This is a genomic window from Cyclobacterium sediminis (assembly GCF_054781075.1).
Genome location: NZ_BAAGVC010000044.1, coordinates 288,358 through 346,028, shown reverse-complemented (window position 1 = coordinate 346,028; position 57,671 = coordinate 288,358). Strand labels below are relative to the sequence as shown.

Sequence of the window (57,671 nt, the reverse complement as noted above, 5' to 3'; positions counted from 1 at the left end):
AATACCATCCTCCCAAGTTTAAATAAAGATTATGGCGATGCCATTCAAATCAATAGTTACTCCGCACAGAAGGCCTCCATTACATCGAATATAGAAATCCCTGTCCAGATTATTAAAGAGGGCTTGATTTCATTCAATGGCGTCCTTATGCCTATCAATTCAGCCCTACCAAGATTAATAAAAGCATACAACGGCTTTAATTCCTTGGATCCCCATTCGATATTCGTCAATTTTTCTGCCGGAAAAGATATAAAAATGGGCGAGGTTCAAAATGTACAAGCAGCCTTAAGAGATGCCGGTATAAACAAAATTGTATTTAAAGCAGCGGAAAGCCAAGTTATAAAATCAGCTCAGTCCCCGCTTTATATTATTGATGGAACCGTTCACGAATCTCCATCAATCACTAACTTTCCTAAACCGGAAAATATAAAAACCATTTCTGTGGTAAATCCAAACAAATTGAATCTCCATGGAGAAAAAGCCGAAAATGGCGCTATTGTAATCACAACAGAGTAATTGACTACTATAAATAAAACGGCTACAACCACATTTAAACCAGCTTCAAAGTATAAAACAACCTGCCTTTTGGTAGGTTTTTTTATATATTGCAGGTAAATCAATTAAACATAAAATATTACAATGGCCTACAGATATCTTCTTTACATGTTATTTCTTGCAATGCTTCCTGCATTATCCTATGCTCAAAAAGAAACCCACACAGACGAATCAAAAGTTCCTGATTTTTCTATACCGGACCTTTTCGTCAATTTGAAAGGTCAAGAGATTAGGACCATTCAGGATTGGGCGCAAGTGAGAAGACCTGAATTAGTCCATCTTTTTGAAGAAAATGTATATGGTACCATGCCAAAAGCCATGGACGCCCAAACCTTCACCGTTGTTAATGAAGATAAATTGGCCATGAATGGCTTGGCCACATTGAAGGAAATTGACATAGAAGTAACTTATAGGTCTCAATCAGCCACAATGAGGCTTATCTTGTTCATTCCTAATCAAAGAAAAGAAGCAGCTCCTGTATTCTTATTAATTAACCACAGGGACCCGGAAAATATTGACCCCACCAGAAAAATTAAAATGGGCTTCTGGCCTGCCGAAGAAATTGTAAGCCGTGGATATGCCGCTGCCACCTTTCATGTGAAGGATGTATCCGATGATGACAAAGTAACTTTCACAGAAGATATTTTAAGTAAATTGTATCCTGAAGAATTAGAAAAGGAAAATGGAATGCGTGGCTTAGGTGCCTGGGCATGGGGAGCCATGCGCGCCATGGATTATTTTGAAACTTGCCAAGATATCAACGCCAAAAAAGCTGCTGTAATTGGACACTCCAGAGGTGGAAAAGCTTCACTTTGGACCGGTGCTTCAGACACTAGATGGGCCATCACAATTTCTAATGAGTCAGGAGCTGGTGGAGCCGCCATTTCCCGAAGAAAATTTGGAGAAACAGTTGAAAGAATAAACACTTCCTTCCCCTATTGGTTTACAGATAATTTCAATAAATACAATAACAACGAAGCCTTGTTGCCAATAGACCAACACATGTTAATAGCAGCCATGGCGCCAAGAGCCGTTTATGTGGCCAGCGCATCTGAAGATTTATGGGCAGATCCTAAAGGTGAATACATGTCTTTGCAATTGGGAACAAGGGTGCATCGAGAAATTTATAAAATGACGGGAGATTTTCCTAAAGAAATAAATTCACCGGGAAACCCTGTTCACCTACCTTATGCAGGTCACCACATCCGAGAAGGAAAACATAATCTGACCCCTTACGATTGGAATTTATTTATGGATTTTGCGGATAACTATTTCCGGTTTAAAAATGAATAAAAACAGACGCCATTTTCTACATAAATCTGTTAAACTTACAGGTATCCCCTTAGTCGGCCCCCTTTCATTGCCCTACTTTTCCGGAACCTATGAACAAAAAGAAAATTATACTCGGGATCTGGGTATAAAATTATGTCTTGCTTATTTCTGGGGAATTGAACCCAGAAAAACAGCCCTTTCACGTCAAATGGATGTGCTTGGCGCAGTTGGCCCCATCAATTCCAGATTAGCTAATCTACCTGATGAAAAAGACAATTCCAGAACAGTAATCAAAGCCATAAAAAATGCTTGGGAGCGTGAAGGACTTACCCTAAGGGTGATAGAAGGCCCACCTTACCTTGGAGAAAAAACAAAACTTGGCTTATCCGGACGTGATGAAGAAATTGACAACTTCATCACACTTATAAAAAATTTATCTCTTGAAGGCATTGATACCATATGCTATAATTGGATGCCTATAATTAGTTGGGCCAGAACAATTGTTGACAAATCAAGTAGAGGTGGTGCTTTAGTAAGTGGGTTTGATGTAACAGCAATTAAAAATAAGCCGCCCATAAATGAGTACGGCATCTTGACACCTGAAATGATGTGGGAAAACCTAAGGTATTTTCTAAAGGCTGTTTGCCCGGAAGCTGAAAAATATGGGGTAAAACTAGCCTTACATCCTGATGATCCACCCATTGATAACATACAGGGAATTCCTCGAATCATGACATCCGTTCAGGCATTCAAAAAAATGTTGGACATTTATCCAAGTGTAAATAATGGGATTACTTTTTGCCAGGGAAGTTTTGCCTCAATGGGAACCAGTACTGAGCAAGTAAATATTCCTGAAGCCATCAAGTATTTTGGAAAAAGAAATGTCATCCACTTTGTACATTTTCGGGATGTAATTGGAAACAAAAACAACTTTGAAGAAACCTTTCATGATGCAGGAAAGACGAATATGTTTGCAGCAATGCAAGCTTATCGAGACATTGGATTTAAAGGCCCAATGCGACCTGATCATGTACCTACTATGGCCGGAGACAGTAATGACAAACCGGGTTACAGTACCATTGGAACCCTTTTTGCCATTGGCTACATTAGAGGGCTTATGGAAGGAGTAGGGAAAAGTAAAAATTGATTCAATATTAGAATCATTCCTTCAAGTGAAAGATGTTATCAATAAAATCTCTTCAAGGTGATATGGCTAACACAATACCACCCTACAATGGCTTCATTCAATTGATAACCAAACACCTACTTCAGTGGTCTTTTTTCATTTTTTAAAGTAATTAATTAAAATTGTTACTATGAATCGTTGGTTAAAAATTGTCCTCTTAATTTTTGCGGGAATCCTGTTATTTCTATTGGTATTTGGAATGTATCAATTTCGGGACAGGCACAAAGGCTATGACCTGAACCTCTCTTTACATAATGAAGAAAATGCCGAATTAAGTGCCGGGTTTGCTATCGCTGATATCAGCCCAGTAGGTTATGATACCTGGCAGGATGTAAATGGTGATGCTGAATACAATGAAGAGGATGGGGATTATTACAACGACCTCAATCAAAATGGGAAATTTGATCCTATTTGGCTAGCAGGATTTCAACAAAATAGGCCTGCATCAGGAATCAACGATCCTTTGTCGGCAAGATCCATGGTATTGGATGATGGACAAATAAAATTAGGCCTTTGTGTCATTGACATGATTGGCTTTGGAAATGATGAAGTAATATCCTTAAGAAAAAAGATCCTTGAACAAATAGATTTGGATCACCTGATTATCACCAGTACACATGTGCATTCTTCTCCTGATATGATGGGCATGTGGGGACCCGATCCATTTACCAGGGGAGTGGATGAAAATTATAAAGCCCTCGTTTTTGAGGGAATCACAAAATCTGTATTGGAAGCTTATGAAAACCGAAAACCCGCTTACCTAAAATTTGCCATTAATGAAAGTGATGCCGCTCCTTTGGTTGGAGATACCAGAGCACCCAAGGTCTATGATGCGGCCATTAGGCTTATGCAGGTAATGGAAAAGAGGACAGACCAAACCTTAGGAACAATCATGAACTGGGGCAACCACCCTGAGACACTCTGGGCAGATAACACCCTTATCAGTTCCGATTTCCCTCATTATTGGAGGGAATATATGGAAAAAGGCATTGTTTACAATGATTCTGTTTACCATGAAGGCCTGGGAGGCGTTTCTATTTTTCTTAATGGGGCATTGGGAGGCTTGATGACAACCAGACCAAGTGACCCTGTGGTTCACCCCTATTCACAGGTCAGCTTAAAAGCTGCAACTGTAGAAAAAATCGATGCCCAAGGATTGGCCTTGGCCAAAATTAGTTTTGAAACCATGGCTAAAGGAATGGATACGGTGTACCGGAGCAACTTGGCAATCCGTGCCAAAACGGTACCATTGCCTATGACAAATAAATTATTCAGGTTGGCCTCTTTTATTGGGGTATTTGATAGGGGGTTTATGTCTTGGGGAAATGTGAGATCTGAAGTAAATGTATGGAAACTAGGCCCTGCTACTTTCGTACATATACCTGGAGAATTGTACCCGGAAATCCTTAACGGTGGTGTAGAGGCACCGGAAGGTGCTGATTTTGGCATTGCCCCCATAGAAGTGCCCGCCATTAAAAGCATGATGCCCGGCCAATTTAAATTCTTTAGTGGCATGGCCAATGATATGATTGGCTATATTGTACCCAAAAGTCAATGGGATGAAAAGCCTCCATTTACCTATGGTCGAGAGACTGCCCCTTATGGGGAAGTAAATTCTCTGGGGCCCGAAACGGCTCCAATCCTTCACAGGGAGACTTTAAAACTACTGGATGACTTATCCAAAACAACCACTATCTTAAAGAAAAATTAATCATACCCAATCCGATGAATAGCAAAGCCACCTCAGTTGAAGACTATCTCAAAGAAATTCCTGATGATAGAAAAGAAGCATTTTATAAATTAAGACAAACGATTGTTTCCAATCTCCCCAAAGGATTTGAAGAAACCATGAGTTATGGTATGATTGGCTATGTTGTGCCCCATTCAGCCTATCCTGCAGGCTACCACTGCAACCCTAAACTCCCCTTACCTTTTGTAAACATTGCCAATCAAAAAAGTTACCTGGCCTTGTACCATTCCTGTATTTATGCAGATGGGGATCTGATGAGCTGGTTTAAGGAAGAATTCCCAAAACACAGTAAGGCTAAATTAGATATGGGTAAGAGTTGTATCCGCTTCAAAAAAATGGATCAAATCCCCTATGATTTAATAGGAGAATTAATAGCAAAGGTGAGTATGCAGGAATGGATCAGCACTTACGAAAAGAGTATAAAAAAATAGGGTTGGAGAAACTCCAACCCTATCTTCATTAATTAAAGCCTAAGGCTTATTATTTTTTAGCGATGTATTCCAACAAGTCCACAACTTTATTAGAATAACCCCATTCGTTGTCATACCAAGCTACCAATTTTACAAATGTATCATTCAATTGGATTCCTGCACCAGCATCGAAAATTGAAGTTCTTGCATCTCCAATGAAGTCATTAGAAACTACTGCATCTTCAGTATATCCCATAATGCCTTTCAATTCACCGTCAGCAGCTTCTTTCATTTTAGCACAAATCTCTTCATAAGTAGCTCCTTTTGAAAGCCTTACAGTAAGATCTACTACAGAAACGTCAGGAGTTGGAACCCTGAAAGACATACCTGTAAGTTTTCCATTCAATTCCGGAATTACTTTACCTACGGCTTTAGCAGCTCCTGTAGAAGAAGGGATAATGTTTTGTCCGGCTCCTCTTCCACCTCTCCAGTCCTTCATTGAAGGTCCGTCAACAGTTTTCTGAGTAGCAGTGGTAGCATGAACAGTAGTCATAAGACCTTCTTCTATACCCCAGTTGTCATTCACAACTTTGGCTAAAGGTGCAAGACAGTTGGTTGTACAAGAGGCATTTGAAACAAATACCATATCAGAAGTGTAAGTTCCTTCATTTACTCCCATTACGATCATTGGCGTATCGTCTTTAGAAGGAGCTGACATCACTACTTTCTTGGCACCGGCATCAATATGACCCTGTGCTTTTTCTTTGGTTAAGAATAAACCGGTAGATTCTACTACATACTCTGCGCCAATATCAGACCATTTCAAATCCGCAGGATTTCTTTCAGAAGTTACTCTGATTGCATTCCCGTTTACAACTAACTGGCCATCTTTAACTTCAACATCACCTTTGAAAGGACCGTGAGTTGAATCATATTTTAGCATGTAGGCCATATATTCTACATCAATTAAGTCGTTGATGCCCACAATTTGAACATCTTCTCTTTCTTGTGCAGCACGGAATACGAGTCTTCCTATCCTACCGAATCCATTGATACCTACTTTAATTTTTTCCATAATGTTGATTGTCTATTCTATGGTTTAAAAGATTACTATTTTTTGCTGTTCACCGCTTTGGAAATAAAATGAAGTTCTAGTGCTGAACAATTCAAAATTAGCCAATTGGTCTATTTGATCTTTCCTTCCGAAATTTTCAATGGTCAAATTTATAAAAATTAAATTTATCATTGAAATTTTGTTTTTGAATAGTTTAAAAAACTTATCAATTAACCGGCAATCCTATCGTTCTGAAAATTTATATTAATTTTGACTTTCACTTCAATTGCTTTATGGAAGAATTAGATCAAATGCAGATCAATTTTGGAGAGGATTCCTTATTTTTAATGAACGTTTCTCTGGCCGTTATTATGTTTGGTGTCGCCCTTGAAATTAAACTTTCGGATTTCAAATATTTATGGTCGCATCCCAAATCATTTTTACTTGGCATTACCTCCCAATTTCTCCTGCTCCCATTTCTAACATGGGTTTTGGTTCTGTTTATCCAACCAAGTCCCAGTGTAGCCTTGGGCATGTTCTTAGTAGCAGCCTGCCCCGGTGGCAATATTTCAAATTTTCTCACCAATTATGCACGAGGCAACAGCGCACTCTCGGTTAGTCTTACGGCTTTCGCCACATTAAGTTCTATTGTACTCACTCCTTTTAATTTCGCACTATGGTCCGGGCTTTATTCTCCTGCTGCCCTCTTATTAAAAAGCATCAGTCTAAATTACAGTGATGTTTTTGAGACTGTAGCACTTATTCTCGGCATTCCCTTGATATTAGGGATATATGTCAACAAGAAGAAGCCTTTTCTGGCCGAAAAAATTGCAAGCCTTCTCAAACCTATAAGTGTGGTAATCTTTATCAGTATTGTCATTATCGCCTTTTATAGCAATTTCGATCTTTTTATTAAAGTCATTGGATGGATTTTCGGTTTGGTTTTGATGCATAACCTTGTAGCTCTAGGCTCAGGCTTTAGCTTGTCTAAAGTCTTCGGTTTAACCCTTGAAGACACCAAAACCCTTACCATTGAAACCGGAATTCAAAACTCCGGACTGGCCCTGGTTTTGATTTTCAACTATTTTGATGGCTTAGGAGGGATGTCTATTATTGCCGGATGGTGGGGCATTTGGCATATCGTTTCAGGCCTTACCATCGCTAGCCTATGGAAAAAATACAATTATGTGGCAAAGGTTGTTTAATTCCCTACTCAAGCGGTTGGTGAAAACTGCCTTATGGTTTTATTTTTCAGAAATTGAAGTCGTTGGAAATTGGAAGCCTTATAAGCACAGGCCCACCCTTATAATTGCCAACCACCAAAATGCCTTATTGGATGCTTTATTGATCGCAACATTAATCGACCTAAAGCCTTATTTTCTCGCAAGGGCATCTGTTTTTAAAAACCCCTTGATTGCCAAAATTTTGGCCTTCATGAGAATGGTACCTGTATATAGAATCAGAGATGGGTTCGGGACAATTTCCGGAAACAATAAAAGCTTTGCCCTTTGTAAGTCCATCTTGAAAAAGAACGGTAAAATATTGATTTTCCCGGAAGGAAATCATTCCTTAAAACGCCGGATTAGGCCCCTTAGTAAAGGTTTTACACGAATAGTAGCTGCAACTTTAGCAGATGATCCTTCTTTTGATTTGATTATCCTTCCCATAGGTCTAAGCTATCAAGCCCACCAAAAATCAGGCTCTAAAGCCTTGCTGGAAATTGGAGCACCAATATCTGCTAAGGATTATTTTGGAGAGGAAAGAAAATTGGTTAAGCAATCAAAAAAGGCACTAGAATGCCTAAGCTTACATTTACCTGAAGAAAATTACGACAATTCCATTAAACAAATTATCCAATCAGATGTAGACATCACCAAGTGCAGAGGAAATACGGTAATGAATTCCAATGAGGAATTAAAGCCTGCCTCCAAATGGAAAAACGGGCTATTTAAAATTCTTCATCTTCCCCTTTGGCTGGTATGGAAATGGATAGAGCGTAAAGTAGAAGACCCTGTATTTTATGGGACGATTAAATTTTGCATTGGGTTGGTTGGCATTCCACTTTATTACCTTGGCCTATTGATTGTGTTCTCCAAGCTTTTCTCTACAGCCCTAGCCTTAATTTGCATCTTAATATTGTCATTGGTTCTTAAAATGAATAGTAATCATTACAATATTGATGAAGAAAAATTGATCAAATAGTAAGTATATTTTTTTAATCACTGTTAATGGCGAACCGCCTAAACTTGAAATATTATCTTCTAATAAGGCTTTCCTTACACGGTAAAGATGCTTATTATGGGACACCTTTAAAATTTTTTCATACTACTGCTGAACCAATTGACAAATAGCTGCTTGTTCAAACAAAGAATAGAGGTATATTTGACCGCTGCTGTATTTTTTGAATTAACTAAGGAATTTTAGCAGACCTATTAACAAGCACATGGAATATAAGCGGCTCTTAAAAAACAACAAAGATTGGGTTAAAAAAAAACTGGGAAGTGATCCGGATTTTTTCAAGAAGCTAACCAAGGAGCAAAAGCCTTTACATTTATTTATTGGTTGCAGTGACAGCAGGGTGACGGCCGAAGAACTGCTGGGCGCGGATGCCGGTGAGGTATTTGTACATAGAAACATTGCCAATTTAGTACCAAATAACGACAATAATTCGGCTTCAGTTATTGAATATGCCGTAGGTCATTTGAAGGTAAAGCATATTATTGTTTGTGGCCATTATTTGTGTGGTGGTATTGCTGCTGCACTGGAATCAAAGGACTTGGGTATATTAAATCCTTGGCTAAGAAATATAAGGGATGTTTACCGCTTACATTTTGAGGAATTAAATGCCATTACCGATGAAACCCTAAGATACAATCGTTTGGTGGAATTGAATGTTGAAGAACAGTGCATCAATGTTGTTAAAATGGCCGTTTGGCAAAAAAGTTTTCTTGACAACGGTGGTCCTATTATTCATGGGGTAGTTTTTGACATCAAGACGGGAAGCTTAATAGACCTGAATATAGATGTCAACATGATATTGAAAGAAGTAAGAAATATATATGATTTAGGGTCTAAATAAAGGCCTTAGCCCCTGGCCTATTCCACCAAGCAAGAACTAAATGACGTTATCCTTGGACAATGAAATAGCAATATAACCCAGAATTAGAATTCCTGATTCCTGTCCTGACCTTTCTTTGGGAGGGTTCCAATTGCATAGCTGAATTGGAAGTGATTTTAGCTGGTAACAGAAGATCTATTAAATATTTGCGGTTACACTTTTATCGAACTATAGCCCAAGGCATTTTCACTTTGGATTTCACCTTGGGAAACAATACAAAATCAGCTTCTCCAAAAAGCGCAAAAGAATAGACCTCATCCACCCTGATTTTTTCTTTAATTTTACTAAGCTTGTTGCCTGCAAGTGCCATATCATCAACGATCAATATACGGTGATGACCATAAAAGTCCATACCCGGCTCTTCTTCCTCAACTTTTGATAGGATCAAATCGTTGGATTCAAGGGATTCGGAAAAATCCATGATTTTTAGCGCCACACCTAATTGGTGGGCAATCATTAAAGCAGGTGCTTTTCCTTTTTCGGAAAGGCCCAAAACCAAATCAATTTCCGGGAAGTCAAAACTATATAAAGCATCACTTATTGCGCCAAACGTGATTTCTAAGGGTGTGCTCATAATAAATTTAAAGAATAAGTTTAAAATTGAACCATTTAATAATCGGCTGCACCCAATACCCTGTAATAGAATAAAATTATTCCATTTTGCCATCAGAAATATTATAGGAAGCAGACTTTTAAATAAATGAAAAATGGATTATTTATCTAAACAATTTGAAACAGTCCACCATTGGTTTTGTTAAAAAGAAATACAAAATAAAATACAGTTGCTAAAAGCTTAAAACTAATTGCGACTTACTAAAATCCAAAACAATTTGGGTGATCTGAAACTAAACATATCATGCAGGTAGTTCCAAGGTCGGACCATTAGCAAACCTAAAAACCTAGTATTAGGTCAGAAATTCAAATTTCAATTTGTAAACATAATCAAAATTTTTTTAAATGACTAAATTACAAACACTTAAAGAAAATAAAGTTTTAGTGGTCTAATAATTGCTTGTTAATCAAAAAAACAATTAGACTTTAAAAATTAGCAGAACATATGCCGGTAATTGGTGAATTAATAAAGAAAGCAATCGAACTAGGGGGTAAATTAAGTACCGAAGACAGTCCTGAAAAAGCGCAGTCAAAAGTTTTAAAACATCTTCTAGACACGGCGAAAGACACTTCCTTCGGGAAGTACTATGGGTTTAAAAAAATCCTTGATGCAAAGGACACCTCCCAGGCATTTCAGGAGAAGGTGCCCTACCATGATTATGACAAGATTTATAAAGAATGGTGGAATAAGATCAGAGAGGGACACGAGGACATCACTTGGCCGGGTATCAATCAGTATTTTGCTGTTAGCTCAGGAACCACGAGCAATAGCAAATACATCCCCGTAACCGATGAAATGATTGACTCGATCAGAAATACCGGCATACAGCAGGTGGTCAGTTTATCCAAATATGATTTACCACCTGATTTTTTTGAGCGACAAATTATGATGTTGGGAAGTTCTACTGCCTTGAAAAAAAACAACGGTTTTCTGGAAGGAGAAATAAGTGGGATAAGTGCCAGCCAGATCCCATTTTGGTTTCAAAGTTTTTATAAACCCGGCCCTGAAATATCAGCTATAGAAAACTGGGACCAAAGAATTGAAGAAATTGCAAAAAACGCAAAAGATTGGGATATAGGAAGTATTTCAGGCATTCCCTCATGGATTGAATTAATGATGAAGCGGGTTATTGCTTACCATGGAGTTTCCTCTATTCATGAGATTTGGCCTAACCTTTCGGTATATACTCCTGGAGGTGTGGCTTTTGAACCCCATAGGAAAAGTTTCGAGAAAAACCTGGCGCATCCGCTGGTTTATATAGACACTTACCTGGCTTCAGAGGGGTTTTTAGCTTTTCAAAATCGACCGGGAACAGAAGCCATGGCCTTGGTTTTAGACAATGGTATTTATTTTGAATTTGTTCCTTTTGAATCGGAAAACATGGATGAAAATGGAGCTGTAAAACCTGAGGCCAAAGCATTGACCATTGGTGAAGTGGAAGAGAACAAAGACTATATACTATTGATTTCTACTGTATCCGGTGCATGGCGCTATATGATTGGAGATACCATTGCTTTTACCGATAAAGAAAAGGGGGAAATCAAAATCACAGGGCGAACAAAGTTTTTCTTAAACGTAGTAGGGAGTCAATTGGGTGTGCACCAAATGGACAAAGCCATGAAAGCGGTCCAAGAGAAATTTAACCTGACCATTCCGGAATATACCGTTGCGGCTATAGAAGAAGATGGTGATTACCTCCACCGCTGGTATTTGGGCAAAGATTCAGGAAATGCAGAGGAAGAAGAAGTTAAAGACTTTTTGGATGCATTTCTTCGTGACAACAATAAAAACTATAATGTCGCTAGAAATAAGGCCCTAAAAAGTATTGATGTGAAAATTGTTCCTCTTACTACTTTTATTGACTACAATGAAAAACAAAAGAAAAAAGGTGGCCAAGTAAAATTCCCCAGGGTAATGAAGTCCAAACCTTTTAAAGAATGGGAGACTTTTGTCCAAAGCATTTAAACTTATTTACGCTTTTGAAACCAATTGACAGAATAATTGATTATTAGACATCAAGAGCTAAAAGACGAAGTGAATTAATACCAACTTCCCTTTTTCGACATTGCATGAATCAACGGATAACTGTCCATTCACAGAATCCTGATTTCATTGCAAGAGGGAGGTAGGTATTCCAAGTCTTTGAACTCCTATTGGTAAAGAATTTTTCTAATTAATCATGCTGATTTTTAAATCCCTTTCTTCATCCAACTACAGGTATTTCTTTGCAGGTCAGGCCTTCTCCAACCTAGGAAATATGATGAAGCAAGTGGTGGTAGGCTGGTTGGTTTATAGTCTTACAGGCTCTGCCTTACTTTTGGGAGTGATTTCCTTTTCGAGAGAAATCTCGGCCTTCCTAATATCAATTTTTGCCGGAGTATTTGCTGACAAGTACAATAAACACAAACTCTTGATGGTTTGTCAGACAGTAATTGCTATCAATGCTTTGACCTTGGCAGTTTTTACAATTACCGACAATATTACCTTTAATATCCTACTGGGTCTAGAAGTTGTTTTTGGCTTGGTCAGTGGACTGGAAATGCCATCCAGGCATGCTTTTGTCAATGATTTGGTTAAGGACAAGGCTTACCTGACCAACGCCATCGCCTTAAATTCTTCCCTTTTTAATACTGCCAGAATTGTAGGCCCTGCCCTCGCGGGAATTCTTATCCCCATTATAGGAGAAGGCTACTGTCTGCTGCTTTATGCACTTGCAAGCTTCAGCGTGGTAGGCCTTTTCACTTTCATTCAATACAAACCTTTGGCCAACAATTCCTTAAAACAAAACTTCAAAAATGCATTTTCAGAAGGAGCCGGTTTTGCTTTTAAAACCAAGCACCTTCGGTTCATCATGTTGTTTGTGGCTGCCATTACTCTTATTGGTATGTCTTATATGGTCATTTTACCTGTATTTGCTGCAGAAATATTTAACGGAGATGCGGTCATCTTTGGATACATGACCAGTGCTGTAGGCCTGGGCTCCTTGATTGGTGCATTTTTTGTAGGTACTAAAAATAACATTTTAGGTTTAGATAAATTAATATTAATAGGAACAATACTCTTCGGCTTAGGTTTGGCTGTATTCTCCTTTAGTTCAATTTTATGGTTATCCCTATTGGCCCTTTTAGCTACGGGACTAGGCAGAGTGATCATCTTTACCGGATCCAATACTTTAATTCAATCCATTGCTCCTGAAGAAAAAAGAGGGCGGGTATTAAGTTTTTATATTATGCTGTTTATGGGATCTCTATCCTTGGGTAGTTTTGTTATTGGGTTCGTTACGGATTGGATTGGGGCTCCGGCAACGCTTGCATTGGGAAGTTTAGGCGTTCTCCTTTTGGCGGCCTATTACGCAAAAAGCCTTCCCTTGCTCAGAAAAAGGACTTATAGGGCCATAAAAAAATCTGAATTTCAGCTAAGCTTACAACAAAACCCAAATTCAAAATGAAAGCATTACCACTAATCCTCACCAATACGCTCACTTTTATTTTCACCTTATTTATCAATTACCTGGGAGGCTCCGGAGATTATTTTGGTAATTCAGTAGGCGACATCAGCGATGATTTCACCACCTTAATTACCCCAGCGGGCTATGCATTTTCCATTTGGGGCTTAATTTATTTTGCCTTAATTGCCTACCTCATTTATCAATGGATGGGTTATTTTAAAAACCAAAACCAAACCTCTTTATTGCCATCTGGTATTTGGTTTATCGTAGCCAATTTAAGCAATGCGCTTTGGATTTATGTGTGGGTCAATGAACAAATACTCCTTTCTGTGTTGGTAATCCTAGTTTTACTCTTCTCATTGATTCAATTGGTGATAAGACTAAGACTAGAAACCTATGATGCACCTTTGAAAACCATCTTTTTCGTATGGTGGCCCATTTGCCTCTATATTGGCTGGGTGATTCTGGCTACGGTTTTGACCCTTTCTGTGGGAATAAAAAATACAGGAATATTGGAAGGTATTTGGACAGAAACAGGCTGGGCTGCTTTGGTACTTATCGTGGCCACCACTATCTATGGCTTGTTAACCTATTATAGAAACATGAGAGAAGCGGCATTGGTAGGTGCTTGGGGAATATCAGCAATTGCTGTCAAGCAATGGGAATTGAATGCCACGCTAAGTACTGTGGCCCTGGTATTGGCAGGGGTCTTAATCGTAATTGCCGGTATACATGGATATATCAACCGCAAGACATCCATTCCCGTAAAAATGAAAAGTTAAACGCATGAGCTACTTTGCATCATTTTAAACGAATTTCTGGTTTAACCATCAGTAGGTTTTGGGTTGAAGAAATACCTTTTCATTATTTTCTCCGCCATTTTATTCTGGGGAGTGAAATCAGGTTCACGTCCCCTAGGTTCAGGATACCATTTCCAGAAATACACTCCTTGCATCCATGGTTTATCCCAAACTGCTTCAAAGAAAGCCTCATAACATAAGGCTTGGACTTTCTCCGAAAGGGTAGCACTTCGCCTTTCATTGGGCCAAACCCATGGAGAATGTGCGGCATCTTCCGTATTGCAATAACCAATTTCAGTGAATATTACCGGCTTTTGGTAGGTGATATTTGTTTGCTCTATTTCCGGGATTACTTTTTCCCAGCCCTTAATTAATTGGCTTAAATCAGGAGCATTTTGGTGGTCGACCAAAGGGAAATAGGCTTGAATGCCTATATAATCCAAAGCATCCCAAAAATTCACCTTTTGGTATTCGGTAAAATTCGCTGCATAGGTTAGCTTTCCGGAGTACACCTCGCGTATGGCATGAATAATCTCCCGCCACTTTTTCTCTTTGTGACTGGCCTTTTCCAATTCAGTACCAATGCATAAAATAGGGATACCTTGCTTTTCAGCTATTCGAGCGTAATAAAGAATAAAGTCTTTATAATTGTCAAACCACAAGTTCCAGTCTTGCTCATTGCTCATGGCTATTTCTCCGGGCCAAGACCCACGAACCCAAATATGAGGTTTTAAAATGTCAGTAATTCCCAAAGCCTTGGCCGTGTCAGAAGTAGACAAGAGTCCATTGCTGCTCTCTCCCCACCAGGTTTTGTTGCGGTGTTTTTCCCAATTCAAGTCAGGCTCAGAAACAGACTTCTGCCAACCAAATGGTGTTTGAGAGAGATGGCTCACACCCAATTCCTTTAGGGATTGTAATTCCCCTCCTGTAAGTGGATTTCTGGTACCTACCCAGCAAACGCCTTTGTGCTTTTCTCCTTCATAGGAGGCCAGTTTTTTATTGCTTTCACAAGAAAAGTTAATCGATGCAAAAATGATAAAGAACAAGGATAGGAGACCTTTATTTATGTTATAATGCATCATGGTTTTTCTTTTTGACTAATATATAAAGGAAACTTCCAATCATCAATAGGTAAACCCAACTAAAAGGTAGAGCGATAAGAATTAATAACTGACTAACAGCCTGTAGCAACTGCTCTTTGCCTATAAATAAGGTGGCAATGGTGAAAACAGATAGGATCAGCCCCCACCCTAACAAATGTTTGTTGTTTGGTTCTCTATTTCCGTTGTCAGCAAACATTCCCAATACATAGATGGCAGAGTCCAGAGAAGTGATAAGAAATGTAAAGACCAAGAGGAAGGCCAATAGTTTCATTATACCACTAAAAGAAAAACTATCAAGAAATACGAAAATAGATCCATACAACGAATCAAATTGCCCTTGGTAATTTTCCGGCTTTCCGATCAGCTCAAAAGCAGAAGAGCCAAAAACAGAAAACCATAGAAAGGTGCCCAAAGAAGGAACTAGAATCACTCCAAATATAAACGCGCGGAAAGACCTTCCTTTAGAAATTCTTGCTATAAATACACCTGTAAACGGTGCCCAGGACAACCAAAAAGCCCAATAAAAAAAGGTCCAATCCATCAAAAATTCCTGAGAGACACTTTTGTCTCCATAATTCAGACTCATGGGTATAAAATCATAAATATAGGCAGCGATCGATAAGCCGAAATTATTGACAATGCCTAGGATATTCCCTGAAAATAAGGTGGCCAACAATAAGAATAAGGAAACGGAAATATTAAATCTTGAAACATTTCTAATTCCCTTACTTAGCCCAGAAAAGGCGGATAAGGTCGCAAGACTACCCAAAAACAAAACCACAAAAGCATTGTTGCCGTAGCTTATTTCAACATCCACGAACAATTGCTGAAATCCTACCAAAAGTTGCCTACTGCCCAGCCCTACAGCTCCTACCACGCCAAATAAAGTACTAATAATGGTAATCACATCCACAATGACGATCAAGACAGGCTTACGGTATCTCCCCACCAAAAGTGAAGAACTGAGCATCAGCCTCCCCTTTCCGTAAACCAGATAACCCACCATCAATCCAAAAAGCCCATAAAAAGCCCAAGGGGTAAAACCCCAATGAAAAAAAGTATACTCCAATGCAAATACCTCTGAAGACAAATCTGTGGCTCGGGGAGGTTTGGTAAAATAATAAACCGGTTCTTGCACGGCCCGCAACATCAACCCTGCCCCCATCCCTGTACTGTACAACATAGCAATCCACGAAAACCAACCATAGCTCACCGGCCCTTCCCCAATTTTTAATTTCCCCCATGGAGAAATGGCTATACCTAAAAGCAACAAAACCATCAATAAGCCCAATACCAGGTAATAATTGCCAAACACAGCTAATGTGGATGCAGCGGCAACTGCCAGATTCTCCCTAATTCCCAAAGGAAAAGTAAAAGCCAAAACCAAAAAAAACAGGCACAAAGAAATGGCTACTACAAAAGTTGGTTGGCGGTAAAAATTCACAATAGAAGGTTTATATTTCTTTCAATTTAAACATAAATAAAGCGTTTTTCCAAAAAATAATTTAGGTGGAACTATAACTGCCTAAACCTCGGATATCCTTCTAACTCGTTCATAAAAAAGTTTACCGATTATTATTCAAATACTACTTTGGGTTTACATTTTACGAAAAAAATCACCCTTACCCTCCGCCGTGGCGGAGGGATTTGAAAGCGTTTGGAATAGCTATTACTCAGAAACACTAAACCCTAGCTTGTCCAAACCTTCTTGCACCTCAGGGGCAGCCATAAATAAATCCCATCCCAAACCTGTGCGATAATTCTCTATCATGGCCACTATAGGCCCCTGATCGATGGCCAAATACCGCTGTGGATACCAATCCTTTTCCGGACTTAAGGCATCATAAAACCCATAACGGCCAAAAACCTTTTCACCATAATTGTAATATAAATTCCGGATCACTGCCATGCTTTCCTCCGGGGTATAAGGTATGGAGGACAAGGCTGCAGTCGGCGAAATTACGCCCAAATCCGATCCCGGCTTATGGGCAGCATAACCTGTTACCGTATAACTTGCCGTTAAGCCCCAAAGGTCTTTTCCATAGCCCTTAAATCCTCCATCATTTTCTACACACCATTGCCGGTTGATCAGACTATGGTTGCGGTTGTTTTCCCAATAGTTAGCATATTTATCCGCTAGTCCTCTTGGGTCCAAACCCAAATAGGAATAATGGGACCAGAACAATGGCCCACCATATTCAGGCGATCCGTTGTGTTTGAGGGGCAATTGGTATCCATAGGCTTCCGTATTCCCTACAATGTCACCATCCCTTGCCCAGCCTTTATGGTAGACCGAAGCCGGCACAGCATGGGTTGGAGAGGATGTTGCCAACACATAGGTAATCATACATTCATCGTAGCCCTTTATGCCAAAATTCTTCTGCCAACCAAAATTAGGAGACCAGTGCCAATACAGTATATCTTGCCCGCCCTGAGTATACCAGGTCCAATCCATTGCCTTCCAAAGTTCGTCTATCTTTAGGGCCAATGCTTTCTCTTGCTCATTGCCGTTTTTGTAATATTCCCTTACTGCCAAAAGGCCCTGCATCAAGAAGGCAGATTCAACCAAGTCTCCCCCATCATCATCGCTACCAAAAGGCTTCACTTTACCGTTTTCCCCATGGATCCAATGGGACCAGACTCCATGAAACCTGTCTGCTTTAGACAAAAAATCAACAATGCGCTCAAAACGCTTGAAACCTTCTTCTCTGCTCACCCAAGCTCTCTCAATTCCGGCAATCAGACCAAATAGTCCAAATCCTGTCCCTCCTGTGGTCACTACATTTTGGTCATTTTGGGGATAGTTTCCATCCATATGAATACGCTCCCTAGCCATTCCGGAATTGGGTTCTGCACCTTCCCAGAAATAACGAAAAGTATAATATTGAACCATGTCCAATAGTTGTTCATCTGACATGGAACGGGTAGCAACGGTAGCTTCTCCCAAACTCTCTGTATCGTCTTTTAATTGGGCTTCCACCTTATAAGAAAGTGTAAGCTCAGTTCCCAAATCATTGACAAAATCAAGGTAAATTGTATCTTTTATACTTGCTCTTTCCGTATAATCGCTGTCTTCCTTTTTAACGAAAACGGTATAAGATTCAGCTCCAAGCACAGGCTCCCATTGCAATTCTACATGCCTGGCATAGCCTTTGGCGAGGATCCTATTTGATGAGACCTCTTTTTCGGTGCAACCTAAAACAAGCAGTCCAATCCCGAGAATAATAAAATATGCGTTGAATGTCTTCTTCATTTTATTTGTATTTTAATGGCCAGACCATGTATCAATTTTAATAAGTAAATCCTAACTTATCCAGGCCTTCTTTCACCTGTTCATTTTTCATAAATTGATTCCATAATAATCCGCTTCTGTGGTTTTCAATCATAATAATTATTGGCCCCTGATCTATGGCCAGATAACTATCTGCAAACCAATTCTCTGTAAGGTTAAAGGCATCATAAAAGCCATATTCTCCCCATAACCTGTCACCCAAACTATAATAATAGAGTTTAAGTGCTTCCATGGAGGCCTCTGGCGTGTAAGGCATGGATGAAAGTGCGGCTGTTGGTGTCACAACTCCTAAATCATTTGTTGGTGAATGGGCACCATAGCCTGCTTGATTGTCGCTGGCTGTAAGTCCCCACATTTCCGCACTGTACCCTACAAATCCCAAACTATTTTGTACTGCATAGGCCCTGTGAATCTTACTGTGACTCACATTCTGATCCCAATAGTTTGCATATTGATCTTGAAGATTCCTGGGGTCTAAGCCCAAAAATGAGTAATGCGAATAAAACAGAGGGCCTCCCATCTCAGGACCTAAAGCCAAGGCCTGATCGAAATAGGTATTCCCATTGGCTATAGCCCCGGACCTGGCCCAACCCTGGTGGTACACCTCTGCGTCAATAGCATGGGTTGGAGAAGCTGCTGCCAAAACATATACAATCAAAGCCTCATTGTAGCCTGTCACAGGCAAGTTCATGTCCCAGGCATGATTGGGGGACCAATGCCAGAACAATTTGTTCTGACCTCCTCTGGTATACCAGTCCCATTCAACTTCCTCCCACAGCTCATTGATCTTTCCTATGATTTCATTTTCCTTTGTATTGTTGGGATCCAAGTATTCTTTTACCGTCAACAATCCTTGGATTAACAATGCCGTTTCTACAAGGTCTCCCCCATCGTCTTTGGGACTGAAAGGAATCACTTGCCCTGTATTTCCATTCAACCAATGAGACCAAACTCCATGAAATCGGTCAGCTTTAGACAAAAAATCTACCACTTTTCTCCACCTTTCCACACCTTCACTTCTACTGATAAAGCCTCTTTCTATTCCCACAATAAGAGCCATCAATCCAAAGCCGGTTCCCCCTGTGGTCACAAGATCTCCTGAGGTATTTCTTTCCCTGATCATGCCACTGTTCGGATGGGCAAAATCCCAGAAATATTTAAAGGTTTGTTCCTGAATAAGTGTTAATAAGGCCGAATTATCCAAAGCCGGAAACTTATTTTCTTCCGATTTCCCGGTATAAAATTCCAAGGTAAACGCTTCCAGAACTTTAGATTCACCGGCTTGAGCAAGGTCTCTGATTGTAAAGGTATGCCTCTTAAAATCCCCTAATTTATCGGCACTTTTTACAAACCAGGAGACATCATCATCCCCTGCCTCTAATAGCAGTTCCCTGGCCACTCCATCCTGTGTTAATTCAAGGTGCTCCAATATAAGGGTGGTAGGCTTTGAGAAGCTGAGTTTTAGGGAAAAGGAGACGGCCGCATTTGCCCAGCGGCGATTTCCAATCCATTCGGCGCCTTGGATCTCAAAATCCACTAGGCTTGAAGCTGCTGATTTGGTGGTATAGTTTACATTATAGCCCAAGAAAAGACCTTCCATGGTCCCATTGAGCCCCTGCTCTATTTCTAGCACATAGGTGGTACCGGGTTTCATCAAACCAATAATCTGAATCCTTACCTCCTTATTTTCACTGAAGAAGTTAAGATTAAAATTTACGGATTGGCCGGATTCTTTTTCCTTTAGCTGAATAGATTCCTCCAAATTGACCCGGTCAACTGCAGACGAAAAATATATGGTAATGCTTTCATTGGTCTCTATTCCCGAATTTTGATCGTAATCCTGATTTAAGACCAGAGAACCCACCATTACTTTTGTTACTTGCAAAATAGGCTGTTCGGCAGTTTCTTCCTGACAGGAAAAGGATAAAATAAGGATTAAAAAGCAGCATGTTATTCTAGACATGGGGTAGAAAATAAAAAATGGTAGCCTATTAAATCAGGCTACCAATCAGTGTACAGCTTAATTACTTTCAGTAGAAATAATCCCTTTAATTTCCTCTTGGCTCAATACGGTATCAAAAATCCTCAGCTCATCAATCAAGCCTGAAGTAGATAAATGACCCCAGCCTGCAAACCTGGGAGCTCCGGAGCCGACAGACAATAAATCACATCCGGTCCAATCAATACCGGAAAAATCATTTTGACTAACAACTTCACCATCTATATAAACAGTGGCTTGATCCGGACCAATAGTGAAGGCAATATGGCTCCATTCATCCAATGTCGGATCAATGTCAGCAGCAGCGCCGCCATCAAACCAACTTTCACCTGTTCCCGTTCCTACATTTAATTTTATCCGCTGCATGCCTCCGGCATTTTCTCTAAACAGCCTGAAGCCTGAAGTCCTATTGTTCATTGCCGTTTGATTGGCTTCATCCGGAGGTCCCATCACCAGAAGGCCTGCCCTGTCCGGATCGGCGTTAACCTTGTACCAAAATACGGCACTAAATGAGTTGCTCTTCAAGCCTTCGGTCGGAAATTTAAGGTAGGAATCAGTATTTCCTGCATAAGCTTTGGACACTATGCCATCTGCGAAGCTCGGCGCACCAGCAATATCAGGAGTTAAAAGCTGTATCAATTCCACATAATCACCATCAAAAGGTAGATAAAATACCTCATTGTCATAGATGGGTTGATAGGGCTCCGTTTTTTCAAAAGTAACGGACTCAGTAGCCGATTTACCGGACATGTCTGTGGCCGTTACTTCAAGCAAATGTTGCCCATTGGTTAGCCCTTCAAAATTGTATACAGATAAAAACCTCCTATAATCAGGGAAATCATTGAAACTGGCAATTTCGCTTCCATCCATTACCAATGAGACCTCATTGATTTCAATATCATCAACGACCTCCAAGTCTATATTTATGGCGGTGACATCCTCAACAACACGAATTTGAGTTCCTTCACTTGGAAAATTAACAGTGATTTCAGGCGCCTCATTATCCGTGCCCGGTGCCACATAGTCAATATCATCAATGTATCCATCTGTACATGAACTGATGATTATTGACATCAAAACAATAAAACTTAACCTATTCTTTATCATTGGATTACATTTTATTTTTCTCATTAATTGTTGTTTGCTGCCTCTTTGATTTGAGGTAAAATATCCTGTTGCTCAAGAGGATAGGGCAAGAATCTATCTGCCCCGGCATCATAGGTTCTTCCTCCATAATTAAGCACACTGGTTTTGTCATGGCGCACCAAATCATAATACCGGATACCCCATTCCATGCCAAATTCAGCAAATTTTTCATCCAAAACTGAATCAAGATCAACACCAGAAAGGTTTCCTAAGCCTGATCTGTTTCGTACCAGATTTACGGCTTCATCTGCAGAAATCACCCCACCTGAGGCCCCACTTACCAACGCTTCAGCATGGATGAGTAGGATCTCGGCATATCTAATGCAGGTGAAATTTTTATTTTCTCCATAAGAGAACCTTCCAGGTGTAAGTTGGGTAGAAGGCAGGTAATGTTTTCCACTGAGGAAATTATACCTGGGATGATTGTTAAAAACATCTCCATCTTCACTGCTGTTGCTTACCCAATTGGGCAGGGTGGCGTAGGCAGGATCCGCTTGAATTTCGGCGATACCGTCAGGAGTAAAGAGCACCGTAGTAGATAGTCTTTCTTGCTCATTTCGGTCCAGCATGAATTTCACATATTTAACAGAAGGCTCCCAAAAGCCCCATCCCCCTCCGGCACCAGCAACAGTCGGTGTCCAGTTGGCCGGGCCGAAAAAATCCCATAAATACCTGGTATTGGTCCCACTCGCTTGGCCAAAATCCGAGTATTGCAACTCCAATAAGTTTTCGTCATTTAGCTTTCCTGGAAGCTTGAAGAGCTGATAATAATCAGGTTCTAGTGTAAACAATCCACTTCCAATGATTTCATCCGTGGCATTTACTACTTCCGAGTAATTTTTCATTTCTAAATTGGCAAGGGCTTTCACTGCCAAGGCTGTATACCGGGTTACCCCACCTCGAACCTTAGACCTTTGATTTGGATGAACGCTGGGAAGATCAGGAATGGCTTCATCCATTTGTCCGGAAATATGTTCCATAACCGCATCAAAATCAGAAAGCTCAACGTTAAAAAGGTGGCTTGGCTCTGAAGAACTAGGAATCAATACTGAGCCCCAAAGTTTTGCCAGGTACATCAGTTCATAAGCCCTAAGCACCTTGATTTCAGCAATATATTGGCGAGTATCTGCTTCATTGGCTCCTGCCTCTCTGTATTTTTCAATTTCCTCCATGGCACCATGCCAAAAAAGAAGGTCAGAGTAAAGGTTTAGCCAGGTGGAATTGTACATCCAAAAGCTCCTATTGTATTGAAAATTATCGGTTTCTGTCAAGGGTACCTGATCACCACCTGCATTGACATCATCCCCTCTCACACTAATGATTGGGTAGCTTTCCCACTGAAGGGAATAAAATTCATTATAAGCTCCATAAAGTAACAAGTCCATGTTTTGGAACTGCGTGTAATCTGTATTTTCGGCAATAAATTTATTTTCCAGAGGTTCATCCAATAAATCTGTACAGGATTGACCTATCAACCCTGAAATCAAAGCCAAAAACAAAACGATTTTATATTTCTTATTTCTCATCTTTGTTTCGAATTTATAGTTTGATATTCAATCCAATGGTGTAAGTTCCCGGGATGGGGTACACTTGACGGTCTATACCATTGGCGACTTCAGGATTAAAGCCATTGTAATTAAAAAGGGTAAGTGGCCTATCCGCAGTAAGGGTAATGCTACTTTCCGGAAATTTCATACCCAATAGCTGTTTGTCCTTGAGGGCATAGGTCAAGCGTACATTTTGCACCCTGAAATAACTTCCATCTTCAACAAAATAGTTGCTCAAATTCTGGTTCCAGCTTTTTCTTAAGCCGGCTGCTGAAGGGTATTTGTTGGAAGTACCCTCTCCCCTCCAAAGGTTTTCTGCCAGCTCAGCATCTATATTGGTGTCATTGGTGAAAATTATTTCTCCCCTCTTCCGGTTGAGAATACTATTGCCCACCTGTCCTTGGATCAAAGCCGAGAATTCAAAGTCCTTATAAGTAAAGCCGGCATTGAACCCATAGGTGTATTCGGGTAGGAATGAGCCAAGCACTACCCTGTCTTCATCATTAATTAGCCCATCGTCATTTTGATCTCTGAATATTAGGTCTCCCGGCTGCAAGTTGTTTTCTGAAATAAACTGTGAGGAATAACCGTAATTGTTGATTTGTTCTTCAGTCTGAAATACACCGTCCGTTTCATACCCGTAAAATGCAAGGTAAGGTTGGCCGACAATAGATCGCTGCCTGAATTCAGCTGATCCGGCATCCAGACTTTCCGGTCCACCCAAACTTAAAACAGTGTTTTTTAGGGTACTGATATTTCCACCGAAATAATAAGAAAATTCAGGGCTAACAATGTCTTCCCAATTTAAAGAAAGCTCCAAGCCTTCATTTCTAATTTCTCCTACACTCCTTCTTTCACTGGCCCTAATGACCGGCGGGATAATACTAACTGCCAAATTTCTGGTGTCCCTAACAAAATAATCGGCATCGAGAGCCAAGCGCTCTCCAAAAAACCTGGCATTTAAGCCTACATTGATCTCCACAGTGGTTTCCCAACGGTCGATGAGGTCAAAGGTAGGATCCAACCTACGGCCAATTACCAAAACACCATCATAGGCTCCCCTGTTTTCTACCAATTCAGGCGCACCTACTGAAGAATTGATCCCATCATTTCCCAGCTGGCCCCATGAGCCTCTTAGCTTCAAGAAATCTATTGCCGGAACATTGAAAAAAGATTCCTCAGTTAATACCCATCCTGCTCCAAATGTGGCAAAATTACCCCACTTCTGTTGGAATTTGTTGTTCCCATCTCTTCTAAATGTTCCATACAAAAGATATCGGTCTGCATAATTGTAAGCTACTCTGGAGAAATAGGATTGGTAAAAAAGACGGTTTCCACCATCTCCGATGCCATTCAGGTCATAATCTGTCGCGTTACTTAAATACCAAAACTCCTCTTCCCCTCGCATAGGATCAGGGTTTAGATTCTCTCCACGAGCAAATAAAACTTCATTTGTTTCACTTCTGAAAGATTGCCCCAAAACTACGGTTAGGTTATGTAAGTCAAAATTGTTCTGGTAAGTTAAAAAGTTGTCCCAGATCTGATCATACCTGCTAAATGAATTTTTTCTTATTGAAGATTGTCTTTCCTCCCTACCATCACTGTAAGCAAAGCCAACATTTCTGGAATTGACATTTTCCATGCTGAAATTATAGGATGTTTTGAATGTCAAATTATTGGGAATTACCTCTATCTCGGAATAAAAATTACCTAGCAACTTGGCCACCTTATTTCTGTTGTCAGAATAAAGCAAGTTATAAAAAGGGTTTTGGTTGCTTCTGTATCCCAATTGTTGGGCATTGGACAAACGGTATGGAGTGGCAGCGGTATTGCTCTCATCATAAACCGGTAAAATCGGTACTGCAAAATAGGATCTAAACCAAGCCCCATTGTCTCCATTGAATTGCTCGGCCGTGCTAAGGTTTAAATTCCCACCAACTGTCATCCATTCTTTAACATCTGTATCTAGCTTAACCCTAAAATTCATTCGCTGATAACTATTGCGTGTTTCTTTCATTAATCCTTCCTGGTCAAAATAGCTTGCACCTATGGAATACCTTGTTTTGGTACCTCCTCCATTGAAAGAAAGATTATGATTTTGAATGGCTGCAGGTGCCATCATTTCGGCATACCAATCTGTATTAACCGCCGGCAAGGATGGGTCTATATAACTTCTTCCATACCGTTGAATGGCATTTTGTACGAAAGCCATATCAGCAGCCGAACCAGTTTCATTCACATATTGAACAAACTGCTGGGAATTAGCCATCTTCAATACATTTTGAGGATTTTGGATGCCATAATAGCCATCGTATACGATTTCAGGTTCTTGGTTGTAATTTCCACCTTTGGTTTCAATTACTACTACCCCATTGGCGGCACGAACCCCATATATGGCAGAGGCAGAAGCATCTTTTAATACAGAAATCGTTTCGATGTCGTTGGGATTAAGGAAGTCTATGTTCTCAAAAAACATCCCATCAACGACATATAAGGGAGCCCCTCCTCCTTCAAAAGAACCTACGCCACGAACCCTGACAGTCGGAGAAGCTCCGGGCGCTCCGTTACTCACAATTTGCACACCTGCAACCCGTCCTTGGAGAGCTTGCATGGCTTGGGAGTTTGGGGTCTTAACAATGTCTTCTGATTTTACCGTGCTAATGGCTGAGGTAAGGTCTCGCTCACGTTGGGTACCATAGCCAATGACAACAACTTCTTCGAGCCCTTGTGCATCTTCTTCAAAATTTACATTGATGGTACTTTGATCGCCAACAATGATCTCCTGCGTTTGAAATCCGATAAATGAAAAAACCAAGACAGATTCAGAAGAGCTGACCTGTAATTCATAATTACCATCAATATCTGTGACGGTTCCATTTCCTGTGTTTTTCTCAAGTATATTAACTCCGGGGATGGATTCTCCTGAGGGATCTTTTACGGTACCACTTACCGTAACTTGCTGTGCATACAATACTCCGGAATTGGAAAAGAGAAGCACTGAAAATAAGAGTGCGGAAAATAATAATGAAAAAGGGATTTTGGGTTTAAAATTTCCTTTCTCTACAGTAAAGGGAAAATTCATAGGTTTTTGGGATTAGGTAATTTTAATAGTTTATGGTTTAAATCAAATCCGTTTTGATTCTAGAATAAAATTAGAACAAAGGAAGGTCTAACAGTAAAAAATGCCTGACAATGGCATGCAAAAAGCCTTAAAAAAATCATCATTTTTGTCAAAAAATACCGCATTGATATCAGGAAAAAACCTCATTTAACCAAAATGAAAGCTGTTTTTAGAAATTTTGTAACGGTTGAATAACATGTGGTGCAAACAGGTTTGTTTAACCCATAAAATTTAAATTAGGCTAATAATTCCTAACTACTTCATGCAGGGAATTTTTACAAAAAATAATCCAAGCCATGCATCTATACTGGCATTTTAATCCTGCAGAATAAACCGGCTGTGCAAGAAGTAACAATTGAAAAAGTTAGCACATTATTTAATCCTTGAATAGAAAGATAGGTAGAATGAAATTGATTTTTTAGTATCAATAATCAACCATTTCAGATAGTACTATTTCTTCCCAGCCAATCTCAAAACCCGATTCACTGTCTATTCTCGTTAGGATTTTCTTCCGGAATGCCCAAATTGTATTTCTTCTCAAATCCAGAATGGAAGCAAGTTGATCCAGAGTTAATTTTTCATGGGTGAGGTAGGAAGCATAAATGATGTAAAAGGCTTTGTCTAATGGAAATTTAATTCCGTGGAAAATTGTACCTGCAGTAACAGAATTGATATGCCCACATTTGGTACACCTACGGCTAAATACTTTATTGGCCTTTCCATATTTGTTGTTGTCACATTGGCTACACTGAAATGAATCCGCCCACTTTAATTCTTCTAAATACCTATAGCAGGCGGATGAATCAGGGAAAATTTCTCTAAACTCAGAAAGGGTTAAGGATTTTTGCGTCAATCTCGCCTTAAAAGAGGCCCTAATGGAGCTTTTTAATTTCCAATTGTCCTTATCCAAAAGGGCATTGATTCGTTTGATCTCCTCATCCTTGGCTTGAAGCTGGCTATTGTAAGTTTCCAGCAATTCATTTTTTGCCTGGAGCTCAGCAGTTCTAATACTTACTTTGGACTCCAGCTCCTTGTTCACTTTTTCCTTCAAGAATATATTCTCTTTGTATTGGGTAAGTGATCGTTTTAATGCTTTGTCGCGAATTTCTTTCATCAACCTTATCCTATCCCCAAGTGCAAAAGATAACAGTACCATCTCCAAAAGAAAGGCTATGTGAAGGCTATAATATACAAGCGTGGTATGCGGAATTATGGCGTAATTTGCCAAGACTTTTATACTAATACCAATAAACAATACCCCATAAGCCATGACAAAAAATCTAGCGGCTTTGTATTGCTTAATCAATAAATATACGGCAGTAGTAAGGATCAATAAAAAAGGTAAGCTGTCAAAATAAGTCAGTTCAAAATAGTTGTGATCTACAAATAAGCCCATAAAGAATAGGAAGAATTTACCTGCAAGAGACAACCACAATGCATAATGAAAGAATCGGGCTTTCCTTCTGGTATTCAAAAACCTTACGGTAAACAAAATGGCCCACAATACGATTGAAAAACTAAAAACACCATTGACAACAGTATTCCATTGGGGGAAATTTGGCCAGAAATATTGAAACCCTATGCCATCAAGACTCATGGCATACAAGCCTACACTTAGGAGATAAAGTATATAATAAACATACTTCATCTCCTTTACTGCCAGGAAGATTAAAAAATTATAAAAGGCAATAATTAATATCATTCCATAAAATAACCCATAAAGAAAATACTCACTTAGCGCGTAATGCACAAATCGGTTCAAAGACCTGAGTGCAATTCTAATATCTGCTTTTTGGGAAGAATTAATTTTAAAATAAAAATTTGAAATACCTGCTGTATCATTGGCCAGTTGCAACTGAAAGTTCTTATGGCTAAAAAGCCGCTGTGAAAATGGGTTATGGTCTCCCATTGCCTTCATCTCATAGCCCCCTTCCGCTTTGGGAATATAAGCTTCTATTTGATCAATACTTTGGTCATAAAATTCCAACAACCACCGTTTTTCACTTTCAGGACTATTATCAATGGATAGCTTTACCCAATAAGTATAATTGGTGTTGAATTTGTTTTTGCTGAAATCCGGTCTGATTTTTATAAACTGCTGGAAATCTTCCTGATTGATGTCCTCAAAAGTCAGGGTATTGGTGCTGTCTTCATAAAATTCTAGCTGATTGATGGCATAAATTCTTTCGTTCCAACCATCATCAATTTTCAAGGTGGCTTCACCTGAGATCCTCTGAGCCCAGCTAAAAGCACTAGGAATCAAAAATAACATTGCAATTAGCCATACTTGCTTATTCAATGATCTATCCATCATCTTTCTATTTATTGTCCTTTGCGGATAAAAACTCAGCATCTAATCCATTAGGATAATGGTTTACTTCAAGAAGAATCCATATATCCGATGCTACATTATCTTTATGGGGGTAGAAAAATATTCTATTTTAAATGACCATCAGATTCCAATGTCGTGTCCCATAAAATAAGGAGAAACAGAATAAAACCTGAAATTCATAGGAGAAGCAACTAAAACCTTGCCACATGTTTCAAAGCAACCTTTAGGTACTTAAAATATCAGGGAAACCTCAAAGGAACTATGAGAAGTATAAGCCTTAATTGGAATTAATAGTTGAATTTCAAAGGATGGAATGCAAAAGTCCGGCAAAATAAATTTAAGATTTACTTCATCGGACTTCTTTTATTCTTATACCTTTTTAAAAGCTGGCTAAAACCACCGGCTAAAAATACCTGACCTTAGCCGTTTCGGTTTAACTTGGTCAGCTTTCATCTCATAAGGAAGTTGCCAGACCTTACCTTTGCTGTCACCAAAATACATTTGACTTTTGCTAAAATCATTGGGGTCACCATCTGCCCAAAAGTATAAAAATGGATCTGTTCCTTTTTCCACCCTTCGGATATAATTATGGTTTCGCTTACTTCCTTTGGTTAGTTTTTTGGTTTTGCTCCAGGTCTTTCCTTTATCAGCACTTTTCCACATTTCTACTTCTCCTCCTGCCCCATAAATTTGAGGTGAATCGTTGGTTGGTCCAATGACCATCCAATTATCCCCACCAATCCACAAGCTCCCCATATCATAATTTTGATCAGATTGGGTAATGATATGGTCCTGCCATTCTTTACCGTCCCAATGTACCACATGCCAATTTCTAGGGCCGTATTTTGGACCCGGTTGATGCCCTTGACCTTCTACGTAGAGGGCTATAGGGTTTCCACTGGAGTCAAAATTCACATCCTTTAGATAAACATTTCTTTTTTGACTAAAATACTCTTTGACCAGGCCTGAGGAAGCAATATCTGTTACCGGAAGGCTTACCACGTTACCCTGTATATCTGTCCAGGTTTTTCCAAAATCTTCGGTTTGAAAATAATACAGGTTGGTTCTCAAATCCACATTTCCATTGGGATGCCAGTTACAGAAAAAAACAATTTTTTCTCCATGCTTCCCGGAAATTTGGTAGTGGCCACTGTTTTTATCCTCAGGTCTTTTAATGCCTACTAGCTGCTTATCTTTCGTCCAATTATCACCATCCCTACTCGTTTCAAAATACAGTTGTCGCACACCGGTATACTTGGTAAACAAATTGAGGAAACCTTTACCCGCAATGTATTTTGGCTGGGGATAGGTCATTTCTTCTTCTGAAATTTGCTCAAAGGAGTCCGTGCTGTAAGGCAATGTACTTTTATATTTAAAGCCCATTCTTTTCCTTCCTCTTCCGCTTACAAAAACCCATATATAACCTTGCTCGTCTATCGCTAAACTGGGATTGTCATGGGGGTCATCCACGCCTAATTTATCGTAGACAATGACAGGTTTTGAAACCATTCCGGTGTTGTGGTCAAATTCTCCTATCATGCATAACAGGTACTTTTCATCTTCACTCCTGGTACCACCGTATACGAAAAAGGTACGGTTTACTTCCGGTGAGTAGATGGCAAGAGGGATATGCTTGGCTGTATAAGTACCAAGTCCTCCTGAATATTTGTCTCCAAATTCAGACTTTTGTCCGAGTGTAAACCAAATTCCTTTATACCCATTCACAGAAGGATATTTCTCTTGTGCGAACAGGCTGGTGCCGGTAAAACAAAAACACACCAACAAACTTAAAACTAATAGGTTACGTGAAATCTTCATAGGGTTCGATTTTAACGACCCAAACATATGCATAATAAGGAGAGAAAGAAAGCAAAATTATAGGTTCACAAATTTCTTTTGTTTTAAATTTCTCCTATATCGTTTGATCAATCTATCAATTCCTGTTCACTCAATGCCATTAAATCATTGAATCTATTTACCTGTACTACGCAAACTAAAAATACTAGACAAAATAATATGCTATAAAACGAGAAAAATAATACGTTAAGTGAACCCAATAAATTTAAAAAAATAATTATATAAAAAGTACAAAGCTTATTACAACTCAACCCTACAACTTTTCCCGGTTTGGCCTGAATAATTATAGGCCATAGTTTACTTTCAAATTTACAAAATCTTGTAAACTGAATGGTTTTACCCAAAAATCAACAATCCTATCATAAGTTTTGGCTTTAAGCCGATCAGCATCTTCAATGGAAGAGGTGATTATAATAACTTTCAATTCTAAGCCTTTGTTGTTTTTTTCAAACTCATCTAAAACTTCCCACCCTGACAATCCGGGCATATTAATATCCAAAAACATTAGATATTTATTTTCATTACCTTTATCGGTCAAAAAGGACAAAGCTTCTTCACCATTATTGAATGAAATAATTTGATGAGAAATGCCTGCTTTCTGCATCAATTTCTTTTGTAACAAAATAACGATTGGGTCATCGTCTACCAATACTATTTCCACATTCTACTTATTTACTTGAAACTACTCAAATTTTATACCCAAATTCAACTTAAACAACCGAACTAAAACTAGGACTAGTTCAGGTCATTTATTTTATATGCACTTTTGTATATTTAAAATACATTTTTTCAAATGTAAATCAACTTTGATGAATTAAAAAAATAATCCAGTCTTTTTTTCTTAAAATTATACCTATTCCTAGTTATGTAATAAAAAATATCTAATCAGTTATAAATTTAGATGGTATGAATAAAAAAAAAGCTCAATTACAATTAATGTAAATGCTAGGCAAGTTTTAAAACTTATTAGCCATTTTAAATATTTCCTCAAGTAACAAATTTGGTTATAAGGCAGGAACAACAAAAAAATGTAAAAAAAATATTTCAAAGCATAAAATTAGGGTAACACCGCACCTATTCTACAGCATTACCCTAAAAATCATATCAAAACGCAGTTGAAAATCGAAAGTAAAGAATCCTTCAATACATCTTATTTTGTGGTAAATAAATCAATGGTCAAACATTCGTTCATAATGTGGAACTGGTGCCAGTATGCCCCCACTCTTTTCATAAAAATCCTTACCGGTTGGGTAAACCCCATTTTTGGTTTTCACCCATTCCTCATTGGCCATTGGATGATAACTTACCATTTTATCCCAATTCTTATAATATTGATGACCATTCGTTTCCTGTAAACCTAGTGGCATATCCGGAAATGAATGTAATCTAGCTGCTACATTCTTATTCCAATCCACCAAAATTGGGTTAACGGTAAGGTCTGCACAAAAACAAGGCACGTTTTTTTCGTAAGCCGCCTGTGCAATTTTCATGGTCATGCTCATGGTTTTGGCAATGGCTTTTAGTGCGATAGCAGAATAACCTTGCTCAATTCTTTCCAAGGCATCTTCTACGGTATGGGCACTTTCATCTGCGGCAATCCTTACCCCTAAGTCGCCCACAAAGACCTTGTTTTTTTCTCCAAAAGGCTCTTCAATGACAGCAATTTGGTCAAAAGCCCCAATCTTTTTGGCATGGTCAAGAAAACGCTCCAAGGTTTCTTTCTTTTCATACCTTTCATTAACATCGAAATAATAAGGTATTTTACCATTTTTTGTATAGGGGGTTTCCCGGTCACCTAAAGTTTTGTGAACCGCTGTCAAAAATTCAATATCCTTGGCAAGCATTTCCTTTTGTGTACCGGCTGCTCCAGTTTTCAATTTCATTATAAAATGCCCCTCGTCTGCAGCAGCCTTTATGTCTTTTATGGAAGCCCCCACACTAAAAGAAGGAATACTGGCTACCTTATCATGTTTTTGAGATAGACCGGGGCGATAAGCCTCGGGAATCATCTCATCAAAGTTTTTCATGCCATTTTCTTCTTGATACAATAGCCAAGCCGCATTGTCTACAGGTACCAATGAATTTAAGGCAAAGGTGGTTTTAAGGTCCGGGTTTCCGGTAATCTTCTGCCCATAGGCATACACCTCCGGTAAAACCTCGTCAAGTAAAGTAATGGGATCTACAAAGCTATTGCCCTTAATTATTTGTAAGGCCCGCTCAGTCATTGCATACATCAATGCGTTCCCGCCGGTCGTAGAATGATTTTGGAACACTTTCTTGTCTGACCATAGGGTTCCTTGCGTACCAATTCCTATTTTATGTATTCCACTTTCCGACTGCATCAAGGCAACGGCCTGCCAAGCTTGCGTAATGGCACTGCCTTTAAACCGGTATGGATATAGAGGTTCTCTCTCGAAATTTGAATCAGTATGGGTAATTTTTATATTTCTCATCTTTCTACTTATTTTCTCAGATTTACCAAAACCAAAGGAAGGGCTGATACCTAATCCACCGGCTGCCAAAGCAACGGTAGACCTACTTAAAAACGCTCTTCTGCTAAATCCAGTATTGTCTTTCTTTTCCATGGGAATTTGTTAATTAGGGATTTTATTAAGGGTGTACCAAGCCTCTGAAGACCACAATTTATTGCCATTTTTACTTTTTAAGTCAAATGGTAAATTAAAATAGACCACATGGTTTTCTTTCAACTCATCAATTTTCAGTTCTATTTTCATACCATCATCGGAAACCAAAAACTCTCGGACTTTCAATGCTTCCAAATCCAGTTTTGGGCCTCCATAGGCAGCAGTGGCTTCGTACCTATATTGTTGGATAACCATTTTATCTGAAACAGCATTCAAATTTTCCGGATCCAAAGCTTCGGTAAATTCAATTTCAAACCCATCAGATTTGGCTTTAATGGACAACATTTCAAAAGTACTTTTACCATTGTATTGAATCTTCTCCAATCCATATTGATTTTCTTTCCAGCTCCAGCCTCCTACCATTCCCACTTCACCAACATACAAAGCACCATCAGGCCCCCAAACGAGTCGATTAACACCTGCACTAAAACCTTGAGAAAACCTAAATACCGCACCTTGATATTGACCTTTAATTTTTTCCAAAAAGTCTCGTTTGACCCCCCCGTTACTTACATCACCATGCAACATTTGCCCTTTATAGGGTCCATCACGCATTAGAATCGGCTCAGAAGGGGAATTCCCTATTTCCTTGTCGGGCAACCAAATGGCTGGGGGGCTGGCTTTGGGAGGGTTTTGCTCTTCTTCCTCGCTCAAACCCCAAGCCATTCCGTTGTAATTGCCTTTTTGAACATGAATTAATTTATTCGCCGGCAACCATTGCCCTTGGTTATCTGTAAGGAACAATTGATTATCCACCCCGATACCAATTCCATTAGGCGTTCTTAAACCATAATCCAATCTTTCAATGCTTCCATCTTTACTGATTTTCAATGTTCTTCCCCGGTCCGGCAATTGCCTTTCTGTGGAAAGTAGTCGCATGGCCATTGATAAAGTAATATAGAAATGCTCGTCCTGATATACTAGGCCAAAAGCAAATTCATGGAAGTCGTCTGAAACTCCCCATCCATCGCATATTACCTTATATTCATCCATTACACCATCTCCATCGTGGTCAATCAACTTGGTAAGTTCATGCTTTTGAAGCACAAAGATATCTCCATCCACCACCTCCATACCTAAAGGCTCTGCTAAGCCTGAAGCAATCCGTTGGATTTTAACTTTTTTGGGATCTGCTCCTGTCACCCCTTCCAAGGCATAAATCCCTCCAATAGAATCCCAAGTACTTACGAGAAGCCTGCCGTCCGGTAAAAAAGCCAAACCTCCTACACGGGGTTTAAAATTCTCATTATGCAAAACAGTCAAATCATAACTTGGATGAACTCCTTCCAAAGGTGCTCCGAAGCCGGGTTTTAACGGAACGGGATCTTCCTTAACCTTGGCTACTTTTTTTGCCTTTGTATCTTTATTTTTTGTGCCAATCTTTTCATCTTTTGGACGAAATGTGAACACATAATCTAGAATAGTTTTTATTTCTTTCTCTTTTAAATCCGGATGGGGATTCATAGGGGTGTTTCCCCAAACACCCGATCCTCCATTGATTATTTTATTGGTAAGCAGACTGATATTGGTAGCGCTTTTATCATACTTGGTGGCTATTTGTTTGAAGGATGGACCCACCATTGCATGCTCTTCTTCATGACAAGTATAACAATCACTGTTTTCCATCCATAAAATCCCCAAGTGATCGTACCCTTCGGCTATGGCGGGTTTTTCCTGTTTGGGAATAGGCTGGAAATGATCCATAATTTTCCCTTTCTCAGTTATTGAAATAAATTTTTCAGCATTTGATTCTTGATGTAAAATAACTTCCAGATCATCTGATTTTTCATGGATGGTAAACTTTCGTTTAAATTCGATTGAGCCATCTTCAGCCAGACTAAATTCAGGCTGTTCCTCCACAGAAATTGACTCCTCATTCGGCATTACCAGTTTGAAGTTTAAGGTAATTTGCTCATTTAATTTTACATACCCCTTATACTCCACTTTTACGGGTATCATCTGACCGTTATTTTTCACCTTCCATTGATTGAAGAGTTTACCCTCTTCAAAGTAAGGCATTCCCCAGCTGGTTGGCTGAATATTTTTTTTATTTGTAAATACAGTTCCTTCTTTGGTAACCCCTCCATTCCAAACCTTGTATAACTCTCCTTTTTCAAGGTCATATGCAGCAAAATTTACGCTATCGAAAGCCAGGGTAAGCATTCGGGGCTTTTTATCCAGTACAGAACGAAATGCCCAGGGATCCATGGTACGTATTTTTGCTTCGGATTTGGGTTCTTTACATGAGGTGCTAACCAAAGCAGAAACAAATAATAGCAAAGGCAACAATGCCTTCTTACAATTTAGTATAGATGGTTTTATGTACATTTTTGTATTTTACTAAAATGGTCCTTTGTCTGTAGTAGTTAGTGCATTGCGACCTCCCGGCATTTCACCTCTTTCCCTTGTGATGTCAAGTGCTTTTCCGGTTTCTATGTCGTACCAATCTTGGGTTAGATTTTGGGGAACAGAATCATCTGTTTCAATGGACCATACCTCCAGTGCTTTCCTCAATTGCTCCAGTGCCTTATTTTCACCGGTAGGTGTAGCCCTGTTCAATAATTGAAACGCATCATCATCTATTCTATAGAATTCTTCAAATGGGCGTGGTGACACAAAAATATCAGCTTGCGCAGGGTTTAATTTACCCTGATCCCTTAGCTTTTTGAGGTCGGCATAGGAATCACTGGAATTGGAATCTGCAGGTCCGGGATTGGCATATTGAGACCGGTTATTTTTGATATACAAATAATCTTTGGTCCGGACCATTCTTTCATGCGCTTCCTGATCATGCCAGTTGTGCTCGGCAAAAACATAATTTCTGAAAGGCATGTGAGGGTTTTTTAACACCGTTAAAAAGCTTTTCCCTTGAAAATTATCAGGAATTTTTACACCTGCTAATTGTAAGAAAGTAGGGGCAAGGTCTATACTACTTACTAGCGCATCTACTACAAGACCAGCCTTTAACCCCTTGGGCCATTTAACCAATAAAGGAGATTTAATACCTGAATCTATAAGTCTTGTTTTACTTCTTGGAAAAGGTCTTCCATTGTCTGACAGAATAAATATAATGGTATTATCCAATTGTCCTTGTCGCTCCAACTCTTCTTCTACCAATCCTATATAATGATCAAACCTCGTTATCTCATCATAATAATTGGCCAAATCTTGCTTGGTGGCCTTTCCATTCGCTAAATAAGGTGGAACTTCAACATCTTCCGGTTTATGCGCTCCTGAGAAATCATTTTCAGCCCAAGGTCTGTGAGCATCCAAGGCTGCCAACCAAAGAAAAAATGGTTTGTCTTTAGGTCTTTCTTTTAAAAGAGGAACCCAATAATCTTCTCCCCCTTGCCCTATTTGAGGCTGTTTATCATAAATAAGATCAAAACCTTTACGGGGAACCGGGCCCATATGCCATTTCCCTGATTGGCCGGTAAAATATCCTGAGGCTTTAAGTAATTCAGGGAAGGTAAGGATTTGCTCAGGCATGGCTGTATGCAATTCCGCTGCTCCGGTATTGTGTGGGTACCTACCTGAGATAATACTACTCCTGCTAGGACTGCATGAACTGGTAGTTAGAAAGAAATTGGAAAATTTAATTCCTTCAGTAGCGATTCTATCAGTTACCGGGGTGACAGCAATCTTGTTGCCATAGCTACCCAAATCCTCATAACCAATATCATCAGCAATAATCATGATAATATTGGGACGATTATCTTGGGCATAAATGAAAGAATTGGCAGTAAATAAAGCCAATAGTACAAAAATGAAGCTAATTGATTTCATTATTTCTCTTTAAAATCCTTTTCAAAATCACTATCGTTTACCCATCCGGTTTTAAAAGGTTCTCCTTTCATAAAGCGATTGTAAAAGTCTCGTTGGCTTTTTTGCGCATACTCATAATTATCGAAAACAGCCCCATTTCCTAAGATCCTTGGATCTTCTTGAGCTTTTAATTGCTTGAACAGCTCCTCTTTCAATCTTTCTTTTATATTTTGGTATTCCGGATGCAAGGCAAGGTTATTCAAGCCATAGGGATCTTTTTTTCTATCATAGAGCTCTTCTGAGGGTCTTTTTCCAAAGGAAAGGTTCCAATACTTGTATTCTCCGTCAACTCTTCTCTGATTAAGAATTACAGTTTTGGTAGGGCTTCCATCCGTATTAAGGTAACCCGTTTCAGGGTTTCCAGCCGGCCATCTATCGGTTTCAAAATTATGGATGTAGGTATATTCTTCATTGACAATCCCTCGAATCGGATAACCTTGATCGTCCGGTCTGCCAATATCATGTCTTTCCTTTCCTATTAAAACTGCATTTCTACCGGGGTCGGTTTTGCCTCCTTGTTCAGTTTCAAAAATGGGTAAAAGGCTTTCTCCCGTAAAAGGAGCCATACCTGAACTGTCAAAGTTAACATTCCCCACTTCAAGAAAAGTCGGAGAAAAATCCAGAAAACTCACAAAATCATCTATAACCCTCCCCGGGCTATTAATTCCTTCACCCCACCTAATGGCCAGAGGCAGATGGTTTGAATATTCATAGCCTTGGCCTTTAACCCTAGGAAAAGGCATACCATTGTCTGCCGTCACTACAATCAAGGTATTTTCTAGAATCCCTCTCTCTTCAAGCGTGGCCAACATTTTCACCAAATGTTGGTCAAAATATTCTGTTTCATAAGCATAGTCCAAAAGATCATTTCTGATGGAATCCGTATCCGGCCAAAACGGAGGGACCTTATCTATCATATCAACGGTTTTCCCTCCTAGTGCAGCACCTGTTCCGTAACTGTAAGCCCTATGAGGTTCAAATGAGCCATACCAAAAATAAAATGGTTCATCTTCCGGTTTTTCATCCAAAAACAATTCGAAATTTGCAGCGTAATCAATTGGACTAATATAGGGTGTTGGCGCTTCCATTTTGATGTCACTGTACCTTTTTCCGGTCAGCTCTCTTTGGCCTGCGTCTCCTGGAGCCCAACCCTTTCCTGTATAACCAGTAAAATAACCATTGCTACCCAAGACTTCGACGTGTGACAAAAATTTCTCAGGGAAAAAAGGAACATGATTCGCCGCCTCTTCCAACTGCCAGGAGTTTCTGCCTGTGATAATAATTGACCGTGAAGGAGAACATTTTGCATTGGGAGTATAAGCCCTTGTAAACAATAAGCCTTCCTTTGCTACCCTGTCAAAACCGGGTGTTTTGATCCAATCTGTACCGTAAGCACCGGTATGTGGATAAGACAAATCATCTGCTATAACAAATAAGATATTAGGAACAGGTTTTTCTTCTTCTTGCTGTTGGCAAGAAAAAAAACAAGTACAAATAAATACCACTATCAAAGACCTAATACTCATATGTATAGACATATTTTTTTATTTATTTTGAGGAAACACACCTAAAACCGGTATGTTCTAAACCTGTATCTGCTGAAGATTTCATTTTACCGCTCACTCTATAGCCCTCGCAATAGGATACATTGCATAAAAAAGAACCACCTTTAACCACCTTCTTAGGAACCGTAGGCTCTTGTGGGTCATAACTGTCTTTGGGCCCCTGAGGATTTACAGCTACTTCATCAGAAATTTTTTCATAATAGTCTTCTCTGTACCAGTCGTTGGTCCATTCCCATACATTTCCCGCCATATCATACAAACCATATCCATTAGGCCCAAAAGATTTTACAGGAGCCAATCCTTGAAAACCATCTTCAGCCTTGTCAGTCACAGGAAAATCTCCTTGCCATATATTGGCCATAAAACCATTTTTTTCTACCGGATCATTTCCCCAAGGAAAGGATTTGTCTTCCAATCCTCCTTTGGCAGCATACTCCCATTCTGCCTCAGTTGGCAATCTTTTACCGGCCCATTTTGCATAAGCTACTGCATCATCCCAAGCAACATGTACCACCGGGTAATTTTCTTTTCCTTCTATACTACTTCCCGGTCCTTGAGGCATTCTCCAGTTGGCACCTGGGGTCCATTCCCACCATTGGGCGGCATTATTTAGTGGAACCGGTTGATTGGGAGAATGAAATGTCAAAGAGGCCGCTACCAGGACTTCATCCGGCGGTTTTGGCGTACCCGGAGGCAATTGTTTTTTAATTTCTTCCCAATCAGGCTTCTTCTCAGCAATGGTCACATAACCGGTGGCTGCTACAAAAGCAGCAAATTGGGCATTGGTTACTTCTGTCTCATCTATCCAGAAGCCATCTACCTTGGCCTTATGAGCGGGCAATTCATCCCTTCTCCCTCGGTCATCTGTAGAACCTCTGGTGAATTCTCCTCCCTCAATCCAGACCATGCCTTCATGAGATATGGGCTCCTCTCGCTCTTCTATACCTTCAGCAGGCTTCGTTCCTGAGGTACTAAACCTATCCGGAATATTTTCATGACATGAAGCAATTTCAACAACTTCCTCTTCAACTACTTCTTTGTTGTTGGAGGAAGTACACGCATATTGACTTAAGATCACTAGTCCAATTAAGGACATAAATTTTAATCGGTTGAACATTTTTTGGTAATTAAATTAAATCAACTTACAATTTAAAGAAGTTAGGTACAAACACCTATTCTTGGTCATAAAATTTGATGAATGCACTATTTATCATTTAGAAAGTGATCACCATGTTCCATCAAGGTATTTTAGCCTACGAATGACCTCATCATTTTCCACTTTAAGCTGCAAGTTATCTACATTAAAGTTGGTTCCATAAGGGGTATGGTCCTTAAAATACACCAAGGTATTCAAGGCAATCAAATTGGCTACCGGATCCTTTGATTGATTTAACCATTTGATCAATTCCGGCATGGGATTATTTGCTCCAACCCTGCCCGAAAGGGTAATGGCACTTAATTGGACGATGGGAACAGTTTCGCTTTCATAATTAGGAAACTTATGGTAATCCGGTTTTACTTTTTCTCCAAAGGTGCCTGCCACTGTATAAGCCCAATACCTTTCCATTTCATCTCCATGCATAATCGTTTCTAGGACCCGATCTTTTACTTTAGCCCAATCCGCTGTGGCCCAATTGGCTATTTTAATAAGCTGCTTGATTTTTTTATGTTGCTTTATTCCAAAGTCAACAGGGTTATTCAAAGCACGATTCACCAAAACATTTTCAGGAAAAAAACCAAGGTCATTTTTTTCCATCATCCATGTATTGAGTCGTTCTCGGAGTTCTTTTAAAATTCCCTTCTCCTCTCCGGCCAAATTATTGATTTCATAAGGATCGTCTTCCAAATTGTACAATCTCTCTACCGGTTTTTCCATAAAAAATGCAGCCTGTTCAGTATTCAATTGTCCCTCTTTATAAAGCTCTCTCCAAGAGGCAAAGGCCATCATTTTATAGCGATAATTGTTTTGCAAACCATCCGGGAAATAAGGCTGATAACTACGAATATATTTCCATTTACCCTTTCTAATGGATCGAAGCATTTCATATTTCTCATCAAAGCGATCTGCATGACCATAGGTCTCGTCTCTGCTTTCTAAGGAGGCTTTCTTTAGCCCTGACCCCAGAAAAGGATTTCCATCCATTTGTTTCGGAACTTCTAAACCTGCTAAATGTAAAACCGTAGGTGCAAAGTCAATGAAACTTACAAAGGCTTGAGGCCTTTCCATTGGTTTATAGGGAGACAGGTGCTTGTAATTTTCTGGTATCCGAACAACCAAAGGAACATTTAAACCTGTTTCAAATAAATAGCCTTTACTTCCCGGCAAAACGCCACCATGATCACCAAAATAGAAGACAAAAGTATTATCAAGCTCCCCGGAATCAGCCAATTCCTTCAATTTCTTTCCTACCCAGGCATCAATTTCTCTGATTTTATCTCTATGATAAGCAACTGTATACCTGAACAAGGGAGTATCAGGAAATTGGGGGAAAAGAAATACTTGAGCAGGATTATCAGAAACTTTATAATTTGCCATTACATCATTTGAAAAATGTAGCCGGCTTTCATGGCTTTCATGAAAGGTTTCTTGATGAAAAAAGGGTTGGTTTTTGTTGGGTCTATTTTGCCAAGCTGCTTTATTGGAGGAATTATCCCATACATTGTCCTTTTCTACCGCATTGTAATCTTTCTTGTAATTATTAGTCGTATAATACCCAGCCTTTCTAAGATAAGCCGGAAACATTTCCAGCCCTTCTGGCATGGGCGCAGTCTTTATTTTCCTGTGCAGATACATCCCGGTCCTTGTGGTGAGGGTTCCTGTGATAAGCGTGCTTCTCGCTACTGAACAAACAGGGGCATTCGAAAATGCATTGGGATAAAGAAGACCTGATTGAAGCATTTTCTCAATATTGGGTGTTTCCACCCCATTGGGATCAAAAAGCTTCATAAAGTGCTTGGAATTGTCTTCAGAAATAAGAAAGACAAAATTAGGTTTAGCTTTATTTGCCTTTGATTGACCAAAGGCATCGCCGGAAAAACTTAACATAAAAACAAACCAGCCTATCAAAAATAGGCAGGGGAAGAAAGTTTTTACCTTAAAACGATTCAGTATAATCATCATAAAGGAATTAAGAGATTTTTATGGAATGGTGAAAAGGAGTAGTGCCCGTCAGAAAGGCCGTTGGTGCATCCATTTTAGGCAAAGCACCCCTTATGGCTACCCATTTGTGCCTGTATAAACCCGGCCCAAAATTTATAGAGGAGCCATTGCCGGTGTATTTACCCATTCCTTCTTTTAAAAATACCGTCTCTTCCATTCCTTCATGGGGAACAGTACCTGAAAAAGATCCTCCGGGTCTAAATATTAACTCAAGCGCAACCGGAACATTGTCTGTCCCTGTAATCGAAATATCAATCGAAAATCCATCACCCTCCTCCTGAATGGTTACGGTACTGTAAAGCTTTTGAATTTCTGATTGTTGACGTTGACTTCTGGGCATTTTGGCCCATACCCCATCACCTGGAATGGTTTCTTTAGGAAAAGGCTGATAATAAGGCCCTGTCAATTCACTTGAAAGAATGTATTTGCCATTTTCTACCTTATAGGAATCCGCAGAAAATTGACCTTTCCCAAAGAAAGCACTGGCAAACCTCATTCCTTGTAGGGCCAATTCTTTTTTATGAAAAGTAAAGAAAACGGTACTATCAGAAAGTATAGATGCGTCATAATTCCCCCTTCTCACCCTTATTAAATTTGAATTCCGAAATTCTTTGGTATAATTGACCGGCAATGCTTTTGAAGCAGGCAATTCCTCCCAAAGAGAGGGGTCCTCTAGGAAATAATATAGAAAACCGGTTGTTTTTCTGAAACAAGTTTCTTCAATTAACTTACAAGCAGCAGCAAATTGCCCCTCTCCCGTCTTTAGGGCCATATAGCGGAAAGGATAATAATAATTTTCTAAGGTGCCTATTCGAGAGTTGTCCTGTCTTCCGGATGCTTCCGTTACAATTTCCCCATTGGGATGCAAGTAATATAGGTTCATTTTAAGATTTTTCGTTACATATTCCAGCAATTCAGGCTTATTGAATCCTCTTGCAATACTAATCAGTACCCTATCACTCAAAGAAGAGTATATATAACTACTTTTTTCTTCAAATTGCCCATCTTCATCCAAATCAATTTGCTCTGAGAGCCATTCTTCAGCCCTTGATTGATAGGCTTCATCAGGCTTGATTTTATAGAGTTCGGCCAGTGCCGAGCTAACCACCCATCTGTGGTTGGGTGTATGAATACCTCCTATTTTCAAGGCTTCCCCTGCATTGACCAAAAATTGTTTAAGGGGAGCTAAAATCAATTGTTTTTGGGACACTTCTGATTGATCCAAGAGACGCCAAACCGGAGCCAACCATTTTACGATAAATCCTGTATCCGGAGTGGAATGGAAGTTGGTAGAGACCAAATCAATTGTGCCATCCTCATTTTGAAGGCTTAGAATAAAATCACTAGATAAAGCCAATTTCTCCCTTAACTTCTGATCATTATAAAATTCTGATTCGGGACTTACCAAGGCACAAATCCCCGTTTTTAAGAAAGAAGTTATGGAATGAGCAGTAGCCATTTCGTTTCCATCCAATACCGCTCCATAGTTGACAGCATCCTTGTTCGCCACATACCTGAGAAGGATATTATTCAGCGACAAATCATTATTAGAAATCATTTGTACTAACCACTCAGGTTTATTGATTTCTATATTATTGTTGGAAGATTCAAAAGAGGCAATTGGCAAGCTGGCAAATGGAGCAAAAAGGGTAAATGTTCCATTTTTTTTGATGAAAGCTCTACGCTTCATAAAGTGTCTTGGATTTAGTTTATTTTGGGATTTTATAAAAGCTAAATATACAATTTTTTTAAGATTGAAAAAGCAATACTAAAACTTAATCAAAAAGTTAAATCCCTCTTTTAGAGGATCAACAATCCACAAGCATTTAGTTCTTCTTTCATGGCCAAGTTGAAAAATTTGTCAAAATTTCCACACGCCTCTTCAAAGCTTGATTTAAAAGCAATATAGGAAAGAGGCCTAGAAGATGCTTTCATCTCCTCCAGTGTATGCAACAACCAATCCGCATGATCTTTTGTTAAGGTAAGGTCGACTATGGCTGTAGGCGTATGAAAGGTCAATAAAACCCTAGGGAAAGATTTCTTTTTTTTGCGAATGACTTTCTCTGTCACAATGGGTGCACTTCCTATCCAAACGACCTTAGCGGTATCTTTAGGGGCTTTATGGTTTTCCTTCTCAAGGCATGAAGCAATATAATCCGGCCCAATGGTTGGCCGTGGAATTTTAAATTCAAACCACTCTTGTAAAGGAAAGTCAAAACCTATACCGTGCATAAAGTTAAAAAGTGACTTCTTTAAGCCAAAGCTAAACTGAGAATGATCTACGCCGGTAGGGTCTGTAAATGCAATGTCATTGTTAGCAAAAGTGATCTTATTCTGCTGCGAAATAATTTGAAATTCTTCAGGAGCCAAACCAATAGGGCTATGAGCTGTCAGGGCAAATTGATGCCAAAATCCTGACCGCAATACACCTTCCTCAAACAACTGACGAACCATTTCAAGGCTGTCAATGGTTTCTTGGATGGTTTGGGTAGGATATCCATACATAAGGTAAGCATGCACCATGATTCCTGCCTCAGTAAAATTTCTGGTAACCATTGCCACTTGCTCCACAGTCACCCCTTTATCAATAAGCTTAAGCAGCCTGTCTGAAGCCACCTCTAAACCGCCCGATACAGCTATACATCCGGAAGCTGCCAAGAGTAAGCATAAGTCTAACGAAAAACTTTTCTCAAAACGAATATTTGTCCACCAGGTAAGACTGAGTTTGCGCTTGATAATTTCCAGAGCCAAGGCACGCATTAAGGACGGAGGTGCAGCTTCATCGACAAAATGAAACCCGCTCTCTCCGGTTTCTTTTATCAATTGCTCCATACGATCTACCAAAATACCTGCAGTAAGGGGCTCGTAAATTTTTATATAATCCAATGAAATGTCACAAAAAGTACATTTGCCCCAATAGCAACCATGAGCCATAGTTAATTTATTCCACCTTCCATCACTCCATAGACTATGCATGGGGTTGGCAATTTCTATGACAGAAATGTATTTATCCAGATTCAAATCGGAATAATCAGGGGTACCTAATTCATGCTGTTTGTAATCTGGTTCATTGGAATCATTCTTATATAAAACAGTTTCACCTGATCGAAAAAACGTTCGCTTTAATTTCGTATTTAAATCGAATAGCCATTGGTCTTTTTCGATTAGCTTCAATAAAATCTCTATTGGTTTTTCTCCGTCATCCAGGCAAATAAAATCGACAAAATCAAACACCCTTGGGTCAGAAACACTTCTCAATTCAGTATTCGGGAAGCCTCCTCCCATTACAATTTTCACCTGTGGGTAATGGTCTTTTATAAACTGACCACAGCGAAAGGCACTGTATAAATTTCCCGGAAAAGGTATTGATAGGCCCACCATTTTGGGTTGAATGGTTTTCATTTGATAAGCCAACAGCTTAATACTTATCAGATCAATATAAGTAAGTGGTATGCTTAACTTTTCGTAAAGTGCATCGAAACTGTTGGCACTCTTTCCTAGGGATTCTGCATACCTACTGAAGCCAAAATTTGCATCAACACATTCAATAATAAAGTCAGACAAGTCTTCCAAATAAAGGGTTGCCAGGTGTTTGGCCCTATCCTGCATTCCCATATTACCAAAGGCATAATCCAGGTCATCCAGTTGTTCAAATCTAGCGGCTTTAGGCAAAAAGTTGTCCGCACAAATTTTCCTGGCCAAAGTCGCATTTTTCCCCTGAAGGAAAAGTATTACCGCATCAATGGAAAGGATGTAAACTTCTTTTAGGGCAAATATTCTTCCTGCGTTTTCACTTCTGATCGTCTTATTTTGCTCCGCAAATAAAAATAGCTCTTCCAGTCCTTTTTTAGAAAAGATGGCCTGAATAACATCCATCCCCAAATCCATCTGAAAACTACTGATACCTTTGGTATTCAAAAAGCCTTTCAAATAGGCTGTCCCCGGATAAGGGGTATTTAACTGGGTAAATGGAGGAGTGATTAAGAGTAAATCTTTCAAAGAGTCTGAAGTTTGGCCAATACAAAAGTAAGTTAAAACCGCTTACTCGTCTATATTTATTGAAATAAAGGTGGCAATTCCAAACCTAAAGCCACCTGAGCTGTACTTTCCGTTTTCAAAACCTGCTCCCATCTCCAACCTAAACAATCTGAAAAGGTTATCTAAAGAGTAACCAAGCTCCCAATAGTGAGGCGAATTTTTTGTTTTCAAGTAGTTAAAGAACAGGTTTTCCCTAATTCCTGAAAACCGCAGCCCGGGTAATTGGGTGAAAATAAATTTTCTGAACTGGTAATGAACCAAGCCTCCAAAATACCGATCCATAGTACTAAAGGTATAATAATCCAGGAATCTATAGTTACTCGCGGCCCCCATATTACTAAAGACCGTTCTATTTCCACCAAAATGTTTGAAATCCATAAAATAGACTTTCTTCGCATTAAAAAATTCACCTGCAGTCAGATTAAATGCCAACTTACCACTTACCCCGAAAGGAATGGAATGTTTTATCCCAAATTCCACCTGTTGATATTTACTCACTTCAGCCCCTTTGAAAATGATAGGGACAGCTTGACTGTAGCTAAGCATTACTAAGGGAGCAGTAGCCATTAAGGGTGTTTTACGGTTATTTCTTACTTGATATTTTAGTCCCGGTCTCCAATCAACGCTCAAATCAAGCAATGCGGCTTGGTTGGAAACCAAAAATTGATCATTCAGGTCTTTTTGAAAAGGCTTATTGGAACCGTACGCTTTACCATTATTATTGAAAAAACTGTAATTGCTATGGTTGGTAAGTGGACTTCTATCTTCCAAGCTAATGCTTGCCCTATAGGTAAATTGATCTCCCATCCTTTGGGCCCAGAAAAACCTAGCAAATGCTTTTTCATATAATTTCATGTAATTCTCTCTGAAAAAAAGTGAATAAAGCGCATTTACCTGTTCACTAATAGGAGCTTCATCATTGTATTGGTAAATGAATTTTCCACCATCCACTCCCCAGGAATACCCTTCCCTTCCTTTGGTTACAGACCTGCGGAAGTTTAAAGTCATGTAGGCCTTTTTGCTAGCAAATCCATACCTAAACTCCGGCTTTATGTTCCATGAGCTTACCTCATTGGTCACACTATCCGCCATTTTGGTAATTTCCTCTTTTCTATAAAAACCGGAAAAACCCAATTTAAAGCCTTCCACAGTGTTGAAAGACATTTTTGTCCAATTGGTATAAAACCCCGCAGATTTACCCTTCCCAAAATGGTACCTTCCACCGGAAAAAATATCAAAAGGATTGAATTTCCTTTTGGCTTTTTGTGCGATACTATCTACCTCACTATTTTTAGCTTTGTCTATTAGCGCCAAACTATCATCCCTAACATAACCTAAAACTTCCTTTTTGGTCAGCGGTGTAGGTCGGATGCTGTCCCAATAAGCCATGCTTCTTTGGGTAGCCAGAGAATCAATCACTTGACTTCTTACCGAAACTATATCTTGCTCTTCTCGGGCTTTATCTTGCTCTTTTTCATAGGCAGTGATTAGTTTGCGGAATTGTTTTCTACTCAATTGCTCGGCTTCTTCCAATTGTATTAGTGGCGCATCTTTGTTGGCTAAGGTTTTGACCTTTTCAGGAATATCAGTGACATTTTCATCTAGGATTTCAGTGTCAAATTGAAGCTCCGGGTTGAGGGTCAACTCATAATCTCTCGTTGAAGCTAAATATTGAAACTCACCTTCAAAACCGAAAAATTTCCCTCCAAAAATATACGTATGAGTAATGGGCATCCATATCTTTTCCTTTATAGGGGCATATTGTTGGCGAACGCTGATATCAAAGCCCAATAGAGATGTTTTAAGATTCAAGCTATGAATGGACCACAAGTCCTCTACAATATAAATATAACCATCAAAGACCTTCTCTCCTTTAGACCGGGGAATGACCCTTATTTTATTGACAAGTACTTCATCTTCCAGAAAGGTGCCTTCCAAACGAAACCTATAGTACCCAAAAGCCGACCTTGCCAAGGGGGAAATGATATCATTTACCTTGTCATCGTAAAAACTAGCCCCAATATAGGGAGCAGGAGAAGTTTGGTTATTTTCACCACTTGTGCGAATGCTTATGACCTCTTCTTTGATTTCATTTGGTTGTTTAAAACTAACCTTAGAGACGGATTCAGAAGTATAGGCTTCATTTAAGCTAACACCTTCCTTGGCTAACTTTTTCTTAAGAAAGAATGGTGCATCGCTTAGTTCACCGGTACCTTTGATGTATACCATCATGGTATAAGCTTCTACTTGAAGTTTATGGTATTTGGCTTTAGCAATGGCTTTTCTGATCACTGTTAATGCAGGATCCTCAGCACCTTCTTTTACCTCTACCTCAGAAAGTCCATAAGTTTGCATTTCCAGACTAACATTCACTTCTATCCAATCATCCTTCACCTCTATCGCCTTTAATTGCGAAGTATAGCCCAAGTGCTGGAAGAGCACATCATAATGACCCTTGGGAAGATTCCATTCAAAATAGCCGTTTTGGTTCGTCGGAATTCCATCATTCAGGTTCCTGGCAAAGACAGTCGCAAAGGCCAAGGGTTTACCATCTTCTCCGGATACAAAACCTTTTATCCCTTGACCATACAAGGGAAATGAAACCAGACCAATCAGGGCAAACAATAAGCTTGTTTTACAAATGCTATTTAAAGTACCAATCATAGGTTTGTCAAAACACGCTTCAGAACCAATCATTTCACCTAAATCAAACCCTTAATTAATCGATCTGGAAATTACCTGTTTAGCTTAAAAGTTAAGTCACCAAAAAGGTAATGCGGCAATTTACTTTATTGAGCTTCATAAGCCCATTTGACTTGCTCCCAAACTTTTGGTCCATCATTGACAAGTGTTGGCCCGGGAGTGCTTCTTCCTTCTTTAATTAAGCTTATCATTTCCTTTTTCAAGTTTAGGGCTACCTGTGGATAATCATTGATCAAATTGATTTGTTCTCCCGGATCCTTGGAAAGGTCAAACAGTTGCATAGCCGGTAATCCTGCGAGTTCCTTTGCAGACCTTGGGGCAGTCCAACCGCCTGATCCGGGCCAGGCCACCAGTTTCCAATTGTCTTTTCTTATGGCGAATCTTCCTTCAATGGAATGATGAATAATGGAAGGTCTTACTTCGGTATCCATGGATCCATTCAACACTTTTAGAAAACTAAAACTATCTTCCCCGGCATTTTCAGGCATTTTTTCATCGAGAATATCCGCGACCGTGGCCATAAAATCTGTGGTACAGATCACTTGATCAGCTGTTCTTCCTCCTTTTATTTTATCCGGCCATTGAACAATAAAAGGTACGCGGTGGCCTCCTTCATAGATATCTGCCTTATGTCCCCTAAAGCCATTGCTAGGATCATGGCCAACTTTGGCCAATTCAGAAAAATTAGCTTTTGGTGAACAGCCATTGTCCGAAGTAAAAATCAGAAGGGTATTGTCAACAATTCCTTTTCTCTCCAGTTCAGCAACAATTTTCCCTACTAGATCATCTACTTGCAAGACAAAGTCTCCATACATATTGGTATTGCTTTTACCCATAAATTCCGTAGTGGGTAAAATGGGCGTATGGGGTGCCGGAAGTGGGAAATATAAGAAAAAAGGTTTATCCTCATTTGCATTCTTGTCGATAAAGTCAACTGCTTTTTCGGTTAAGTTGGACATTACCTGTACATGCTTAAAATCTGCCCCGGTAGGACCTTTTCTCCAAAATCCCTTGTCATCCACATTTACAGTCATCCTTTCCGGTAAAGCGGTAACCTTATCATTTTCAATGTATACATAAGGAGGAATATCCAGCGAGCTGCTGAATCCATAAGCATAAGAAAAGCCTACCTGGTTGGGACCATTTTTAATTGGTTGGGTATAATCCACCTCCAGAATGGTATTCAAATTATCAATGTTTTCATACTCCTGTTCAAATGCCCAGTCCCATCCAAGGTGCCATTTGCCAATAAATCCGGTATGGTATCCGGCCTTTTGCAAAAGCTTTCCAACAGTAAATCGATCGTTGCTGATCAGTGGTGCAGAGTATCCTCCTAAAACACCATTCTTAAGCGTCGATCTCCAATTGTACCTTCCTGTCAGAATTCCATATCGTGTAGGGGTGCAGACAGAAGAGCTAGTATGTGCATCTGTAAACTTTATTCCATTTTCTGCCATTTTATCAAGATGTATGGTTTTAATTTTACCATCAGCATTGTAACAGGAGGCATCACCAATTCCCATATCATCCGCAAGAATATAAACAATATTGGGAGATGCATCAGATTGAGCCCATCCAAGACCAACCAAGCAAAAAAGAAAAAATGTTGAAAGAATAGTAGTTTTCATAAACCGGTTATTTATCTGAATAAGTTGCCCTATTAGAGCCATTAATGTCGCAGACTCCTATTATTGAAGTTATTTTTAAGATAAGTATTAATCAAATGGCATTTTACTGTTTGAAAAACAATGGATTAACTAACTTCACCGAATAGTCTTTAAACCAAGTCCGGCAATTTATTCAAAATGTTAGAGATAAGGAATAAATTTTAATATTTAGCCTATTTTTTTATTCTCAATTTCCAACATAAAAAATATAACGTGCCAGCCCTAATATTTAACTGAAACAAATTTTCAAATTTTGTATGACACATCTGTGAGCTAAAAAAAATTTAAGCGATCTGAACATTGTTAATTCTACGTATATGCTTACTTTAAACAATTATTAATCCAAAAAAAAATGTGTTCCACAAATTAATTAGAAAGTAAATTCATATTTAAATAATTTTATTTTTAATGAAAAATTTAAATATTTATATTAATGTTGTTGTCATATCTGGTTGAAGAACAAAGGAAAAATTAATTTCCTCATAGTATTTTAACAGAGGTATGAATGATCATATTATCATTCAATGAGTAAAACTTGAACCCTACAATTACTTAAAACATGTTTTTTTATGATCAATCCACAAGGAAATGGGAAAAGTATACAATAATAAACCCAAAATAACCAAAAATATAAATCAACCTATCTCTTCCATTTTATCAAATTCAACCTCCTCTTTTGTTTCATCAATAATTTATCCATGCGACAAAACTATTGTAGACCAGTTAGAAGAGGTCATAAGATATTACCCTGAACATATTGCCTTTGTTTTTGAAGAAGATGCCCTTACGTTTCGTGAACTAAATGAAAAATCAAATCAAGTAGCATCCTATTTGGTTAAAAGAGGCATTTCCACCGAAGACCTTGTCCCGTTTTGCATGGAGAAATCCATAGCTATGATGGTAACGATATTTGGCATTCTAAAAACAGGTGCGGCGTATGTCCCTATCGATCCTAACTACCCTTTAGAACGAATTCAGTTTATCCTTGGTGACATTGGTGCAAACCTGTTACTGGTAAACAATTCATTGAACAAAAAATTTAACATCTCTAACACAATAGATCTACTGGAATACGCCTCTTTATCAAGTGAGCCAGTTGAATCATTTATCCCAGAGATTAAGCCCACTCCTGATAACCTTGCTTATGTAATTTATACTTCCGGCTCCACAGGCAATCCAAAAGGAGTAATGGTGCCACACAGGGGTTTGATGGATCATTGTTTTGGTTTGATAGAAAGAGCCAAGCTTAAAGATTGTAAATCCTTCGCTATCACAGCTCCCATTGTTTTTGATGCAGGCCATTCACTGATTCATATCGCTATAATTCAAGCAGCCACTACCCACCATTTGCCTGACCATGTAATTTTAGACAGCGATAAATTCACAGCTTACCTTCAGCATCACAAAATAGACTGTTTAAAAATTGTCCCTTCTCTTTGGTTAAGTCACACAGAAGGAGGTTTAATCCCGGTACCTAAAAGGAAACTGATCTTTGGAGGTGAAAATTTTCCGGTTTCCATCATTTCAATTCTCAGAAAAAGTGATTTTAAAGGCGATGTTTTCAACCATTACGGTCCAACAGAAACTTCAATCGGTAAATGTATTTATAAGGTAGACCTAAATCGCACCTATAGCCAAGTTCCAATTGGTAAGCCCTTCTCAAATACCTTCGTCCTACTTTTGAACAGCAACCTTGAAAAGGTGGATGATGGAGAAGCAGGTGAAATCTATATCGGTGGAGAAGGCATTGCCAGAGGTTATCTCAATCTACCACTCATTACTGCCAAAAGCTTTATTCCAGATTCTATATCAGGAAAGAATGGTGGGTTTTTGTATCGAACAGGGGATTTAGGTAAATCTTCTGAAGACGGAAACCTTCTGTATCTGGGCCGGGTGGATGATCAAGTAAAAATAAATGGATACCGTATAGAACCCGGAGAGATTGAAGCGACCATCTACCAGTTTGAAAACATTAAACAAATTGCCGTTGTGGCAAAAACCAATAAGCAAAAGGTTTCTTTAGCTGCTTATTTTGTACTTGAAAAAGGTAGTCTTGAGGAAGATATTAAGCACAAACTTAAATCAAAACTTCCTGCACATATGATCCCTCAGTATTGGATTCAAATGGAAGAAATGCCTTTGACAATTAATGGTAAAATTAATAAAAAAGCCTTGCCTGAACCAGATTGGACAAGCACCCTGAAAAACAAAAATCCTCCACAAACAAAAACAGAAAAACTTCTTGTAAACCTATGGCAGAAATTTCTGGGTTTGGAGAATATAGGTATAAACGATAACTTTTTTAGCCTAGGAGGTAATTCCTTGCTTGCTATCCGGACCATTGCCGGGATAAAGCAATCACTGGGAAAACGCCTAATGGTAAAGGATTTTTTTAATTCTCCTACCGTATTTGAATTAAGCCGGGTGGTTGATGAAACGAATGATAACTTGCATGAAATAAAACCTGCTAAAGAAGTAAATTTTATCCCACTTTCCTTTAACCAGGAAGCACTTTGGGTAATTCACAATTCAGAGGGAAGCTTACAATACCATTTACCTATGGTTTTCGGTATTTCAGGTGATTTAGACATTAAATCTCTAAAATTAGCCTTTAATGAATTCATAAATCGGCATTTACCTTTAAGAACAGTATTCAAAGCATCCGAAAAAGGGCTTGAACAAAAATTGCTTGATGCTGAATCTTGGAGCATTCAGGAAATCATTTCTAATCAGACTGAAGCTGAAATAGTGAAAGACTGGCCATTCAAGTCCATGACAGAACGGCCTTTTAATATGTCAGAAGATTTTATGATTCGGGTGGCATTGTTTCACATTCAACCAAAAAAATACCTTCTTAGTATTGTAGTTCACCACATCGCCTGGGATGGATGGTCCACATCTTTGTTTAAAAATGAAATAGCTAGTTTATACAATAAAATTAGAAGCGGAAATCAAAAACTTTATCCAAGCTCGGTATTGACTTATGCCGATTTTTCTATCTACCAAAGAAATCTTATAGGAAGTAAATTATACAATGACTCGCTAAAATATTGGCAGCAGCGGCTAAATGGAACAATACCCATCCAACTCCGAACTGACTACCCAAGAACAGCATTATTTTCACCGGCGGGAGCAAGGCATGAATTTATTATTGATAAGGGCATAGTTTCAAAATTAAAAAGTCTGGCCATAGAACGAAATGCTACCCTCTTTATGGTATTGCTAGCTGGTTTCAAGGCATTACTTAAAAGGCATAGTGCTCAGGAGGATATTAGTGTCGGTATTCCTGTGGCAGGAAGAGAACACGAAGGACTAGAAGATTTAATTGGCTTCTTTGTAAATTCCCTTCCTATCCGAACCTATGTGGATGGAAATTTCAGCTTTGATGATTTATTGAATAATGTAAAAACCAATGCCTTAGAAGCTTTTGAACACGGACATGTTCCATTTTCCGAAATAGTAAAACTGTCAGATGACTTTAGAATAACTGGTAGAAATCCTATTTTTCAAGTACTTTTTGTGATGCAGAGCAACGCTTCTCCAGCGCTGAATTTGGATGGTGTGGATACCCAACCAGTAAAAGTCCCTAATCAAACTTCAAGTTTTGAGTTGACACTCGAGATAAAAGAAGATCAAGATCAGCTAATAGCATCGATTGAATACCAAACAGCCCTTTATCGTTCTTCCACTATTTCCCGAATGTCAGGGCATTATATGGCATTGCTCGAGGCCATTACCCTTAACCCAAAAGAAAAAGTTGACAATTTAAACCTACTCAATTTAAAGGAAAGAAATTTCGTATTGGCAGCAAACAATGATTTCGTATTACCAGAGGACCTTAAAGAAAAAACAATTTTAGATTTTATAGAGGAGCAAGTAAAATTATTTCCACAACATATTGCTATCAGTTTTAATGGTTATGAGTTGTCCTATTCAGAATTGGATAAACGAGCCAATAAAGTTGCGAATTTTTTATTGAATAAAGGTGTAGGCCGATGTTCTTTAGTCCCAATTTGCCTGGACAATTCAACGGAGATGATCGTTGGCTTATTAGGCATAATTAAAACAGGTGCTGCATACATCCCTTTAGACCCCACTTTTCCAAGAGATAGAATTAAATTTATTCTCGATGAAATAAAGGCTTCTTGGGTTTTAACGGATAGGGACAATGCACCTATTTTCAAAGAAAATTATCCAAACCTATCTATTCTAACTCTCGACAGCGAACTGAATGGGTTAATTAATGAAAGTTTTGAAAATCCAGGTATAATTATTAACCCTGATGAGCCTGTATACCTCATTTACACGTCTGGCACCACTGGCAAACCTAAAGGAGTGATAATTAGTCACAAAGGTTTGTTTTTATCGACTTTTTCAAGAATTAACTATTATCCTGATAAAATTTCAATCCTGCTATTGCCCTCTTTTTCTTTTGACTCCTCCATTGCAACTATTTTTGGAGCTTTGTCTCAAGGGAGCAAAATCGTTTTAGGAAAATCTGAACAACTTAAAGACCCCGGAGAATTAAAAAAATTACTCAGTCTTACGAATTCAATATTGTGTGTTCCTTCATTTTACAGATTTTTACTTACTGAAAGGTTAATTCCTACCAATCAAATTAAGAGAGTGATTCTTGGAGGCGAGAGAGTGGAGCCCTCTTTATTAGCCCTACACTTTGAGTCAAATAAAGGTGCGGACTTATACAACGAATATGGGCCGACAGAAGCAACTGTTTGGGCTTCCGTTTGTAAATTGACTTCCCCTAAAGCCCCGATAACCATCGGCAAACCAATTCCCCATATCAAGGTATATATTGTAGATGCCTCGGGTAATCTTTGTCCAGTAGGAATTCCGGGAGAATTGTGTATTTCAGGAGCTAGCCTAGCCATTGGCTATTTTAACAATCCAGAAATGACTGCTGCAAGTTTTATTTCTGACCCATTTTCCAAAGGCGGTAGGGATATGCGGATGTACAAAACGGGGGATAAAGCAAGATTACTCAACGATGGAAGCTTAGAGTATTTAGGAAGGTTGGACAATCAAGTAAAATTAAGAGGTTATAGAATTGAACTTGAAGAAATTGAAACGCTTCTTGAAACATTGGATTTTGTTAAAAAAGCAATCGTTTCTGTTATCGGAGTTTTCTCCGAAAACCAAAAATTAGTAGCACACATCCTTACCAATAAAGAAACAGCCTCCCATTCTGAAGACCTACAGACAAGTAAATTAACCTCGCATCTATCGGATAATTTACCCCCGTATATGGTACCGGTCCAATGGGAATTTTTAGATGAAATGCCATTCACTCCTAATGGTAAAATTGACCGAAAAAAACTTTCTCAAATTGAAAGTCGAAAGGTCATTCAATCCAATTGGCATAATGCCGATAATGTCATCGCACAAAAGTTACTAATTATTTGGAGGAAATTATTAAACATAGACCAAATAGCAACCCATGATAATTTCTTTAAAATAGGAGGTAACTCCTTGCTGGCCATTAGACTAATAAACTCGATTAGAGAGGAATTTGATTATGTAATAAAATTTTCAACAATATTCGCTAATCCAACCATAAATCAACTTGCTAAACTTATTGAGGATAGTAATGCTGCATCTTGCTCAGATTTAGAATTTAAGAGCGTGCCTCATGTCAAAGAATACCCGCTTTCTTATAGTCAAGAAAGCATATGGATCACTGACAAATTAGAAGGATCGGTGCATTATCATATTCCCTTATTGTTAAACCTTGAAGGTAAATTGGATGTTGCTTCTCTCGAAAAAGCCCTTCAAGCCATCTATAAGAAGCATGAAATATTACGCACTCAGTTTCATTACAATGGTGAAAAAGTTTACCAAAAAGTAAATGGTTCTGAGCCCTGGAATTTGATGCTAAAAGATGCCTCAAAGGAAGTATGGGACTATAAAACTTTTGAGGAATTTATCCAAGGACAAATCTCGCTACCATTTGACTTGTCAAACGATGCCATGTTTCGTGCACTCCTAATCCAGAAAGGTCCAACACAAAACACCCTGCTATTAGTGTTCCATCACATTGCATTTGACGGATGGTCTATAGGCTTAATAATGGAAGAAATTCATTCATTTTATACCCAACAAAAAAATATTGGCACTATAGATTTTGACCCTTTGCCTTTACAATACGGTGATTATGCGATTTGGCAAAGAGCGCAATTACAAGGTGCTGCATTTGATAATAAAATTGATTATTGGAAGAATAAGCTTAAAGAATTAAAACCCATTGGAATAACTAATTCTAGGGCTGCTATGGATGTTGATTCGACAAATGGCGACACTCAGTCATTCTTAATACCTGCTCAACTCCAAAAATCCGTAGAAGATCTCGCCCATAAAACAGATACAACAATGTACATGGTTTTAATGGCTACTTTTAAAATCTTACTCTACCAATTGTCTCGAAATACTGACATTTGTGTTGGTACTGTAATTGCAGATCGAAATTACCAACACACAGATAAGTTACTGGGGTACTTCATAAATACGCTACCCATTCGATCCCAATTAAACCCTGAAAAGAATTTAATTGACTTTCTATGCGAAGTTAAAACCAATTGCCTTGAAGCATTTGACTATCAAGAGGTCCCTTTTGAGAAAATTGTAGCAGCTGTCCAACCCGAAAGAAAATTAGGCAATAACCCTATTTTTCAAGTAATGTTTTTACTTCAAAACACTTTTAATGATGAGGCCTGGGAAATCGACGATCTTAAAGTCAAAATGCTCCAAAATAAGCAGAAAAGAGCAAAATTTGATCTGTTGTTTACTGTATCTGAAGGAGCTTCAGGTCTTAAAGGTTTGATGGAATACAAAACATCATTATTTAACTCCGCAGAAATAGATAAAATAATCGAAAATTACCTTTATCTATTAGAAACGCTTCTACAGAATCCCTTAGCCCCCTTAGAATCCTTTTCCGGAAATTTGGAGGTTGAAATAAAAGAAGAGACTGAGCAATTTGAAGACGAATTCAAAGATGAATTCAGACCTGTTCAGAAGTTGATAGAATCAGCCACTATAAAATACAGGGATAAAGTTGCAATAATTTCTAAAGATAAATATTGCACCTATGATGAACTGAATGAAACCTCCAATCAATTGGCTGATTTATTATCTCAGCAGCGTATCGGAAGGAATGATATAGTGGGAATTGTAATGGATCGATCCATAGAAATGATTACAGCCATAATGGCGGTATTGAAAGTTGGTGCTGCCTACCTGCCGGTAGACACTGATTTTCCTGATGAGCGGATCAGTTATATGCTCAAGGATGCGGCAAAAGTACATATAACACATACCAAATACAAAGGAAAATTCAAGTCACAGTCCATAGCGATTCTGTGGGAGGAATTCAAAGCCAAGCAGGATAATTTCTCAAAAGAAAACCCATCTCCGAACAATGAAGCCAATGATATGGCTTATATTATTTATA

34 protein-coding genes (2 of these 34 only partly in view) are annotated in these 57,671 nt (G+C 39.0%); 12 read left to right on the top strand and 22 right to left on the bottom strand.

The features are described from left to right. The 5 genes from ACYVHJ_RS23325 to ACYVHJ_RS23305 all read left to right on the top strand — a co-directional run. Window positions 1-516, top strand: partial view of a M56 family metallopeptidase gene (locus tag ACYVHJ_RS23325; protein WP_460519994.1) — the final stretch only. It extends 1,827 nt beyond the left edge of the window; 516 of the gene's 2,343 nt are visible here — the last part of the coding sequence; the start codon falls outside the window, past its left edge; its stop codon occupies window positions 514-516. A 123-nt stretch (window positions 517-639) separates the two neighbouring features. Then, window positions 640-1,848, top strand: a complete 1,209-nt coding sequence (locus ACYVHJ_RS23320; RefSeq protein ID WP_460519991.1) for a glucuronyl esterase domain-containing protein — start codon at window positions 640-642, stop codon at window positions 1,846-1,848. Continuing rightward, entirely contained in the window at window positions 1,841-2,974 is a 1,134-nt protein-coding gene (locus ACYVHJ_RS23315; RefSeq protein ID WP_460519988.1) for an apurinic/apyrimidinic endonuclease family protein, read from the top strand. The genes ACYVHJ_RS23320 and ACYVHJ_RS23315 overlap by 8 nt, the downstream gene beginning before the upstream one ends. Before the next feature lie 169 nt (window positions 2,975-3,143). Continuing rightward, window positions 3,144-4,724, top strand: coding sequence for a hypothetical protein (locus ACYVHJ_RS23310; protein ID WP_460519985.1), 1,581 nt, complete (start codon window positions 3,144-3,146; stop codon window positions 4,722-4,724). A 14-nt stretch (window positions 4,725-4,738) separates the two neighbouring features. Continuing rightward, complete coding sequence (locus ACYVHJ_RS23305; RefSeq protein ID WP_339904288.1) at window positions 4,739-5,194, top strand: DUF1801 domain-containing protein; 456 nt, start codon at window positions 4,739-4,741, stop codon at window positions 5,192-5,194. Between the two features lie 49 nt (window positions 5,195-5,243). Here ACYVHJ_RS23305 and gap read toward each other — a convergent pair whose 3' ends face one another. Continuing rightward, complete coding sequence (gene gap / locus ACYVHJ_RS23300) at window positions 5,244-6,248, bottom strand: type I glyceraldehyde-3-phosphate dehydrogenase (RefSeq protein ID WP_339904290.1); 1,005 nt, start codon at window positions 6,246-6,248, stop codon at window positions 5,244-5,246. Window positions 6,249-6,520: 272 nt separating this feature from the next. Between gap and ACYVHJ_RS23295 the strand changes: the two genes are divergently transcribed. The 3 genes from ACYVHJ_RS23295 to ACYVHJ_RS23285 all read left to right on the top strand — a co-directional run bounded on the left by ACYVHJ_RS23295 (window position 6,521) and on the right by ACYVHJ_RS23285 (window position 9,306). Beyond that, window positions 6,521-7,432, top strand: a complete 912-nt coding sequence (locus ACYVHJ_RS23295; protein WP_339904292.1) for a bile acid:sodium symporter family protein — start codon at window positions 6,521-6,523, stop codon at window positions 7,430-7,432. Continuing rightward, window positions 7,413-8,429 (top strand): lysophospholipid acyltransferase family protein, encoded by a 1,017-nt coding sequence (locus ACYVHJ_RS23290; protein WP_460519980.1) that lies wholly within the window; start codon window positions 7,413-7,415, stop codon window positions 8,427-8,429. The genes ACYVHJ_RS23295 and ACYVHJ_RS23290 overlap by 20 nt, the downstream gene beginning before the upstream one ends. A gap of 241 nt (window positions 8,430-8,670) precedes the next feature. Continuing rightward, the gene (locus tag ACYVHJ_RS23285) at window positions 8,671-9,306 is read left to right on the top strand and encodes a carbonic anhydrase (RefSeq protein ID WP_460519977.1); all 636 of its coding nucleotides are present in this window, start codon (window positions 8,671-8,673) and stop codon (window positions 9,304-9,306) included. A 199-nt stretch (window positions 9,307-9,505) separates the two neighbouring features. On the opposite strand, the gene ACYVHJ_RS23280 is transcribed toward ACYVHJ_RS23285, so the two are convergent. Further along, a complete protein-coding gene (locus ACYVHJ_RS23280; protein ID WP_339903370.1) occupies window positions 9,506-9,919 on the bottom strand; it encodes a hypothetical protein in 414 nt (137 codons plus the stop codon). Between the two features lie 483 nt (window positions 9,920-10,402). Between ACYVHJ_RS23280 and ACYVHJ_RS23275 the strand changes: the two genes are divergently transcribed. The 3 genes from ACYVHJ_RS23275 (at window position 10,403) to ACYVHJ_RS23265 (ending at window position 14,188) form a co-directional block, all read left to right on the top strand. Continuing rightward, window positions 10,403-11,923, top strand: coding sequence for a GH3 domain-containing protein (locus ACYVHJ_RS23275; RefSeq protein ID WP_460519974.1), 1,521 nt, complete (start codon window positions 10,403-10,405; stop codon window positions 11,921-11,923). Between the two features lie 214 nt (window positions 11,924-12,137). Next, window positions 12,138-13,406: an MFS transporter gene (locus tag ACYVHJ_RS23270; RefSeq protein WP_460519971.1), complete on the top strand. Its 1,269-nt coding sequence runs from the start codon at window positions 12,138-12,140 to the stop codon at window positions 13,404-13,406. Beyond that, on the top strand, window positions 13,403-14,188 hold the full coding sequence (locus ACYVHJ_RS23265; RefSeq protein WP_460519968.1) for a hypothetical protein: 786 nt from the start codon (window positions 13,403-13,405) through the stop codon (window positions 14,186-14,188). The genes ACYVHJ_RS23270 and ACYVHJ_RS23265 overlap by 4 nt, the downstream gene beginning before the upstream one ends. A 41-nt stretch (window positions 14,189-14,229) precedes the next feature. Here ACYVHJ_RS23265 and ACYVHJ_RS23260 read toward each other — a convergent pair whose 3' ends face one another. From ACYVHJ_RS23260 to ACYVHJ_RS23165, 20 genes are all read right to left on the bottom strand, one after another. Continuing rightward, window positions 14,230-15,288 (bottom strand): glycoside hydrolase family 113, encoded by a 1,059-nt coding sequence (locus tag ACYVHJ_RS23260; RefSeq protein ID WP_339903374.1) that lies wholly within the window; start codon window positions 15,286-15,288, stop codon window positions 14,230-14,232. Then, entirely contained in the window at window positions 15,275-16,753 is a 1,479-nt protein-coding gene (locus ACYVHJ_RS23255; RefSeq protein ID WP_460519965.1) for a BCCT family transporter, read from the bottom strand. The genes ACYVHJ_RS23260 and ACYVHJ_RS23255 overlap by 14 nt, the downstream gene beginning before the upstream one ends. A 225-nt stretch (window positions 16,754-16,978) precedes the next feature. Then, the gene (locus tag ACYVHJ_RS23250; protein WP_460519962.1) at window positions 16,979-18,562 is read right to left on the bottom strand and encodes a glucoamylase family protein; all 1,584 of its coding nucleotides are present in this window, start codon (window positions 18,560-18,562) and stop codon (window positions 16,979-16,981) included. A gap of 37 nt (window positions 18,563-18,599) precedes the next feature. Continuing rightward, on the bottom strand, window positions 18,600-20,564 hold the full coding sequence (locus ACYVHJ_RS23245) for a glucoamylase family protein (RefSeq protein WP_460519959.1): 1,965 nt from the start codon (window positions 20,562-20,564) through the stop codon (window positions 18,600-18,602). A 57-nt stretch (window positions 20,565-20,621) separates the two neighbouring features. Then, a complete protein-coding gene (locus tag ACYVHJ_RS23240; RefSeq protein ID WP_460519956.1) occupies window positions 20,622-21,707 on the bottom strand; it encodes a LamG domain-containing protein in 1,086 nt (361 codons plus the stop codon). A gap of 23 nt (window positions 21,708-21,730) precedes the next feature. After that, complete coding sequence (locus ACYVHJ_RS23235) at window positions 21,731-23,272, bottom strand: RagB/SusD family nutrient uptake outer membrane protein (RefSeq protein ID WP_460519953.1); 1,542 nt, start codon at window positions 23,270-23,272, stop codon at window positions 21,731-21,733. Window positions 23,273-23,285: 13 nt separating this feature from the next. Then, on the bottom strand, window positions 23,286-26,375 hold the full coding sequence (locus ACYVHJ_RS23230) for a SusC/RagA family TonB-linked outer membrane protein (protein WP_460519950.1): 3,090 nt from the start codon (window positions 26,373-26,375) through the stop codon (window positions 23,286-23,288). A 463-nt stretch (window positions 26,376-26,838) separates the two neighbouring features. Beyond that, window positions 26,839-28,728, bottom strand: coding sequence for a 7TM diverse intracellular signaling domain-containing protein (locus tag ACYVHJ_RS23225; RefSeq protein WP_460519947.1), 1,890 nt, complete (start codon window positions 28,726-28,728; stop codon window positions 26,839-26,841). A 408-nt stretch (window positions 28,729-29,136) separates the two neighbouring features. Next, on the bottom strand, window positions 29,137-30,564 hold the full coding sequence (locus ACYVHJ_RS23220; RefSeq protein WP_460519944.1) for a BNR-4 repeat-containing protein: 1,428 nt from the start codon (window positions 30,562-30,564) through the stop codon (window positions 29,137-29,139). A 322-nt stretch (window positions 30,565-30,886) separates the two neighbouring features. After that, window positions 30,887-31,264 carry a response regulator gene (locus ACYVHJ_RS23215; protein WP_339905217.1) on the bottom strand — a complete coding sequence of 126 codons (378 nt, stop codon included), beginning with the start codon at window positions 31,262-31,264 and terminating at the stop codon, window positions 30,887-30,889. Window positions 31,265-31,772: 508 nt separating this feature from the next. Continuing rightward, window positions 31,773-33,188 carry an enolase C-terminal domain-like protein gene (locus ACYVHJ_RS23210; RefSeq protein ID WP_460519940.1) on the bottom strand — a complete coding sequence of 472 codons (1,416 nt, stop codon included), beginning with the start codon at window positions 33,186-33,188 and terminating at the stop codon, window positions 31,773-31,775. A gap of 9 nt (window positions 33,189-33,197) precedes the next feature. Beyond that, window positions 33,198-35,576 carry a c-type cytochrome gene (locus tag ACYVHJ_RS23205; protein WP_460519937.1) on the bottom strand — a complete coding sequence of 793 codons (2,379 nt, stop codon included), beginning with the start codon at window positions 35,574-35,576 and terminating at the stop codon, window positions 33,198-33,200. Between the two features lie 12 nt (window positions 35,577-35,588). Then, the gene (locus ACYVHJ_RS23200; protein ID WP_460519934.1) at window positions 35,589-37,034 is read right to left on the bottom strand and encodes a sulfatase family protein; all 1,446 of its coding nucleotides are present in this window, start codon (window positions 37,032-37,034) and stop codon (window positions 35,589-35,591) included. Then, a complete protein-coding gene (locus tag ACYVHJ_RS23195) occupies window positions 37,034-38,599 on the bottom strand; it encodes a sulfatase family protein (protein ID WP_460519931.1) in 1,566 nt (521 codons plus the stop codon). The genes ACYVHJ_RS23200 and ACYVHJ_RS23195 overlap by 1 nt, the downstream gene beginning before the upstream one ends. A gap of 22 nt (window positions 38,600-38,621) precedes the next feature. Further along, a complete protein-coding gene (locus tag ACYVHJ_RS23190) occupies window positions 38,622-39,755 on the bottom strand; it encodes a formylglycine-generating enzyme family protein (protein ID WP_460519928.1) in 1,134 nt (377 codons plus the stop codon). A 108-nt stretch (window positions 39,756-39,863) separates the two neighbouring features. Further along, a complete protein-coding gene (locus ACYVHJ_RS23185; protein ID WP_460519925.1) occupies window positions 39,864-41,759 on the bottom strand; it encodes a sulfatase family protein in 1,896 nt (631 codons plus the stop codon). Window positions 41,760-41,766: 7 nt separating this feature from the next. Then, window positions 41,767-43,488, bottom strand: coding sequence for a hypothetical protein (locus ACYVHJ_RS23180; protein ID WP_460519922.1), 1,722 nt, complete (start codon window positions 43,486-43,488; stop codon window positions 41,767-41,769). A 110-nt stretch (window positions 43,489-43,598) separates the two neighbouring features. Beyond that, a complete protein-coding gene (locus ACYVHJ_RS23175; protein ID WP_460519919.1) occupies window positions 43,599-45,797 on the bottom strand; it encodes a B12-binding domain-containing radical SAM protein in 2,199 nt (732 codons plus the stop codon). A 42-nt stretch (window positions 45,798-45,839) separates the two neighbouring features. Then, window positions 45,840-48,500 (bottom strand): DUF5686 family protein, encoded by a 2,661-nt coding sequence (locus ACYVHJ_RS23170; protein WP_460519916.1) that lies wholly within the window; start codon window positions 48,498-48,500, stop codon window positions 45,840-45,842. A gap of 125 nt (window positions 48,501-48,625) precedes the next feature. Further along, window positions 48,626-50,167 (bottom strand): sulfatase family protein, encoded by a 1,542-nt coding sequence (locus ACYVHJ_RS23165; RefSeq protein WP_460519913.1) that lies wholly within the window; start codon window positions 50,165-50,167, stop codon window positions 48,626-48,628. Window positions 50,168-50,794: 627 nt separating this feature from the next. Here ACYVHJ_RS23165 and ACYVHJ_RS23160 point away from each other — a divergent pair. Then, on the top strand, window positions 50,795-57,671 hold the 5' portion of the coding sequence (locus ACYVHJ_RS23160) for an amino acid adenylation domain-containing protein (RefSeq protein WP_460519910.1). Its footprint extends 2,156 nt past the window's final position; 6,877 of the gene's 9,033 nt are visible here — the first part of the coding sequence; it begins with the start codon at window positions 50,795-50,797; its stop codon lies beyond the right edge, outside the window.

What these genes read in the sequence shown, in the direction of transcription:
- ACYVHJ_RS23190 (WP_460519928.1), bottom strand. Translation starts at nt 39,755, where the DNA reads ATGTTCAACCGATTAAAATTTATGTCCTTAATTGGACTAGTGATCTTA.
- ACYVHJ_RS23195 (WP_460519931.1), bottom strand. Translation starts at nt 38,599, where the DNA reads ATGAGTATTAGGTCTTTGATAGTGGTATTTATTTGTACTTGTTTTTTT.
- ACYVHJ_RS23165 (WP_460519913.1), bottom strand. Translation starts at nt 50,167, where the DNA reads ATGAAAACTACTATTCTTTCAACATTTTTTCTTTTTTGCTTGGTTGGT.
- ACYVHJ_RS23220 (WP_460519944.1), bottom strand. Translation starts at nt 30,564, where the DNA reads ATGAAGATTTCACGTAACCTATTAGTTTTAAGTTTGTTGGTGTGTTTT.
- ACYVHJ_RS23210 (WP_460519940.1), bottom strand. Translation starts at nt 33,188, where the DNA reads ATGGAAAAGAAAGACAATACTGGATTTAGCAGAAGAGCGTTTTTAAGT.
- ACYVHJ_RS23275 (WP_460519974.1), top strand. Translation starts at nt 10,403, where the DNA reads ATGCCGGTAATTGGTGAATTAATAAAGAAAGCAATCGAACTAGGGGGT.
- ACYVHJ_RS23320 (WP_460519991.1), top strand. Translation starts at nt 640, where the DNA reads ATGGCCTACAGATATCTTCTTTACATGTTATTTCTTGCAATGCTTCCT.
- ACYVHJ_RS23185 (WP_460519925.1), bottom strand. Translation starts at nt 41,759, where the DNA reads ATGATGATTATACTGAATCGTTTTAAGGTAAAAACTTTCTTCCCCTGC.
- ACYVHJ_RS23245 (WP_460519959.1), bottom strand. Translation starts at nt 20,564, where the DNA reads ATGTCTAGAATAACATGCTGCTTTTTAATCCTTATTTTATCCTTTTCC.
- ACYVHJ_RS23230 (WP_460519950.1), bottom strand. Translation starts at nt 26,375, where the DNA reads ATGAATTTTCCCTTTACTGTAGAGAAAGGAAATTTTAAACCCAAAATC.
- ACYVHJ_RS23270 (WP_460519971.1), top strand. Translation starts at nt 12,138, where the DNA reads ATGCTGATTTTTAAATCCCTTTCTTCATCCAACTACAGGTATTTCTTT.
- ACYVHJ_RS23295 (WP_339904292.1), top strand. Translation starts at nt 6,521, where the DNA reads ATGGAAGAATTAGATCAAATGCAGATCAATTTTGGAGAGGATTCCTTA.
- ACYVHJ_RS23205 (WP_460519937.1), bottom strand. Translation starts at nt 35,576, where the DNA reads ATGTACATAAAACCATCTATACTAAATTGTAAGAAGGCATTGTTGCCT.
- ACYVHJ_RS23290 (WP_460519980.1), top strand. Translation starts at nt 7,413, where the DNA reads ATGTGGCAAAGGTTGTTTAATTCCCTACTCAAGCGGTTGGTGAAAACT.
- ACYVHJ_RS23260 (WP_339903374.1), bottom strand. Translation starts at nt 15,288, where the DNA reads ATGATGCATTATAACATAAATAAAGGTCTCCTATCCTTGTTCTTTATC.
- ACYVHJ_RS23170 (WP_460519916.1), bottom strand. Translation starts at nt 48,500, where the DNA reads ATGATTGGTACTTTAAATAGCATTTGTAAAACAAGCTTATTGTTTGCC.
- ACYVHJ_RS23310 (WP_460519985.1), top strand. Translation starts at nt 3,144, where the DNA reads ATGAATCGTTGGTTAAAAATTGTCCTCTTAATTTTTGCGGGAATCCTG.
- gap (WP_339904290.1), bottom strand. Translation starts at nt 6,248, where the DNA reads ATGGAAAAAATTAAAGTAGGTATCAATGGATTCGGTAGGATAGGAAGA.
- ACYVHJ_RS23280 (WP_339903370.1), bottom strand. Translation starts at nt 9,919, where the DNA reads ATGAGCACACCCTTAGAAATCACGTTTGGCGCAATAAGTGATGCTTTA.
- ACYVHJ_RS23315 (WP_460519988.1), top strand. Translation starts at nt 1,841, where the DNA reads ATGAATAAAAACAGACGCCATTTTCTACATAAATCTGTTAAACTTACA.
- ACYVHJ_RS23305 (WP_339904288.1), top strand. Translation starts at nt 4,739, where the DNA reads ATGAATAGCAAAGCCACCTCAGTTGAAGACTATCTCAAAGAAATTCCT.
- ACYVHJ_RS23235 (WP_460519953.1), bottom strand. Translation starts at nt 23,272, where the DNA reads ATGAGAAATAAGAAATATAAAATCGTTTTGTTTTTGGCTTTGATTTCA.
- ACYVHJ_RS23180 (WP_460519922.1), bottom strand. Translation starts at nt 43,488, where the DNA reads ATGAAGCGTAGAGCTTTCATCAAAAAAAATGGAACATTTACCCTTTTT.
- ACYVHJ_RS23225 (WP_460519947.1), bottom strand. Translation starts at nt 28,728, where the DNA reads ATGATGGATAGATCATTGAATAAGCAAGTATGGCTAATTGCAATGTTA.
- ACYVHJ_RS23265 (WP_460519968.1), top strand. Translation starts at nt 13,403, where the DNA reads ATGAAAGCATTACCACTAATCCTCACCAATACGCTCACTTTTATTTTC.
- ACYVHJ_RS23250 (WP_460519962.1), bottom strand. Translation starts at nt 18,562, where the DNA reads ATGAAGAAGACATTCAACGCATATTTTATTATTCTCGGGATTGGACTG.
- ACYVHJ_RS23285 (WP_460519977.1), top strand. Translation starts at nt 8,671, where the DNA reads ATGGAATATAAGCGGCTCTTAAAAAACAACAAAGATTGGGTTAAAAAA.
- ACYVHJ_RS23240 (WP_460519956.1), bottom strand. Translation starts at nt 21,707, where the DNA reads ATGATAAAGAATAGGTTAAGTTTTATTGTTTTGATGTCAATAATCATC.
- ACYVHJ_RS23200 (WP_460519934.1), bottom strand. Translation starts at nt 37,034, where the DNA reads ATGAAATCAATTAGCTTCATTTTTGTACTATTGGCTTTATTTACTGCC.